Below are 52,985 nucleotides of genomic sequence, written 5' to 3'. Positions count from 1 at the left end.
GCCGGAGAACGTCTCCGTCCGCTCCGCACCCCAAATCGTATCAGACAGTGCCTTTGGTGTTCCCGCGACGATCCGCGATGTCACCTACCTCGGCGCCGGCTGGCGCGTGGCGCTGGAACTTTCCGACGGGCAGTCCCTGCTCGCCAGCATCACGCGTGGAGATGATGCGGCCGGACACCTGGCTCCCGGCAAACCCGTCATCGCGCGATGGATGCCGGCATCCGTCGCTGTTCTTCCGGCTGAAGGATCTCCCTGAAGCGGATATTAAGGAGGGTGAACCCATGACAACAAACAGACCGCATATTGGTATCTCAGCCGGCTTGCTCGCCGCGGCCAGCGTCTTCTTGTTTGCGCAGTCGGCGCCTGCAGCGGATCCGGCGGAGGTCGTTATCGCTTCCTACGGCGGGGCGTTCCAGGACGCGCAGACAAAGGCTTTCTTCGAGCCATACGCCAAAGCCACGGGTGCCAAAGTTACCGGCACCACCGGCACCGGCTATCCCAAGGTCAAGGCGATGGAGCAGAGCGGCAACATCAGCTGGGACGTCGTCTCCGCCGAGAGCCCCGCTTTTGTGAACGAGGTGAAAGACGGGCTTCTCGAACCACTCGACTATTCTGTCATAAAGGCCGACGGCATCCCGGCCGAGTTTCGCAAGCAGTACGGTGTCGGCTATATCAAGTTCGGTACGAATCTCGCGTGGAGCAAGGAGAAGTTCCCGAACGGCGTGACCGCAGCTCAGTTCTTCGACCCTGCGGTAAAAGCCCGCCGCGTGATGCCGTCGGACCCGACCTACTCCCTCGAGTTCGCTCTGATGGGTGACGGCGTAAAGCCCACTGATCTCTACCCCCTGGATGTGGATCGCGCCTTCAAGGTTATCGATCGGGTCAAGGATCAGATCGTTGGCTACAAGGGTGCCTCAGATCAGCAGGCTCTCATCCAGCAGGGCGAGATCGACTTGGCTTACATCGCGAATGGCCGAGTTAACGACGCCATCAAAGCAGGCGCCAACTGGGCTTATAGTTGGGACGCCTCGCTGTCGGATACAGAATTCTGGGCCGTGATGAAGGGCGCTCCGCATGCAGCCGAGGCGATGAAGTTCATCAACTTCGCCATCCAGCCCGAGCAGCAGGCGGAACTGACCCGGCAGATCCCCTACGGCCCGACCAATGTCGATGCGCTGAAGCTCCTCGACCCAGCCGTCGCCAAGAACCTGCCGAGCAATCCGGACAACGCGAAGCTTGGCGCAGTCCTCGATTCAGAATGGTGGCACGACAACTACGAGTCTGTGAAGGCCCGCTGGTCCACCTACATCATGCAGTGACGGCACGTCGACAGGAGCAAATGAAAATGAGGCGGAACGGGTTGATCAATTGGTGGAGCGTGTTCCTGCTCGCTCCAGCGTTCCTTCTGCTCCTCCTCGCTTTCGCTCTCCCGCTCCTGAATATCGTGCCAGAGGCGTTCGGCGGTGATGCCGTCGGGCGTTTCCTGCGGATTTTTGGGAATCCGTACCCGCAGATCATCGCAACGACGGTGCGCATCAGTCTGGAAGCAACTGCGATAACGCTCGTCGTCTCGTTTCCCTTGGCGTGGCTCTTGAGCCGGGCGAGCGGAGTGAAGGGCCTTCTTCTCGGTCTATTGGTGCTGGTTCCCTTCTTGACCAGCGTGCTGGTGCGGACTTTCGCCTGGTTGGCGATCCTCGGACAGCGTGGCCTTGTCAACGCGACGCTTCTCGGCCTCGGGCTGATTTCGGAGCCGCTCCCCCTTCTCTTCAGCGAGCCGGCGGTCGTTCTAGCCCTGGTGCACTCCTCCATTCCCATGATGGTCTTTGCCCTCGTCAGTGTCCTGCGGCGCATCGACGGGCGCATTCTTCTGGCTGCTCATACGCTCGGCGCCAACCCACTGCGCGCCTGGCTGGGCATGGTTGTCCCGCTTGCAATCCGCGGCATCCAGTCCGGTGTCACCATCATTTTTCTATTCACCATGGCGAGCTTCATTGCGCCTGCCTTCCTCGGTAACCAGCGCCAGCAGATGCTTGCACAAGTGATCCAGTCGGAAATCGAGACTGGGGCTGACTGGGCTTTCGCCGCAGCACTCGGCATTACGCTTGCCGCGACGGCGACGATTGTCGTCATGGCGCTCTCCGCGGTGGCGCGATACTTCTCGCGGTGGCAGCGTCCGGGCTCATTGCCGCCCGCCATGCCGCAACAGGGGGCAGTGCAGGCGGATAAGGCGCTTCTTCGCAAGTCGGTAGCCTTGCCAACCTCGCGTTTCCACATTCCGGCGTTTTGGCACTTCAGCGCGCGGTTTGTCGAACCGGCCTATCTCTGCGCAATATCTGTCTTCATTCTTCTTCCACTGGTCGTGCTCTTCCCGGTGTCGTTCAGTTCGGCGGACGTGCTTATCTTTCCGCCTCCCGGTTATTCGATGCGATGGTTCGAGAAGATCCTCGGCAGCCCGGAATGGATTGCGGCGGCGCTGACCAGTCTTCGCATCGGCGCTGTCACTTGTGTTCTAAGCCTCGTCCTGGCCATTCTCACAGTACTCGGTTTCGGTCGCCATTTCCGGTTTCAGGGTGCTGCCGAAGCCCTGGTACTGGCGCCCTTGAGCGTGCCGGCCGTCGTCTTCGCGCTGGGGGCCTATCTCGCCTTCGCGCGCGTCGGGCTCGTTGATACCGAGGCAGGCATCATCATCGCTCATACGGTTCTGGTCTTTCCCGTGGTCTATCTCGTCGCATCGGCGACACACAGTTCCATTGACCCCTGGCTGTCGCTCGCCGCTGCGAGCCTCGGGGCCAATCCGTGGCGCATCTTTCGCACCATCATCTTCCCACTGCTGCTTCCGGGCCTGGCCGTCGGCGCTCTGCTTGCGATGCTTCTCTCATTCGATGAATCGGTGGCTTCGATCTTCCTCAGCGACCTGTCGGTGAAGACACTGCCGAGAAAGTTGTGGGAGGGGATCCGCTTCAACACAAGCCCCGAATCCGCGGCCGTCTCCGCCATGCTGCTCGGCGCGACATGCGTCGTGGTCATCGTCGGCATGGCGGTTGTCCTCGGGCGCCGTAAAACCGCTCTGTTGTCGTTGCAAGCGCGTTCCTGAACCCGTTTCTTGACCGGTCTCAGAACGGCCCTCGTACAAGCGGCGCAGCTACGAGTGCGGAAACGGAGATCAATCATGTGCAGGACCTACCTCCATCGGAAGTACTGTGGACGCTTCGCTTCTCAGTCGGAGCAGCCGTGTATGCCTCGGTCGAAACTCATTCCAATGTTGATCCCCATCCTGGCCTCGTGGCGGCGGCGGCCAGGACGCTGGTGGGCACCACCTCCCGGGTGCCCACCGGCACCCGCGTGGTCCGGGTGCTGGGCGGCTTCCCCGAAGTCTCGACCATCCATACCACCAATGGCCGCTGGGGCCCGATGCCGTGCTCCGGCGCATCCGGCTCATAGCTCGCATAGCGGCAGCGAAACGAGCCAGCTTCTGGCGACACAGCGCACGACCCGAGCACGACTGACCTAGCTGTGGCCCTGGCCGTTGCTACCGACCAGAAACTGACGGAAGCGGTCCGATCGGCTGGCAGTAAAGAGCTCGCCTGGCGGTCCTTCTTCCTCGACCAGGCCCTTGTGCAGGAATACGACCTTGCTGGAGACATCTCTGGCGAAACCCATCTCGTGGGTTACCACGAGCATCGTCCTGCCTTCTTCGGCAAGCGCGCGCATGACGCGCAGGACCTCGCCGACAAGTTCGGGATCGAGCGCCGAGGTCGGCTCGTCGAACAGCATGACTTTGGGCCGCTGGGTAAGCGCCCGTGCGATCGCCGCTCGTTGCTGCTGGCCGCCGGACAAGTGCGCCGGATAGTGGTTGCGCTTGTCGGCAATACCCACCTTGGCCAGCATCGCCTCCGCCTCCTCAATGCATTCCGCGCGAGGACGTTTCTGGACGTGGATGGGTGCTTCGATGAGGTTCTCGAGGATAGTCATGTGAGACCACAGATTGAACCCTTGAAACACCATGCCGACGCGTGCGCGTATCCCCTGGAGCTGCCGCATGTCGGCCGGCCGCGTCTTCCCGCCCTTTTTCTCAAGCAGGATTGTTTCGCCCCCGACCTCTATGCGCCCTTCATCCGGAATTTCCAGCATGTTGATGCAGCGCAACATCGTCGACTTTCCCGATCCGGAAGAACCAAGGATCGAGACCACGTCTCCCTCCCTGGCCTCAAGGGAGATGCCCTTCAAAACCTCCAGATTGCCGAAACGTTTGCGAAGCCCGGTCCCCTCCTATGGATGAACCGTGAATTCGGCCCACATGCCGGCCCCATAGTGACCAGGCACGTTGCAGATAAGAAGGTATTTTCCTGCCTTCAGTTCGACGGTCAATGTGCCTGATTTGCCCGGATCGAGTTCCGACACCTCGCCCTTGTCGCCAGCCTTGTCTTCGTCGACCCGGTTCTCGGCCTCAAGATAAGGAAGCGGCTTGCCGGGTTCTGCAAGGTACATCACGATCATTTCATGAACCGTATCCTTGGAGTCGTTGATCACTTTGAATGTGACCTCTCCGGCCTTCACCGTGCCCGGCGAAGCCTTGATGCCCATGGTCGCCTTGGTGATATCGAGTCCTGGCGTCGCATAGGCGAGCCCCATCGGCATCTCCATACCCGCGCCCTTGTCCCACATTGAGATTTCGACAAGGAAGCAGCCCGGACGGCGCCAGCACCGTCAGCCATGAGCATTGCGGCAGCAAGTCCGAGCGCTGCCCTCGTCGATATGGTTTTCATGGCAATCTCCTTCGGGACGGCAGCGGAAGCGCTACACCCCGGCCGTCATCCTGCTCGCGGAGTTACCCGCCGTCCTTGCGCCAAATCAAACTGACCGGCGTGACTGCTCAGTGCCGGATCGAAATTAGCGTCGCCCAGCTGCGAAGAGCGGGTCCTGAAGGAGGCGCGTCCTTTATTGTGCCTCCCTGCCGCCGGTCGAACTGCCGCCCAAGAGGCACGGAATTTGCGTCTCCACCATCACATCAGGATGAGGAGTCAATGATGCGTCAAGATGGAACAACAGCGCGAAAGGCAGCACCACGGCGCGTGCCAGAATGGCGCTTCAACAAGAGAACGTTTGAGGTTCCGTACCTCATGAAGCTCGGCAACATTGGTCGCCAGGAAGCGCTGGCTTTGATCGCCAGGCATGGTGGGGACAGAGACGAAATTACTGCCGAGCTGTTTTCGCGGAGAGGTCGATCTCAATAGCTTTCACAACTAGGTTGGACCCATGACCCACCGAGCGTTCGCCGAGAAACTCGAGGTTGCTGCTGCACATATTTCGGATGTCTCGCGCGGACCTGAAAGTCATGTTGATGAATGCAGCCCTGCGGCTGAGGAACACCTCGGGCCTTGCCTTGGAAGCCGAGGTTGACGAGGCGGTCGACTTGTTGGCGGCGCAGTTGAAGCTTTCGCGGCCTGAAGTGTTGCAAACAATCGTGCGAGATTGGTTGGTCATTGCGGGCCGGCTGGGTGCCGATGCCTTTGATGAGGAGAGCGAGACTGATGGACTGGCCTAGGCTCGGGACCCGCGACGCTCGCTGACTTTATCGCTCTTCGAACTTCGAACTCGCGCGCTTCGATCAGCCGGCGGGCCGCAATGTGTCAAGCCGGGCTTATCGCCACGATGAGGCACTTGCGAGGCGAAGAAGTCCTCCGCCATGCTATCGCTGCAGGATTTGGAGGAATGAGTAGGCGCGGTAGCGATTTTTTGGTCTCTGAGGTTAGCGGACGTCGTGATTGCGCCGTGAAGCAGTCGTTGAAACGATCAAGGCCGACGCCGGAGGCGGCCCTTCACGTTTCAAAGGCTCTGCTCTAGCTCGGCAATCCTTCTCGGGAGGCAAGCGAATTGCAGATCAGCACGAGCTTGCCCTTGACGCCTCCCTGACCGAGCAGCTCCTGGGCGCGACGAGCCTCGGTCAAGGGCATCCGCTCAGCCACCAACGGCTTGATCTTCGCGTCGCGAAGCAGCTCGAGTAAGGCGCCGAGATCTTCGCGGAACCAAGCGAGCTTCCACCGTTTCAAATATTGTATGCTGTAAGGGAGTATGCGTCGTCGGCCTGGTGAAACGAAAGCGCGGACCGCGTACCACGCAGGTCGCAATATCCCGCGAAGACGATAACGCAACCCCCCTGCCAGTTGGCCCTTCTGCAGAAATGAAGTGAAGCCATAGGCTATGACGCGGCCACCAGGCCTTAGAGCCCGAAACGAACGCCAGACATTGGCTTCGCCGACCCCGTCGAAGACGACATCCACGCCGTCGTTTGTCAGGCGATGGATCTCGTTGACGAAGTCGGCCCGCTCGTAGTCGATCGGCGTGGCCCCGAGATCTGATACGATCTGATGAGCTGAAAGAGATGCGGTTCCATACATCTCCAGACCTGCCAGGCGGCCAAGTTGCAGCAGGGCCGTGCCCACTCCGCCGGCCGCGCCATGAATAAGGACCCGTTGTCCCGCTGAGGCATGCCCAAGGCGATGCATCATCTGATAGGCCGTAACGTAGTTCAGCACGAGGCTAACTGCCTCGGCGGGATCAACACCAGTTGGAACCGGAGTGAGTTCAGCTTCCGGCAGGCAGATGAACTGGGCGTAGCCACCATGAATGGGCAGCGCCGCAACCATTCTACCAACCATCGCTCGGGACGCTCCCTCTCCGGCCTCGTCCACGATGCCTACGATGTCCCATCCTGGCGTGAATGGCAGGGTCGTCTTTTCCGGATGAATCCCCTCCCGCATCAATAGCTCTGCGAAGGAGACGCCGGCGGCGATTGTTCGCACCCGCAGCTCACCTGATGCCGGATGGGGGGCCTCTTCCTCCGCAATCTCCAGAACTTCAGGTCCGCCATGGTGGCGAACAACGACGCGCAGAGACTTCATGGCAGGCTCGGTCCAGATTGGACTCCTCCACTGACGGCAAACTCGAACGAAATGGTAGCGGGCGCGGGTATGAAGCGACTTGCTCCAGATCAAACCCACAGAAATCGGTATCCACCCACGAACAGCTGCTTATTTGCGCAGAAAGACATTGGGACGCAGCCTCGACAGTGGCTGGATCAGCTACCATTGGGCGTGAGTGGAAACAAATGACTGTTTGGGCTCACGACCCCGACCCGGCAGGTCGAACGTCCGATATCTTCGTTGCGAAGCCGGAAAGCCGCCATTCCGGTTCCGGCCAAGACGCAACGTCCGAGCAGTGGCTTGGCGATGTAGCGCAAACCGGACCTAGGGAGCGATGGAATAGTTGTGGTCTTCTTGGCCAGGCGAGCGAACCGCAAAACTGCCCGCAGCAAGGCTGATGCTAAAGCATTGATATTCCTGTCGTCAAAACCTGGGGATTTTTGGGGCTTACTCCACAGCTTAGGAGAATAATGGGCATTCAGAGAGCAATTTGCACGCTCAGGGCGCTGTGGCACTCCCCAGCTTTTGGCCACACACCCTGCAAACGCTGGGCTTCAGAGCGCCTGCCAGCGGAGCAGAGAATTGTTTGGACTTTGAAGGTGGTAGAGGGAAAGGCACTGGGAACCAACCTTCTCCACTTCGACCGTGTTCGTATAATCCCTGTCCTGCCGGCGAGACCCCGCTCTATTGGCGCTGGTGGCCCCCTCCCGGCTTTGTCGGCGGCGGGAGTAGGGGTTGGCTTGTGGGGCTCCGTCAAGCCGCACGTCCGGGGAACTGTCTTTCGAGTCGCCGGGTCCGACTGCCTGCCAGATCGCCAGGCTGGATTGTACCCGACAAATCTTGATAGGTTGCCGGTCTGGAGATCGCACGATGAACGAGGTTGAAAAGCTGGCGGTCGAGGTTGTCGCGACCGGCCTCGGCTGGCCCGAGGGCCCGACGGTGCTCCCTGACGGACGCGTTGTCATCGTCGAAAGCTATCGCAGCCAGCTGACGGCCATAGATCATGATGGAACCGCTCGCCAGTTCGCATATGTTGCGGGAGCGCCCAATGCCTGCGTTCTCGGATCGGATGGCTTGCTCTATGTCTGCCAGAACGGCGGCACGACCGGACCTTGGCGGGCCGCGGAGATGACAAAGCCATCGATCCAGCGAGTTGCCGAAGGCGGAAAGCCGGAAATCCTGCTGACCGAAGTTGCGGGCATTCGGCTGAATGGTCCAAACGATCTAGTATTTGCTGCTGATGGCCGGCTTATCTTCAGCGATCCTGGCACTTACAAACCCAGGAACCCCGACCCCAGCTACATCTTTGCCATCAACCCCGATGGCAGTGCGTACCTTGTTCTCGGCTTCGACGAACCGACCTTCCCGAATGGAGTGGCGGTCGAGGCCGACGGCTCTATCGTCTGGGGCGAGTCCTATACAGGGCGCGTCAAGCGGCAGCGTCCGGATGGTTTCGTCGAAGACCTTGGCCGCTTGCCCGGGACGAACCCGATCCCCGACGGGCTGAAGATCGGTGCCGATGGCCGCCTTTATGTAACGGATATTGCCGCCAACGGGATTCATGTGCTCAGGCCGGACGGCACAGCGGAAGGTTTCTTCATCTGCGGCAAGGCAACGACCAACTGCGTCTTCTCGGGCGAGATGCTTTGGGTGACAAATGCCGGCGTGCTGGCGACCGGCAGCGACCCCTCCTTCGATGGCACCCTCTGCTGCATGCGTGTTCCGGGAGGCGGTGGACCGACGCACCACGGTCGCATCGGCGGTAAGAAGCCGTGAGTAGCTCCTCGACTCTCTCGAACCTAGCCCCTTTGGTCAACGGCGGTGCCCCCGTTGCGGCATCGCATGCTTCGCCGGCAGCGCTGAGGCGCCTGTACAGCGTGGCCGCGGTCCGCGACGCCGCGCGGCGGACTTTGCCGCGCCCGGTGTTCGACTTCGCCGACGGCGGCGCCGAGGATGAGCGAACGCTGCGCCGGAACGAGCAGGCTTTCAACGAGGTTGCCCTTCTGCCGCGACCACTCAATGGAGCGGCAACAAGGGATCTTTCCCTTGACCTCTTCGGAGTGAAGCTTGCCATCCCGCTCGGGATCGCGCCAACCGGCCTGGCCGGTCTGTTCTGGCCCGACGGTGAGTGCGCGGCAGCCCGAGCCGCGGCGGCCGCTGGCACCTTCTACTGCGCCAGCCACGGCTCGGTGTGCACGCTGGAGGACATAGCGGCCACTGGGACCGCTCCGCGGTGGATGCAGGTGTTCGTCTATACCGATCGCGGCTTCACCCGAGAAATGGTGGATCGTGCAAGGGCGTCAGGATACGACGCGCTGGTGCTTACCATCGACAATCAGATGCTCGGCAACCGGGAACGCGACATCCGCAACGGTTTTGCTATCCCGCCGCGCTTCGGCGTGGCCGGGACGCTTGCCGCCGCCACCAAGGCGGTGTGGCTGCTGCGTATGCGCACTCGACTCCCGAAAATGACCTTCGGCAATTACGCGCGCCCCGGCGAGACGGCGACGGTCGGCGCGCTGGCGGGCCGCATGGCCTCACTGCTCGACCCCGGGCTCTCCTGGGCGGACGTTGACTGGCTGCGCACCGTTTGGCCCGGAGCGTTGTTGCTGAAGGGCATCCTGCATCCCGTCGAAGCCACCGAGGCCGTGGCGCGCGGTATCGACGGCGTCATCGTGTCCAATCACGGCGGACGCCAGCTCGACGGCGCCGCCGCGTCGCTGGACGCGCTGCCGGCAGTTGTCGCCGCTGTCGATGGACGCATTCCGGTGCTGATTGACGGCGGCATCCGGCGAGGATCCGACGTCGTCAAGGCGTTAGCGCTCGGCGCCTCCTGCTGTCTGATCGGTCGGCCGCAGTTATGGGGGCTCGCGGTCGCCGGCGAGGACGGTGTGCGACACGTGCTCGAACTCTATCGCAAAGAGATCGACCGGGTCATGGCACTGATGGGGGCGCGGAGCCTGAGCGACCTCGGGCCGGACTGTCTTTCGTTCGTTCAGGCTACGAGGCCGCCACCATGATTGAAGACCCGCCGCTGCTCACCATCAAGCGCCGTTTCGAACGGCCTGCAGCAGAAATCATCAATGCCTTTTCGGGCGTGCCCGTCAGCCACGTCGTCGACGCCATGGGTGGGCGCGGGGCCTTGCACCATGCAATCAAGCCCCTATCGCCAAGTACTGCTACGCTGATCGGCGTCGCCGTGACATGTCACTGCGGCCCCGCCGACAATCTCGCTTTGTTTGGGGCGTTGGATGCCGCCATAAATGGCGATGTCATTGTTGCGGCCACCGACAGCTTTGCCGGCGCGGCAGTCACTGGGGATCTCGTGCTCGGCATGGCGCGGAACAAAGGGATCGCCGGCTTCATCACGGATGGCCTCGTTCGCGATATTGTCGGAATCGAGGCGGTCGGGTTGCCGGTCTACTGTGCTGGGGTCATCGCGAACTCGCCGGCGCGCAATGGTCCAGGCACTGTCGGATTTCCGGTGGTGCTGGGAGGAGTGACTATCTCGCCGGGAGACATACTCGTCGGCGACCGCGATGGCGTCGCCGTAGTGCCCCGCCTGGAAGCTAAGACAGTGCTGGCGCGGCTCGCCGCCGTCAGGGCGGCCGAGCAGGTTCTTGAGGCCCAGGTCCGCCAGGGTCTGGAAGTGCCCGACTTCGCTGAGGTCGTCCTCAGGTCCGACAGGACGCGCTTCGTTGACTGAAATGAGGTCGCTGAATTGCAAAAGAGATCTGACGGGACGACATGATAAGCCGACGAAGTGGTGCCCACCGCGAGCGCGCGAAGCCCCAGAGTCATATCAGTGTCGGTACTGCGGCTTGATGACCAAGCCAAGCAAAGCCGAGGCAAGGTCTCTGGGCGGGGCTACATAGGGGGCTCCTGCAAGACATACGCTTTACGTGATGGGCATACTTCCGCCAAGGGTGGCATCGAGATCGAAACAAGCTGGAAACAGACCTGGCGGCCAGCGGAATTGGTCGGTTACGAGATCGAGCTATGCCTAGGCCATCGGGGCTTCGCGTCACGTCAAAGGCGGCTGATGCGTTGGAAGCCACTACCGTCCTAACAGTTTCTACGAGAGGAATTAGCTATGCGATCCGCAACGGTTCTCTCGTCGTTGCTCGCGCCGGCTCTATGGGCGGTTCATCTTTTGCTCGTCGTCTGGGGACTTAACGCCGCGGCACGGTCCGAGCCGGTGTTTTGTTCCAGCGATTCATCGATCCTGGCGACATCGAATCAGACAACGGGGACCGCAACGGCATGTCCGTTTGTGCTTGCGGGATCATCAAGCAATGGATCGGGGTGATTGGACTTTGGCTTTGCGAACTCAAAGGTATCGAGACCAATATGGGTATCAAGCTCGATGCGGCATTCCGTGCGGCTGGATTGCCCGCGCCCTCAATGCACATGGAGGCGGTGGTTGGGGGAACCAAGGGCGGATTCGAATGGTCAAACCAGACCGCCGAACTTATTGTCACGATGCTGCCGGAAATCCAGAGCCGGGGAGTTGCGACGGCCGCTGAGGTCGATATTGAAACTTTGGGACAGCGCATGCAGCGCGAAATCGAGGCGGGTAGTGTGATCGTGAGTCGCTCGGAAGTGGGCGCCTGGTCGCATGCCTTGAACAAGCCATAACAAGACTGGAGCGACAGGTAGTCCGTAACAATCCTTTCCTGGCTACCATCTCAAACGACTGCTTCGCGCCTCATCTCGGTCGTAGAGGTCAGCCTCGACGCTTCACGAAAGCGGAAATGCTTGCGACCACTTGGAGGTCGTGATCAAGCCAGGATCGGGCATTTCCCCTTGCCGGATTGTAGGCAGTCGATCAGCTCGCATTCTAACCGGCAGCCTTAGGTAGCCCGGCCGAAATGCAGACTGTGGACTGACCTGCATGCTCCATGTCGAGCCGACCGTCTAATGAGCTAACCTCCAAGCTATTCCATTCGAGCAAGTCGCCGTTGACAAGTGTGCGCCTGCTCGTGTTCTATTTCGCAAGCGCACATTTTTCCGCGTAACACATCGCGTCCGGCAAGGCCGGACAAGGGCAGCATGGCCCCGCCGCGTCTCATCGAGCATGGGGTGCGTGTGGGGCCTTTGTTTTTTGAGGTCCGGGTGAAGACGTTCAGGGTCGGTATTCTTTATTCGACCACCGGTCCCTACGGGGCGATCGGGCGCGACTGCCGCGCCGGCGCCGAATTCGCCATCGAGGAACTGGAGAAGGCCGGCAGCCCCGTGCGCATTGAGCCGGTGTTCGGCGATCCGGCCGGGCAGCCGGAGCGCTACCTCGATCTGATCCGTTCGATGCTGCGCGACGAGGGCTGCCGCAATGTGATCGGCACCATCACCTCGCTGTCGCGCAAGGATGTCATCCCGCTGGTCGAGAAATATGACGGGCTGCTCTGGTACATCTGCCCCTATGAAGGTTTCGAGGCCAACGAGAACGTCATCTACACCGGCGCCTGTCCCAACCAGCATCTGATCCCGCTGTTCGACTATATGCTGCCGCGCCACGGCAAGCGCGTCTATCTCGCCGGCGCCAACTATGTCTGGGGCTGGGAGATGAACCGGCTGGCGCGCGAGCTTCTCATGCGCGCCGGCGGCGAGGTGGTGGGCGAGCGCTGCCTGCCGATCGAGGAGACCGATGTCGGCCTGCTCATCGCCGACCTGGAGCGCCATAGGCCGGACTTCATCCTGAACAACATGATCGGCCCTTCGAGCTATGCCTTCCTTGCCGCCGTCAAGCAGCTCGCCGCGCACGATCCCGCCTTCGCGCCGGAGCACTGCCCGGTGCTGAGCTGCGACCTGACCGAATGCGAGCTCGGCGAGATCGAGCCGGGCGTGGCTATCGGCCAGCTCTCGACGGCTTCCTATTTCGAAAGCCTGGCGTCGTTCGAGAACCGCGGCTTCAAGCAACGCGTCGCCGCCCGCTTCGGCGCCGAGCGTCGCGTCTCCAGCTTCTTTGCCGGCGCCTACGCCGCCGTGAAACTTTGCGCCGAGGCGGTGTCGGAGGCCGACCGCGACGACCCTGCCAGCGTGCGCGGCTTCCTGCATGCCCGGCCGCGGCAGACTGTGCTCGGCACGCTGGCCATCGATCCGCGCACCAACCACGCCGCCTTGCCCTTCCATCTGGGCCGCATCAACGAGCGCTCCGGCTTCGACATCATCGCCTCGCATGGCGCCATCGCCGCCGACCCTTATCTCGTCGGCACGCTGCCCATCCAGCACGCCCCGCATCTGAGGGTGGTGCAATGACGCGCACGCCCAATTTCGTTTCCTGGCGCGCCGCGATCCTGCATCGCGCCGACGACAACATCGAGCGCCTGAAGCGGCAGCTTGAACGTCTCGGCGTCACCGTTCTGGTGCAGTGGAAGCCGCTCGATCTTGCCGAGACGCCGGCCGATATCGTCCTGGTCGATGCCGATCAGGGGTGGGACGATCTGTTGCCATGGAATGGCGACGATGCACCGGTTCCGGTGGTGGCACTCCTCGGCTCCGAAGCGCCGGGCCGCATCGCCTGGGCGCTGGCCAAGGGCGCCGGCGCGATCATGGCAAAGCCGGTCGTCGCCTCCTCGGTCTATCCGGCGCTGGTGCTTGCCACACATGCCCATCACGAGCGTACCGCTGTGCGGGCGCGCATTGCCGGCCTGGAGGAGCGCTTGCGGCTCAGGCCGATCGTCCATGACGCTATGCGCTCGATCATGGCCGCGCAGGGTACGGATGAGGACGGCGCCTATCGCATCCTTTGTCGCCTCGCCATGCAGCGCCGACTCACCGTCGAGCATGTCGCCGCGGCCATCGTCGCCGGGCATGAGCCCGTGCCGCGGGCGATGTAGGCGCCGCATGCGGGTTTTGCGCGAACTTGTCAGACGGCCTTCCGCCCTGTTCGGGCTGATCGTGGTCGTCATCGTTTTGCTGGCGGCGATCTTCGCGCCCTGGATCGTGCACTTCTCGCCGGACAACCAGCTCACCGACGGCCTGTCGCTCGAAGGCGCACCGCTGCCACCCAGCGGCGAGCATTTGTTCGGTACCGACACGCTTGGACGCGACCTCTTCTCGCGCGTTCTGTTCGGCGCCCGCACGTCGCTGATCATCGGTCTCGTCGCCAATGGCGTCGCCGTCGCGATCGGCCTTCTCGTCGGGCTGCTCGCCGGCTATCTGCGCGGCACCGTCGGCAATTTGCTGATGCGCTTCACCGACCTGATGATGGCATTCCCGGCGTTGCTGCTCGCCATCGCGCTCGCGGCGTTGCTCAAGCCCAGCCTGTGGATCGTCGCCATGGTCATCGCGCTGGTCAACTGGGTGCAGGTCGCCCGCATCGTCTACACAGAAACGCGCGGCCTGGTGGAGCGCGACTTCATCGTCGCCGAACGTTCGCTCGGCGCCGGCAATGGCCGCATCATCTTCCTGCACATCCTGCCGCATCTGATGCCGACAGCGATCGTCTGGGGCACGCTCGGCATCGCCACCACGGTGCTGCTCGAGGCGACCTTGTCCTTTCTCGGCATCGGCGTGCAGCCGCCACACCCCTCCTGGGGCAACATCATCTTCGAGAGCCAGAGCTATTTCCAGGATGCGCCCTGGCTGGTGTTCATCCCCGGCGCGATCATCCTCGCCACCGCCTTGTCGTTCAATTTGATCGGCGACGCCTTGCGCGACATCCTCGACCCGACGCAGCGCGGGAGGCTGTAACGATGGCCGTCTTCCTCGCCCGCCGTCTTGTCCAGGCCGTGCTGATCCTGCTCGGCGTCGCCGCCATCACCTTCCTTCTGCTCTACTACCTGCCGGCCGACCCCGCCGTGCTGATCGCCGGCCGCTCAGCTACGCCGCAGATGGTGGCCGCGATCCGCCATGAGCTCGGTCTCGACCAGCCTTTGATCATGCAGTTCCTGCACTATGTCGGCTCTTTGCTGCATGGCGACCTCGGCCGCTCCTACACGCAGAAGACCGAAGTGCTGCCGCTGATCCTGGCGCGCTTGCCGGCGACGCTGGTGCTCATGGCCGCCGGCATCGTCGTCGAGGTGGCGCTTGGTTTGACCTTCGGCATCATCGCGGCGGTCTGGCGCGGTGGCTTCGTCGACCGTTCGATCATGATGCTGTCCTTCGTCGGCGTCTCGTCGCCGCAATTCGTCGTGGCGCTGCTGCTTTTATACGTCTTTGCCGCCACGCTCGGCTGGTTCCCGATGTCCGGCTTCGGCACCGCGCGGCATGTGGTGCTGCCGGCCCTCACGCTCGGCGTGCTCGGCGCCGGATGGTACGCGCGCATGGTGCGCTCGGCCATGATCGAGGTGCTGCGCCAGGATTATGTGCGCACCGCCCATGCCAAGGGTCTCAGCGGCCGCCGTGTTGTGCTCAGCCATGCGCTGCCCAACGCGCTGTTGCCGATCATCGCCATGGTCGGCATCGACATCGGCCAGTTCATGAGCGGCGTGGTGGTGGTCGAGGCCGTCTATGGCTGGCCCGGTATCGGCCAGCTCGCCTGGCAGGCCATCCAGCAGGTCGACGTGCCCATCATCATGGGCGTCACCCTGGTTTCGGCGCTGGCCATCGTGCTCGGCAATCTGCTCGCCGACTTCATCGCGCCCTTCGTCGACCCGCGCATCCGCAGCCAATAACCAACAAAACCAACAGAGGAGTGAACTCAATGAACAAATTCGCCAAAAGGATGGGCCTGGCGGCCTTGCTCGCCACCTCCGCCCTGGTGCCGGCCAAGCTTGCCTTCGCCGACACGCCGACCAACGGCGGCGACATCATCGTCACCTATAAGGACGACATCGCCACGCTTGACCCGGCCGTCGGTTACGACTGGCAGAACTGGTCGATGATCAACGCGCTGTTCTCGCGCCTCGTCGACTACAAGCCCGGCACGACGGAGCTCGGGCCGGCGCTTGCCGACAGCTACGACGTCTCCGACGACGGCAAGATCTACACTTTCAAACTGCATCCGGGCGTCAAGTTCACCAACGGCCGCGAGGTGACGGCGGCGGACGTGAAGTGGTCGATCGAGCGCGCCGTCAACCCGAAGACGCAAGGCCCCGGCGCCGGCTTCTTCCACTCGATCGTCGGCGCCGACAAGATGACCGCCGGCACCGCCGACACGATGGAAGGCATTACCGCGGTCGACGACCACACGGTCAAGTTCACCCTGTCGCAGCCCGACGCCACCTTCCTCAACGTCCTGGCGCTGAACTTCGCTTCCGTCGTGCCGAAGGAGGCCGTGGAAGCCGCCAATGGCGATTTCGGCAAACACCCGGTCGGCTCCGGCGCCTTCACGCTGAAGGAATGGACGATCGGCCAGCGCCTCGTCTTCCAGAAGAACCCCGACTATTTCGTCAAGGACCGGCCGCATGTCGACAGCTTCACCGTCGAAGTCGGCCAGGAGCCGCTGGTGGCGCTGCTGCGCCTGCAGAAGGGCGAGGTCGATATCGCCGGCGACGGCATCCCGCCGGCGAAATATCTGGAGATGAAGAAGTCGGCCGAGTTCGAGGGCATGATCGTCGACCGCCAGCAGCTCGAGACCAGCTATGTCACCTTGAACACGCAGGTGAAGCCGTTCGACAACGCCAAGGTGCGGCAGGCCGTCAACATGGCCATCAACAAGGACCGCATCGTGCGCATCATCAACGGCCGCGCCACGCCGGCCAGCCAGGTGCTGCCGCCGCTGATGCCGGGCTATGACCAGAACTACAAGGGCTATGCCTACGACCCCGAAAAGGCGAAGGCGCTGCTTGCCGAAGCCGGGTTGAAGGACGGCTTCTCGACGCAGATCTACACCTCCAACACCGATCCGCAGCCACGCATCACCCAGGCGATCCAGCAGGATTTGGCGGCGATCGGCGTCAAGGCCGAGATCAAGGCGGTGGCGAACCCGAACGTGATCGCCGCCGGCGGCACGCAGGGGCAGGCGCCGATGGTCTGGTCCGGCGGCCTCGGCTGGATCGCCGACTTCCCGGATCCGTCCGACTTCTACGGGCCGATCCTGGGCTGCGGCAGCGCTGTTGCCGGCGGCTGGAACTGGTCGTGGTACTGCAACAAGGACATCGACGCCCGCGGCCAGGCCGCTGACGCCATGCCGGTACCGGCCAAGGCCGAGGAGCGCAACAAGGCCTGGGCGCAGATCTTCACCGACATCCAGACCAATGAAGCACCCTGGATCCCGGTCTTCAACGAACGCCGCGTGGTGGCCAAGTCCAAGCGCATGGGCGGCCCGGACGAGATCTACATCGATCCCACCCGCGTCATCGATTACGAAGCGATCTACGTGAACAAATAGGCTCTTCTCATCTCGCGGCGGCAGGCATCCAGCTCGCCGCCGGGACCGTCCCATGATGCCGCCTGCACGGGAGGGCGGCTTGCCCAAGACAACGAGAAAAAACCATGTGCGTGAAGTGCGACTACACCATCCATCGCGCCAGCCATCATTTCGGCTGGAACCGCGACTTCGAGCCGGCGCAGACGGCAAGGCCCGGCTCGACAATCCATTTCGAATGTCTCGATTCCTCAGGCGGGCAGTTCAACGCCAGCTCCACGGTCGCGGACGTCAGGACGATGGATTTCGGCAAGGTCAATCCGGTGACCGGACCGGTCTATGTCGAGGGCGCCAAGCCCGGCGATGCGCTGAAGATCACGCTGCGCCATTTCGAACCGTCGGGCCTCGGCTGGACCGCCAACATTCCAGGCTTCGGCCTGCTCGCCGACCAGTTCGAGGAGCCGGCGCTGCACATCTGGAAATATGACGCCGCCGCGATGACGCCGGCACTCTTTGGCCCTGGTGGCCGCGTACCGCTAAAACCCTTCGCCGGCACGATCGGCGTGGCGCCTGCCGAACCCGGCCTCCACTCGGTCGTGCCGCCGCGCCGTGTCGGCGGCAATCTCGACATCCGCGACCTTTCGGCTGGCACCACGCTCTATCTGCCGGTCGAGGTCGAGGGCGCGCTGTTTTCGATCGGCGACACCCATGCCGCTCAAGGCGACGGCGAGGTCTGCGGCACCGCCATCGAGAGCCGTATGGATGTCGAGGCGACGATCGAGCTGGTCAAGGACGCGCGGCTGCAAAGCCCGCGCTTCACCACGCCGGGACCGGTGACCCGCCATCTCGACGCGGCCGGCTACGAGGCCACCACCGGCATCGGGCCGGACCTGATGACCGCGGCGCGCGAAAGCGTCATGCGCATGGTCGACCTGCTTGCCGCGGAGCATGGGCTGAAGCCGGTCGACGCCTACATGCTCTGCTCGGTTTGCGGCGACCTGCGCATCAGCGAGATCGTTGACATGCCGAACTGGGTCGTCTCGTTCTACTTCCCAAGAATCGTCTTCAATTGATGGCGGATGCTTCCGGGCCAGAGCAGGACGCCGTCCTGACCGTCGACAGATTGTCAGTGGACGCGCTGACGCCTGAAGGGGCGAGGCGCGTCATCGACGGCATCAGCTTTGCCCTGGCGCCGGGCGAGACATTGTGCATCGCCGGTGAGTCCGGTTCGGGCAAGTCGGTGACGGCGCTTTCGATCATGCGGCTGTTGCCGCGCACCTCGCTGCGCATCGCCGGCGGCGACATCAGGCTCGATCGCCAGAGCCTGCCGCTCCTGTCCGAGCGCGCCATGCGCGATGTGCGTGGCGGCGAGATCGCCATGATCTTCCAGGAGCCGATGACCTCGCTCAATCCGGTACACTCGATCGGCGCGCAGCTGACCGAGGCGATCCGCACCCATCAGGGCGCGGAAGGCGCCAGCATCGAAAGCCGCGCCCGTGCCATGCTCGACGTCGTCCAGATCAACGACCCGGCGCGGCGCATGAAGCAATATCCGCACGAGCTCTCCGGCGGCATGCGCCAGCGCGTCATGATCGCCATGGCGCTGTCCTGCCGGCCGAAAGTGCTGCTGGCCGACGAGCCGACGACGGCGCTCGACGTGACCGTGCAGGCGCAGATCCTGAAACTGATGCGCGAGTTGAAGCGGGAGTTCGGCACCGCCATCATCCTGATTACCCACGACATGGGTGTCGTCGCCGAGATGGCCGACCGGGTGGCCGTGATGCGTGACGGCCGCATCGTCGAGGCAGGCCCGGTGCTCGACATCTTCGAGCGGCCGCAAGCCGAGTACACGCGCGAGCTGCTCGCCGCCGTGCCGCGCCTCGGCGCGTACGCCGCGACCGACGCGCCGCCGAGGGTCACCGCCACCGTCCGACCAGCCGCGCCGGAGGGCGCCGCGCCGGTGCTGTCGGTCAAGAACCTCGTCGTCGATTACGGCGCTTCCGCCAGCCTTTTCCGTCGCCGCGCCGCCGAGGCGCCGGCGGTGCAGGACGTCTCTTTCGACATCATGCCGGGACAGACGCTCGGCCTCGTCGGTGAAAGCGGTTCCGGCAAATCCACCACCGGCAAGGCCGTGCTCGGCCTCGTGCCTTTCACGGGTGCAGTGACCATCGGCGGCACGGCCATCCAGGGCCTTTCCCCCGCCGCGATGCGGCCGGTGCGCCGCGCCGCGCAGATGATCTTTCAGGACCCCTACGCCTCGCTCGATCCGCGCATGACAGTGGGCGCTGCCATCGCAGAACCGCTCGTCATCCATGGCATTGGTGCCAAGGGCGACCGCAACGAGCGTGTGGCCTCGCTTCTGAAGCACGTCGGCCTCGCCGCCGATCATGCCACGCGCTATCCGCATGAATTTTCCGGCGGCCAGCGCCAGCGCATCTGCATCGCCCGCGCGCTGGCACTCGAGCCGAAGCTGATTGTCGCCGACGAAAGCGTTGCGGCCCTCGACGTGTCGGTCCGGGCGCGCGTGCTCGACCTGATGCTGGAGCTGCAGGAGACGCTCGGGCTCTCCTATCTGTTCATCTCGCACGACATGGCCGTGGTCGAGCGCATGAGCCACAACGTCGCCGTCATGCGCGCCGGCCGCATCGTCGAGGCCGGCGCACGCCGCGCGGTGCTGTCATCACCGCGCGAAGCCTACACGCGTGAACTGATCGCCGCCGTGCCTATACCGGTCCCACGCATCGCAAACCCACAGAAGTAGTGTTGCAGAGACCGGCGCACCAAATCATCTCGGCCGGGTTCCGGGGTGAGCGGGTGGGTGGCTAGTGGCCCTACCGACCTTGGCTAGTTTTTCAGGGACTGAACCTGCCAGCCAAGCGGGGCATAAGAGCCTGAACCTGGGATATGCCAGCCTATAGCCTAGCACAACGCGAGAAGTCCCGATTGAGCGACTGTCGATGTGTCGGGCTTGAAGGCGAGGACACGGCTGAATCGCCGATAGCCATGCGCTCAACTCAGCTGCCTAGGGTGTGGGATACCTGCGGCAATCAGGGAATAACAAGTTCAATCAAGAATGGTCCCGTGCGTCGAAATGACATTTTCACCAGATCCGCAAAACGCCCCATCGTCACCGCCTGCGCTGCTTCGACGCCGTATCCCTTCGCCAGATCGATCCAGCGGATCGACGGGTTCTCCAGGCTCATCATGTCCGCCGCGACGCGCCCGGGATTGGCTCCGACATTTGCAAACTCGCCGAGGAGAATTGCGTATTTGCGGTTGGAAAGAATGATCGTCGTGACGTCCAGATCTTCGCGTGCCTGTGTCCACAATCCTTGTGCGGAATAAAGTGCGGACCCGTCCGCTTGCAGGCTCACGACCCGTCGGCCGGGCGCGCCAATTGCCGCTCCCGTGGCAAGAGGAATACCTGCACCGATTGCGCCGCCCGTAAGCTGCAGCCAGTCGTGCTGGGCCGCACCCTTTGTGCCGGAAAAGAAATCGCGACCGAAACTGACGCTCTCATCGACGATGACGCTTTGCTCGGGTAGAAGGGCGCTCAGCACTTGTGCGACCGCCTGCGAGATGACCGTTCCCGTCGGGGGCGATGGCTTTTCCCTGGCGGTTGGAGAGATCGCATGATCAGCAGCGCCCAGTTCGTCCGCAAGCCGTAAAAGCGCGTCGTTCAGATCGTGTTCCGGTCGGGCAAGGACATGTATGACGGCATCCCTTGGCTCGGCCGAAGCAGGTTTGTCTGGGTAGGCGAAGAACGCCACCGGACGCGTTGCGCCCACCAGGATGACGTTTGAAACGTCCGATAGCACCTTCACGGCCTGGTCTATGGAGTAGGGCAGTCGCGTGACCGGATATCGCCCTTCGCCGCGTTCGATGCGGGCATTCGAAACCGGCGCATAAAGTCTCGCACCGGTTGCGGCGGCGATCCTGCTTGCGAGTTCAAGCTGCGGCGCCCGAAGCGCCATGCCGCCAAGAATGATCGCCGTCTGCCGGCCGGACCGCAGCAGGCGCGTCGCTGTCACCACGGCGTCGGGGCTCACCTGCGGAGCGCTGGATACGGGACGGGACGACCCCACAATGCCGCCGGTACTCCAGCAGACATCCGACGGCAATATGAGGGTAGCTATGCCGCCCGGACTCTGCAGCGAGGCTTCGACGGCGGCCGCGGCATCTTCTCCTACCGTGCGCGAACTCGCTGATGTCCTGACCCATCGCGAAACCGGACGCGACCAGCCTTCGGTATCGGCCGTCAGCGGTGCGTCGAGCGGGCGGTGATAGGTCGCCTGATCGCCCACCAGGTTGACGATTGGCGTGTTCGCGCGGCGTGCGTTGTGAAGGTTAGCGAGACCGTTTGCCAGGCCCGGGCCGCAATGCAGCAAGGTTGCTGCTGGCTTGCCGGTCATTCGTGCATAGCCGTCCGCAGCACCCGTCACAACGCCTTCGAACAGGCCAAGCACACAGCGCATGCCGACAATCCGGTCCAGCGCCGCGACGAAGTGCATTTCGCTGGTTCCCGGATTGGCGAAGCATGTGTTCACCCCGCACGCCAGCAAGGTTCTGACCAGGCTCTCGGCACCGTTCATGACTTTTTCCGTTCCATCTCTCAAGATGCGGCTTCAGAGGCTGGTTGGGCTCCGTGGTAGCGCGCTACGCCGATCCCGGAGGGAGACGTGACGGCTTTGAGGGCGGAAGCGAGATCCTTGAGTTTCTGGGGTGTGTAGGCATCGTAGTAGGCTTGGTTCTTGCGGCCGATTGCGTGCTCGGCGCTGAAGCTGCCGCCGAAGTCATTGACGACGATATCGACCACCCAGTCGCGGACGCGTCTTTCGAATGTGCTGTCGGCGGCACTGGTGCCGTCCTTCGACGCAACCAGATTGAAATGCACACCGCCATCGCCGATATGGCCGAAATCGCAGATGGAAACGTCTGGGAATTTCTGCGGGATGTCGATCGCCATTCGTTCGCAGAACGCCATCAGTTGGCCACGGCGGAACGAAAGATCAAAAGCGACAAGCTTGCCCAGATGCTTGACCCCTTCGGAAATCGCATGCCGCAGTGACCAGATCTCATGCGGTGGCCCGATGATCGCATCTTCCAGCGGACAATCCTCGCTTTCCCAGATCTCAGCGAGCACGCTTTCCAGTGTCTCGGAGAGAGGCTGCTCGCCCTTACGTGGGTCCCAACTGCGCGTGATCTCGGCCAGAATGACATAATGGGGTATCACGCCGCCCTGGAACGGGTTCCTAAGGGACGGGATATGGGCCAAAGTCGCCGCGATCGCATTCCCCGACATGCCTTCGAAGGCGGTCAGGCAAGCGCCAAGCCTTGCTTCCATGGCATTGAGCAGCGGCATGACCTTGGCCGGATCCTTTGGCACCAAAAGTGCTGCCGCCGTCTGGCGGGGAACCCTCTCCAGATTGAGAACGCATTCCGTGATCAGGCCGAAGGCACCTGACGTGCCGATGAACAATTGCTTCCAGTCGACACCGGTGTTGTTCTTGCGCAGGTCGCAATTCAGGTCGAGGACAGTTCCGTGTTCGTCCGCCAGGACGACTGTCATGCCAAGGGTATTCTTTCGGACATCGCCGAATCTCAGGAAGCGTGCGCCTCCGGTATTGGTCGCTAGCATGCCGCCCAGCCGCGGATCGGCACCGAGATCGATGGGGAAAAACAGTCCGTGTGGTTCCAATCGCGCATTGAGTTCTGAAAGCCGCATTCCTGCATCGGCACGAACGGATCGGTTGTCGAGGTCGAGTTCGAATTGTCTGGTCATCCGGTCGACGCTCAGAACCGCCTGCCGGCCGCTGGCATCGGGTGTCGATGCCGCGACCACCCCGGTGTTTCCCGCCTGCGGTACGATATGGACCCTCTCTCGCACACAATAGGAGATTGCGGCAGCAGCCTCTTGCGTCGTCGCCGGGCGAACAACGAAGGCTGACTTTCCCTGATCGAAGCGGGCGCCGCCTTCATAAGCGGCCATGTCGGTGGCGGTCAGCACGCCATTGTCGCCAAGGATGGCGCGTAGGTCTGCAACATGGCGGTCGATCTGGATGGCTGACATTCTCGTTCCATTGCTTCGCTAGGGTTGGAGCGCATCGGTGCGCCGGCGAAAGTCGATGCGCCTCAACGGGGGGAGCCGAACTGCCCGACAGGTGTTCCAGGCACGGCCACCCTGAAGCTTATCAGCGAGCCGCTGCTGGTCGTGCCGGAGGCAATCGGGGAGAGGGATGTCACAAAGAGGGTTCGCAGATCGCTGCCCCCAAAGCAGGGCATGGTGGGTGCATCGAGCGGGACAGCCACCGGTTCGAGCATTAAGCCGTCCGGCGCTATTCTGTTGAGCCGCCCCGAAGAAACACCAGCGCTCCAGTACGTGCCGTCCTGATCAACGGCCGCGCCGTCCGGCAGGCCCTTGCTCTCGTCGAGAAGGGCGATGATGCGGCCATTCGAGATGTTTCCGGTCGCTGCATCAAAATCGAACGCCTGGATGAAAGGCCCACGCGAGTCAGCGTGATACATGGTCCGTCCATCCGGGCTCCAGGCCAGTCCGTTCGAGACGTAAACCCCATCGAGGACTTTCCTGCTGCGTCCATCGAGCGTGATGCGATGAAGGGCACCTGAAGGCGCCCTTGGCACTGCATCATGCATGCTGCCGACCCAGAAACAGCCATCGGGTCCGACCTTTCCGTCGTTGAGACGATTCATGGTCATTTCCGGCTCTGGATGGACCAGAAAATCCAGACGCTGCGTTGCCGGATCAAAGAGATGGATGCCGCTGCGCAAGGCGACGACGAGTTGGCCTGCCTCTGCCATGCCGATGCTCCCGACCTCGCAAGGCATCTTGTGGTGCGCGACGGTCCCGGAGGTGGGGTCAAGGCTGTAGATGGCCGGGCGCAGGATGTCGACGAACCAGAGGATGGAACGAACGGGATCCCATACCGGACTCTCGCCAATCTCGAGCCCGAAATCGATGCAGGTCTCGAACATATTGGTTGTTGTCGGCACGTCTATCTCCACCTTGCACTCCAGGACGTCGGCATCCGGTGTCATCTCGGAATTTGATATAGCAAAATTGCTGGGCTTGTCGACTGTCGATCTCCGCTGGGGCGGTCATATTTCTTGGAAAGGGGAGTTTTTCGGTGGGATTCTGGATAAAGCTACCCGCGGCGAGCGGTCTTGTACGTAGCCAGAAATCAGCGATTAATCTCCGGAATCGCTTAACAGGAAGGGGTTTCATCGCGAAACGCTCTGGGTCGCCGGGTGTGTGTCTTGTCGGCCAAAAAAGAGATTGACAGCCGTTCCTGATTGGCATTTATGATATATCAAATCAAGCCATCTGAATTGAATCAGGCGGACAACAAGGGGAATGAGCAATGATCAAAACAGCTGATATGCCCAGAACCGGGCGTGCAATCCGGACCATGCTTCTGTCGACCACGATGGCTGTGATGGTGGCCTCCTCGCTTGGCGGCGTGTCGGCGCAGGAGAAGCCGTTGATCATTGCGCGCAACCTGGCGGTCAACTCGCTCGATCCGGCGCGGACCTCCTGCGACACCTGCAATATCTTCCTCTATGCCGTCTATGAGACGCTCGTGCGCCTCGGCGACGACAACAAGACCATCAATCCGGCCTTGGCGCAGAAGTGGGAAGTCAATGGCGACAACACCGAGTTCACTTTCCACCTCAATCCGAAGGCTGTTTTTGCCGATGGATCGCCGGTCGAAGCCAAGGATGTGAAATGGTCATGGGAGCGGCTGACCAATTTGCAGGGCGGCATGGCCTGGCTGTTCGAAACGGTGAAATCAATCGAGACGCCGGATGCCCATACGGTCGTCGTCAAACTCTCCCAGCCCGACTCCGAATTTCTGGGAAAGGTGATTGCGCCATATGCTGGCATCGTGAACAGCCATGTTGCCATCGAGCATGGCGCCAAGGCTGGCAAGGATGACGCCGCCACCGACTCCGCCGAGCCCTGGTTCCTCGCCAATTCCGCCGGGAGTGGCCCCTATGCCCTGGAATCCTACAGCCCCAATGATGAACTGCGGTTCAAGCGCAACGCGGCCTATTGGGACAAGCCGGCTGCCATCGATGAGATTGTCATCAAGCAGACGAAGGACTCGGTTGCCCAGGCGCAGGTGCTGCAGAGTGGCGATGTCGACATCGCCATGCAGATCGCGCCCGACACCGCCAAGACGATCAACGCGCCTGGCGTTACCGTGGAGACTGTTCCGTCGTACAATTTCATCTACATGGCGATCAGCCCGGGAGCGAAATCCAACAAGGTGCCGATGGACGCAAAAGTCCGCCAGGCAATCGCCTACGCGCTCGACTACCAGGGCATTATCGACTTCACCATCGGCGGTGCCGGCAAGATGGTGCCGGTGGCGATCCCAAACGGGTTCCCCGGAACCGACGGTCTGCCGGTGCCCGTCCATGACGTGGAGAAGGCAAAAGCCCTTCTCAAGGAAGCGGGACTGGCGGACGGGTTTGACATCGAGTCCGTGTTTCCGAACGAGAATTACTATGGCGTCGACATGTCGACCTTGATGCAGCTCGTCCAGCAGGACCTGGCCAAGGTCAACATCCGGCTCCAACTGAAGCCGGTTACCTTCCCCGTCTGGTTGGACACCGTCAAAGGCGACGGGACATCGCTGACGGCATCCTTCTATGCGCCCGACTATTACGGCACCGACCAGTATGTGAAAACATTCGGAATGATCCCAGGCACGCGCTGGCTGAAGCGTTCGGGAGCGGATCGGGTGCAGGGCGTCACCAACATGAAGGAGAAGGAGCTGTTGGACAAAGCCGTCGCATCGCCCACCGAGGCGCGGGATAAGCTTTACAACGAGATCGCCCTGGAGATGATCAAGGATCGCGTCATCGTCCCGTTGGTCGGGCCGGACACGGTACTTGCCTACAGCAGCAAGGTGCAAGGCATGAAGTACAGCGTTACGTCAGTGCTGCCGTTGCAGGACCTCAGCATCAAGAAATAGCGCCGAGCCGCGGAGTGGCCTGATCGAGAGTTCGAATCCATGCAAGCCTACCGATACGTCTTTCGTCGCTTGATTGGGCTGCCGCCACTACTGCTTGGTGTTCTGACCGTTGCCTTCATCCTGTCGCACGGCACACAGGCCGATCCATTGTCGTCGATCCTGCCGGAGCGCCAGCTCAGCAATCCGGAGGCGGTGGCGGCCGCCAAGGCAAGGTGGGGGCTCGATAAGAGCCCGGTCGAGCAATACGTCCTCTATGTCAAGAACGTCGTCACCGGCGATCTCGGCATCTCCTTTCGCACCAAGCGGCCGGTTTCGCAGGATCTCCTGGCGCGTCTGCCGGCCACGCTTGAACTCGTCATCGCTGCCCTGCTTGTCGGGTCGGTGTCAGGCATTCTACTGGGCGTGCTGGCGGCCAGAATGCGCGACACGATCGTCGATCACCTGGTCAGGTTGTTCGCGCTGCTCGGCTCCTCGCTTCCCGTTTTCTGGTCGGGTCTGGCGGTGCTGTCGATCTTCTCCGTGCAGCTTGGCATCCTGCCGGGACCAGGCAGGCTCGATTCACGTTCCACGCCTCTCGATCCAATTACGGGATTCTATACCGTCGACGCGGTGCTGCACGGCAACATGTCCAGCTTCTTCGAGGCCTTGTCGCATCTGATCCTTCCGGCCGCTGTCCTCGGCTGGTCGATCACCGGCATTATCTCGCGGCTGGTGAGGGCGAGCATGCTCGATGTGCTCGGCCAGGACTACATCATGATGGCCAAGGCGAAGGGCGCGAGCAGCAGGCGCGTCCTCTTCCATCATGCGCTGCGCAATGCACTCATCCCGGCGATCACCGTGATCGGCTATTCCTTCGCTTTCCTGATCACCGGCGCTGTTCTGACCGAGACCATTTTCTCATGGCCCGGCATAGGCTCATACGCCGTGGATTCGGCGCGAGCCCTGGATTATCCGGCGATCATGGGCGTAACGATGCTTGGTGGCGCCGCGTTCCTGCTGACCAATCTCTTGACCGACCTTACCTACGTGCTGGTCGATCCAAGAATCAAACTCCAATAGGCGGCGAGATGGTCAATATCGTTTTCGCCCCGTTCCGGCAGCGCCGCCGCCGCCGCGACCTTTGGTCCGTGGTGCCGGGCTATATCGGCCTTGTCATCATCCTGTTCTGGATCATGGCTGCGCTGACGTCGCGATACTGGATACCTTACGCACCGCTCGACATGGTCGGCCGGCGCCTGCAGCCGCCAAGCTTTGCTCACCTGTTAGGTACCGACGCGCTCGGCCGCGATGTGTTTTCGCGCACCATGGCTGGCGCTGTCTATTCGATCCCCATCGCTTTGCTCGTTGTCTCGGTCGGCGCTGTTTTTGGCAGTCTGCTCGGTGCCATCGCCGGCTTCTTTGGCGGCTGGACCAACACGCTTATCATGCGTCTGGTCGACGTGACATTGTCGTTTCCGCCCATGCTTCTGGCCATGGCCGTAGCTGCCTCTCTCGGACCCGGCCTATGGACCGCAACGCTGGCGATGATTGCCGTCTGGTGGCCGCTCTACACGCGGCTGATGCAGGCGCAGGTCATAAGCGTCAAGCAGATGGAGCATGTCGATGCCGCCATCTCATCTGGTGTCAAGCCGCGCCGGCTGCTCATCCGCTACATTCTGCCGCTTTGCTGGACGCCCATTCTGATCAACGCGACGATGGATTTCGGCCAGGTCGTTTTGCTGGCGGCCTCGCTGAGCTTCATCGGACTTGGAGCCGCACCGCCGGCACCCGAATGGGGGGCGATGGTCTCGGACGGCGCGGTCAACTTCTACTACTGGTGGATCGCGGCAGCCCCTGGGATCGCCATTCTGAGTGTCGTGCTGGCGCTGAATTTCATCGGCGACCGGGTGCGCGACATATTGGATCCGAGGAAGCATTCATGAAGGATGAGCCCCTCCTCGATGTCCGGGATCTCAAGATCGCTTTCGACACGCCGTTCGGATATGTCGACGCCGTGCGTGGTGTGTCGTTCTCCATTCGCAAGGGCGAGATCATCAGCCTGGTTGGCGAGTCCGGATCCGGCAAAAGCATCACCATGCGTGCTGTCATGGGACTCTTGCCGCGGTCCGCTCGCATCAGCGGCTCGGTGAAATTGCTCGGCAGCGAATTGATAGGCTGCCCGGCGAAGAAACTCGAGCAACTGCGCGGCTCCAGAATGTCGATGATCTTCCAGGATCCGCTGACCGCCTTGAACCCGGTGCTGACGGTCGGAGACCAGGTCGTGGAGGCGATACGCATCCACAATCCCACGCTCTCGGCGAAACAGGCGCATGACCAGGCGCTTGGGCTGCTTTTCGAAGTCGCGATACCGTTTCCGGAAAGGCGCATGCAGCAATATCCGCACGAATTTTCCGGCGGAATGCGTCAACGTGTGGTGATTGCCATCGCGATCGCGAACAAGCCGGACCTGATCATCGCCGATGAACCGACGACGGCGCTCGACGTCACGGTCCAGGCTCAGATCCTGGAACTCCTGAAGCAGCTCTGCCGCCAGCAGGGCACCGGGCTGGTTCTGATCACGCATGATCTTGGCGTTGTCGCCGGTATGGCCGAAGCTGTCTCGGTGATGTATGCCGGATCGATCGTCGAGCGTGCCGCCGTCGATGATCTGTTCGATCAGCCCGGCCATCCGTATACCCGCGGCCTGTTGGGCTCGCTTCCCGAGATGAAAGGCGAGATCGGCCGTCTCATCGACATCGGCGGTGCTCCGCCGACGGCTCAGACCATGCCGTCGGGTTGCGCGTTCAATCCGCGTTGCCATTTCGCTGTCGATCGGTGCCGGAGCGAATCGCCATTGTTGATGAAGGCCGGTGCCTCGGATGTGGCATGCCATTTGGCATCGATGCTGCCGCAGTACCACAGCCGAAGGAAAACGGCATGACATCGGCCGTCCGCGATGGTTCGGCACCCAATCAAACCGGCGACGAAATGCCTTCGCAGGGAGAGATACCAGTACTGCTTTCGGTCAAAAACCTGGTCAAGGAATTCGGCACCGGCGGAGCTTTCTCGGGATCGAAGAGCGCGCCGGTCATCCGCGCGGTCGCCGGAGTAAGTTTCGATCTGGCGACAGGAGAGACGTTGGGGCTTGTCGGCGAATCCGGTTGTGGCAAGTCGACGCTAGCGCGCTGCATCCTGCGGCTGTCTCCGCCGACCTCGGGAGAGGTCTTCCTTAATGGCGTGAATCTCGCAAAGCTCAGTGAGGAAGAGATGCGGCGGCAGCGCCGGCATCTGCAGGTGGTGTTTCAGGATCCGTTTGCATCTCTTCATCCGCGCATGCGGATCGGCGAGATCATTTCAGAGCCTCTGGGCCTCCTTGAGATGACGAAGAAGCAACGACTGGATCGCCTTCACGAACTTGTCGACCTGGTCAAACTGAGTATGGAGCATCTTCAGCGCTTCCCGCACGAACTTTCAGGCGGTCAAAGGCAACGCGTGGGCATTGCCCGCGCGCTTGCGGTCAATCCCAAGGTGGTGATCCTGGATGAGCCGGTCTCTGCGCTCGACGTCAGCATTCAGGCCGGCATTTTGAACCTGCTCGCGGATTTGCAGGAACGGCTTGGTCTCTCCTACCTTTTCGTCGCGCACAACCTTTCTACGGTTCGTCACATCTCGAACCGGGTCGCGGTCATGTATCTTGGAAAGATCGTCGAACTCGCGCCAAGGGAACAGATTTTTGATAGCCCCAGACATCCCTACACCCTCGCCTTGCTTTCGGCTGTGCCAACAGCCGATCCAAGGAGCGAGCGTCAGCGAAAGCGGATCGTCTTGAAGGGGGACTTGCCGAGTCCTGCCGCGCCGCCAAGCGGCTGTAGGTTCCGGACCCGATGCTGGAAGGCACAGGAACTATGCGCAACCGAAGAGCCTGTGCTGCGCACGATAGGCAAGTCTACTTTCGCCTGCCATTTTCCTGAGCCAGACACGGGACAAGGTTTGTCCTGAGCGTCAGCGCAGCGATGGAACGCCTGCGCACTTATGCTATGGGAGAAAGAGCTTCTGCAGTTTGACCCCGTCTGATGAGCAGTCATGAACTCCCCAGCGATGGAAGAAATCGATCTGGAGCCTGAGGGGCCCGATGCAAACCGCGACAGTTTGTCGGAGCGCATCTACGCGCGGTTGCGCATCGATTTGATGACCGGACAATACGAGCCCGGGAGCCGGCTCAATATTCGCCGGCTTGCTGCCAACTACGATATGTCTCCAACCCCGGTGCGTGAGGCAATCGTCCAACTCGTTCGCGAGGGCGCGTTGGAATTGCGGCTTGGCCATCAGCCTCGCGTGCCGGTCCTGACCATTCCGCAGTACATCAACATCCGCGAGACCAGGGCGCCGCTCGAACGTCTGGCCGCCGAGCTGGGCGCCGTCCACATCAGCGAGGAAAACATAGAAACCCTGAAGGCGCTACACGACAGGTTCGTTCAATCCGAAAACCAGGAACGCTGGAAGGAAGCCCTGGCGGCCAACCAGGAGTTTCATTTCACCATCTACCGGGCTTCGGGCAATGATGTGCTGGTGCGCTGCATTGAAAATCTGTGGCTGCTGGCCGGCCCGTTTGTGAACAATCAATATCCTCTCGTGCGCAGCGCTGCCCACAGCGTGCATCCGCATCTGCTGATTATCGACGCTCTCGCACGCCGGGCACCCGGCGAAACCGGCGAACTGGTCGTCCGGGATTTGCGCGAAGGGTCTTATGTGATCCTCGAGAAGATCAAGAATGAGGCCAATGCAGGGCATGTGAAAAAGTCTCGGCGCAAGAAAGCCGAGGCTTGATCGGTCCGCTGTCGGCGGCCGCGTTGGCGCGGTGGGTCTCGGCCCTATTTTGAGGGTGTCGCTTTCGTCGCGCGCCGCGCCTTGAGCTTCTCTGCACCTATTACCGCATTCCGGTCCATCATCTTCCAAAGATTGCGCGGACTGGCGCCAAGCTTCTTGACGACCTTGCCGCGCTCGAGCGGCGCGAAGGCCTCGATCGTATTCTTCCGAATGGCTTCCAGGACGATGCCGGCGACAAACTCCGCGGTAACCGGCGTTCCGGCAAAGGACAGGGCCATTGCGTCGTCTTCGGCTTCCTTGTCGAGCATCGGTGTTTCGGTCGAGGTCGGATGGACGATCGTGAATTTCACCGGGCTGCCGCGCTCTTCGAGCGCGAGGGCAAGATGATAGGCACGAAGCGCGTGTTTTGCCGCCGCATAGCTCGCGATGCCAGGAAAGGGCAGGAATGCCGTCATGCTGCAGACGGTGACAAGGTGGCCGTGTCCCTGCGCCTTGAACTTCGGCAAGGCGGCCATCATGCCCCTTACGGGGCCGAAGAAGTTCGTCCGCATCGTGTCCTCGTGCTTCTCCATCGTCAGGTCACGGGCGTAGCCCGTGTGGACGATCGCCGCGTTGTTCACCAGAACGTCGAGGTGTCCGAATTTTTCCCAGACATGATCAAGGACTTGGTCCCACTGCTCTGACGAGCAGATGTCCAGTTTGACCGTTGAGGCGGCGGGACCGATCGACTTCGCAACCGTCGTGGCGCCGGGCAGGTTGATGTCGGCCAGCACCACGGTGTTGCCGGCTTCGGCGGCCAGCCTGGCGAGAGCCGCGCCGATGCCGCTTGCCGCGCCGGTGATGAGAAAGACCTTTGGTTTGGACGGTTTCATTTTGCCTCTGTCTGTTGCGGTCAGGCGCTGCGGCCTGGACGGTAAACTTGCTAGAAGTAGGTGCGGACCGAACTGATCACCTGGTAGTTCTCGTCAACGACGTGCAGTACGCGCCATTTGTCGAAGGTCAGGCACGGGTGCGAGATGCCGAAGCCGACCATGTCGCCAACCGTGAGCGGCGAGGCCGCCGGGATGGTCATGTGACAGTGTTGGTCGTTCAGCCGCGTGACGATATGGTCCGGCGATAGCTTCTGCGGCTTTTCCATACCGCTTCCAGGCCGAAACCACGTCAGCGCCACCGGTTGGTCGTCGTAGGAAACGTCGCGCTTGCCGAGCCCGGCAATCAGCTTTTCGTCCTCCGGCCGGGATTGCACGTAGGCCCAGACTTCGAGGGCCGGCGTAAGCCCACCGCGAGAGTTGGCAAGCTCGGGATTGCGTTCCCTGAGTGCATCGACGGCTTTGGCGTAAAGGACGGAATCGTGCGTTATGTAGCAGCCGGATCGCACCAGAACCATGCTCGGCCGCGACAATGCCGCGGCTCCCAGTCCTTCGACCACCACATTGTAGAAGGCGGAGCCTCCGGCACTCAGGATGATCGGATCTGCCGCAAACAGATTTTCGGCGTCGCAAAGGCGCGCAAGTGAAACCATCTGCCCGACAAAGTTTTCGACAAGCGTCAATGTCGCCCCATTGTCGGCGCCTTTAAGGAGGCCTTCGAAGCCTTCGATGCCGCGAAGCGCGAGCAGGCCCTCGGTGCTCCCGATGTAACGAGCGAGATCCAGGGCTTCGTCACGGCTGCGGCAGCCGGTACGACCGCCGGGATAACCGAGTTCGACCAGCACTTGCAGGGGGCGGCTCGATCCTGCCTCGCGGGCGGCGTCTGCAATCGCGCGGATGTTCTCCTGCGAGTCTGCCAGAAACAGGAATTCAAAACTCGAATCGGCCGCCAGTTCGCCAATCACATAGTCGATGGCCTGCCGTCCGATGAGCTGGTTGGCCAGGAAGATCCGCTTGACGCCGAAGCTGCGGGCGACCTGGATCTGATGCAGCGTTGAAACGGTAATCGCCCAGGCTCCATCGGCAAGCTGGAGGTCGAACAGGGCAGGGCACATCGTGGTCTTGCCGTGCGGCGAGAGCACCGCGCCGGCATCGGCCAGGAAGGATTTCATCCATGCGCTGTTGTCGCGCACGGCCTTGTCCCTGAGGACCGCAACAGGGAGCGGTAGATCTTCCCGAAGGAGATTCCAGTGTTTCGCCGCGACATCGTCGATCGGTATAGGCCCGCTCACTGGGGGGACGCCTTTGTCCAGGGAGGACAAGGGGAGATCCATGGAGTTTAGAAGCGAGAGCATCGGTCGACAACCTATTTTGATATATGATTGTTACATTCTCCAGCCTGCTTGAGCAAGTAGGAGTTCTCGTCGAAATTGCGCCGGAGGCGACAAAATCGCACTCCGCAGAGAACGTGAAGGTCTTCATTAAACTCGGACACAGTCAGGAAGCGAGAGGATTGCCTAATTTTGATATTTCAAAAATGCCTATCCTCGGTTAATGATGGCTGGCGCCGCGCTCACTGAACCTCGATGGAGATTTTCTTGAAGAACGCCCTCAAAGCCCGGCTCGCGGCCGGCAGGGCCTGCCTGAACGGCTGGCTCGCAATCCCTTCCGGTTTTTCCGCGGAAGTCATGGCACGAGCCGGCTGGCACAGTGTGACGGTAGATCTGCAGCATGGCGTGCAGGATTATCTCAGCATGGTTCAATGTTTTCAGGCCATGGGCGCATATCCCGTGACGCCCATGGTTCGCGTGCCCTGGAACGAGCCTGGTATCATCGGCAAGGTTCTTGATGCCGGAGCGTGGGGTGTCATCTGCCCGATGGTCAACACCGCGGAGGAAGCCAGGGTCTTGGTCGCAGCCTGTCTTTATCCGCCAAAAGGAGATCGCTCGAACGGTCCTGTCCGCGCTGGCGGCTATGGCGAACCAGGCAATCACTATCAAGGGTTCGCCAATGATGAGCTGCTGGTTCTGCCCATGATCGAGACGCGGCAAGCGGTCGATAATCTCGAAGAAATTCTGGATGTACCTGGGATCAGCGGCGTCTATGTCGGCCCGAGCGACATGGGCCTGTCCTTCGGAATGTCCCCGACACTGGATAGGGAAGAGCCGGAGATCCTGGATATCTATGCGAGGATCATAGAAGAGACCCGCAGGCGTGGTCTGATCGCGGGTCTTCACAATGCCGCCCCTGCCTATGCCGGGCGTATGATAGGGCTCGGATTCCGTATCATTACCATAACCAGCGATGCCACCCTCCTTGGCAAGATCGCTCAGGAAACGGTCCGGCAAATTCAGACGGCTGCCGGCGAAGCAGCCCGATGATGTTCGAGGCGCCATCGGAGAGGTTGAGAAAGCTCGGTTTGACGCTGCCGCCGAGAAGAAAGCTGGTCGCCAACTTCCTGCCGTACAAGCGACATGGAGACCTGCTTTTCCTCTCCGGACAAGGCCCTGTGAGCCATGAAGGCGTGAGACATACGGGCAAGGTCGGGCTCGACGTTAGCGTGGGCGAAGCGTACCAGCATGCGCAGCTGGCCGCGCTCAATCTGCTATCCGTCGCGGATGCAGCGGCGGGCTCAATCGACCGTGTCGCAGAGATCGTCAGGGTGCTCGGATTCGTGAACGCGGCTGCAGATTTTACCGGCCATCCTGCCGTCGTGAATGGATGTTCGGACCTGCTTGTTTCAATCTTTGGAGCGCGCGGTATGCACTCACGTTCTGCAAAAGGTGCAGGTTCGCTCCCCAACAACATCACAGTGGAAATCGAAATGGTAGTTGCGCTTTCGCAATAGCGTCTGATCGACGCGAAAGGACGCATATTGGTCGCTAGTTCGACTGTTTGGCTACGGAGCCATACGAAACGATGCGGGAAGATTTCTGACTTGGTCCACGAAAAAACTCAATAAAATCAACATTATTGATACGTCCTCCGGGCCAACCAGTTTCTTTTGATAAAGAACATTTGCTTCGCGGAGGAGGGGCGCACGATAGATGCGACAACATCCAAGGTGGGTGTTTCTCTATGGGGGCGGATTCGGCGGTCACCAGAGTAAGACAAACGCTATCAGTGTGCTACCTATTGTGATACAAAAACAGGGCGCGGCGCTGGGCTCAGTACGCCACCCTCCATCGACCTAATCAATCATTTCTGCGACCGCACCGCCCTATGCAACCAGCTATGCCCACGGGCGCAACGGGGTCGCACTCAATCCCGTCGCCACGCAGCTTTCCAGGCGGCTTCGCTCGCGGCGCCGAGCCGTCAACTGACCTGAATACGGCGGGTCACCTGTCCGTTGCTCTCCCAATAGGTGTGTTTTTTGGCAATCCACGGATCGCTCATCGCCGGCTGAATGTTGCCGCTCTTATCGATCGCGCGCGAGGTGACTGTGTGCTCCCCGGCGGACGGCTTGGGCCAGTCCAGAGACCACATCTTCCAGGCGAACTCCGCCTCTTCGGTGCCGTCAATGGTCGCCGGCATCCACGGCCCATCGTCGATCTTCACCTCGACCCGGTCGATCGGCGCACCCCAGGCGGCTCCGACGATCCGGTAGTCGCTGCCGAGATGGGTCACCCGGGCCGGCGCCGATTTGAGGCGTGCCCGTCCGACGGAGGTTTCCGCCCACACGGTCTCGCCATTATGGTCTTCCTCGCGGACCGTGACGTAGTCGCGTCCCATGAACCGGCTCTCGAAGCGCTGGTCGCGCACCTCGATGCGCTTGAGCCATTTCGCGTTCGCGATCCCGTACCAGCCCGGCGCTATCAGCCGCAGCGGGAAGCCGTTGTCGGCCGGCAAGGAAGTTCCGTTCATTTCGTAGCAAAGGATGTTCTTTGGATCCATGGCGTCGGCCAGCGACATGCTGCGCGCGAAATTCTGCTTGAACGTGACCTCGTCGGCTCGTTTGATCTCGCCTTCGTCTGTGCCCCAGAAGACGACCTCGATGCCGCTGTCGAGGACCCCGGCCTCCTTCAGGATCGGGGCGAGCGGCGTACCCGCCCAGCGGGCATTGCCGATTCCGCCGTTGAAAAACGGCAGGCCGGTATTGCCTGAACATTCGATTGTGAAGGTGACTTCCTCGCGCGGCCGGGCCTTGATGTCGGCAAGCGTCAGTGCCATCGGCTTTTTGACCAGGCCGGCGATTTCGAGCTTCCACGTGCTTTCCTCAATCACCGGCCTGTTGAAATGCGCGATTGAAAAGAACTTGTCATTGGGTGTCACCCATGAATCGAGGTCCTCCCAGACAATCTGATTCTTGATGACCTCTGGCACCGGGTTCGGTGGCAGTTGATCGAGCCATTTGACGACTTCCTCGCCGGGCCGTGTCGGAAAAGCGTAAGCCCGCGAGGCGTGAAGGGCGGCGATTGCGGCAAGAGCCACGCTCCCTTGAATAAGTTCTCTGCGTTGAAGATGAGGCATGCTGTTTTCCTCCCAGTTGATCCGGAACGGGCTGCAGCGTGCGTATTGGGCCGTAGCCTGATCACGGACAGGCGCACAATGAACGACTGCCCCACCCGGATCTCCGGACAGTCAGGCAATCAGCGAGGCATCTCAAGCATGTGAAGCATTGGACGAAACTCTGCTCGGGTTTCGTCCTAGGAGAGTGCGCCTTCGAAGAGGAAGTGTCCACAACCTGGACGGGACGTGATAACTTTGTGGCGTTCTAGGCCGATTCCATCCCTGCCATTTGCTGCTCGGGGGAGGTATTAGTCCGCGTCTGGCGCTCATTGCTCATGCCCGTTAGCGAGGATTATCAGCTAAGCGGCAGGAGCCAAGAGCTACGCTTCGGGTTTGCTTGGACGCCGACATAACCGGCGCAGCCCACGAGGCCACGGGCCACCTTGGGCGGCATCGGCGCCATGGTGGCACCGGACCACCAATATCTGATTGGCCGGTCTTGAGCGGCCATATCTTTAGATATGGTTGGAACACACAACCGTTGGAACTGCGGGTTTGCTGGTTGGGAACCCTTGGAAAGCGTTGGAGCACTCCAGTTGGAAGGACCGTTGGAAGCGGTTGGAACATTGAATCGGTGCGGCTGAGTTTCGCGCCTCCCACCCCATGCAAGCACAGCTATGAGCTCCGCGTGTATGGTGCGCTGCGCGACCTCCGGACCCTTGTCAGTGATGCCGCGAAGGTCGCGCTCAAACCTATTGCGCCCGTTCAGTTGCGAGCGTCGCATGACGCAATCATCGGACGCACGGATCGCTCTGGTTTGCGCGGATGCTGGCACAAATTGGATTTCGGAGGCCGCTTTGCGTAGCCGTCGACTTTGTGCCCGTCCCCGAAATTTCGAAAATAATGCGTTGCCGAAATATGCGGACTTGCCTGCGCGACTTAGGACAGCCTCGTGAAAGCCTGTCGCGCCGGAGGCTTCAAACCTCTATAATGCACGTCTTGGCGGCGCGCCGTGGGAGGGCCGCGATGCAGGAACGTCGGGAAGCGAGGCGACTGGCCGCCATCATGGCCACCGACATCGTCGGCTACTCGCGCCTGATCGAGGCGGACGAAAAAGCGACGCTCGCCGCGATCCGATCGCTCCGCTCCAACGTCATTGATCCCGCAATCGCCGAGCATAACGGCCGCATCGTCAAGCTGATGGGCGACGGCGCGATCGTCGAATTCGGCTCGGTGGTCGATGCTGTCGCTTGTGCCGTGACCATCCAGCGCGACGCGCGCGCACAACAACGCGACATGCTTCCGGAACGCCGGATCGCCTACCGCATAGGTGTCAATCTGGGTGACGTCGTCGTCGAGGGCGACGATCTGATGGGCGACGGGGTCAATATCGCGGCGCGGCTGGAACAGATTTGCCCGTCCGGCGGCCTGCTGGTTTCAGCCGCCGCCTACGATCAGCTGCAAGGCAAGATCGACATCGCGTTCGACGATGCTGGCGAGCAGCAGGTGAAGAACATCACCCGGCCAGTGCACGTCTACCGCGCGCGGATCGATGGCATGGTGCACGCCTTGCCGCGCAGATCGACCCGACCTCGCTGGCTCATACCGTCTGTCGCGGTCGCGGTCCTGGTTGTGCTCTTGGCGGGTGGTGGCGCGTGGTGGTCGTGGCCGGCGACGACCGCCGATGCCAAACCGTCGATGATGGTGCTGCCCTTCGACAATCTGAGCGACGACAAGGAACAGGGATACCTCGCCGATGGCATGAGCGAGGACCTGACCACTGAGCTGGCGCGCGTGCCCGGCCTTCTCGTCATGTCGCGCACGGCCGCGGTCACCTACAAGGACAAGAAGATCCGGCCGGATCAGATCGCGAAGGAGATGCACGTCCGCTACATCCTGGAGGGCAGCGTTCGTCGTGCGGGCGACGACGTGCGCATCAATGCGCAGCTGATCGATGCGACCACCGGGACGCATTTGTGGGCCGAGCGCTTCGACGGTGCCTGGAGCGATGTGCTCACCCTGCAGAACAGGGTTGTCGACAACGTTGCGATGGCACTGGAGCTTCGCCTCGTTCGGGCCGCGGGCGATACGACCCCTGGCAGCACGGGCAATCCAGCGGCCTATGAAGCGTATCTTCAGGGACTGGAGCTCGAGGGTCGCGGCTCGCCTCAGGACTTCGTCGGCGCGCTGGCGCATTTCAAGCGGGCGATCGCACTCGATCCGGGTTACGGCAAGGCCCTGGCCGAGCTTGCTTGGATCTATGATCAATCGGCCGGCAACGAAGAGAGGGAGCGGGCGCTTGGCACGGGTCATATCGAGACCTTGCATCTTGCCTGGGGCGCGCTTCAGGAAGCGCTGAAGCATCCTTCGTCGAACGCCTATCAACTGATCGCTCGAAAGCACACGTTCAGTTGGCAGGCGGACGCGTCGATTGATGCTCTGGAGCACGCCATCGCGCTCGATCCGAGCGACGTCTGGAACTACCGCGAAATGGCGTTGGCACAGATCTTCGCCGGCCATCCGGACGAGGGGCTCGCCTATGTGGCGGCGTCGCTTCGCGTCGATCCGCGCGACGGGGGATGGCCGAACTGGCTGCGCGGCCTGGCCGCGTTCTCGCTTGGAAAATACCCGGAAGCGGTAGCCTCTCTGGAGAAGAACGTCGCGCTGGGCACAAACCCCGAATACGGCGACTTGCTGCCGCTGATGTCTGCCTATGGGCATCTCGGCGCGACCGACAAGGCCGCTTCGCTCCTGCCAAGGATCCTAGCTTACTCAAAAGCCTATGGCGACGGGGGTGGAATGACTGTTCTGCTGGCCGCCCAAAACATGACCTACATGAAGCTCGAGGACGTCATGCGCTTTCAGGAGGGGCTGCTCAAGGCCGGTATTCCGGAGCTGCCGTTCGACTTCGATCCGAGATCGCCGGACAGGCTGAACGGCGACGAGATGCACCGGCTGATGTTCGGCCATACGATCGCCGGGCGTGTGCTGGACGGCGCGACGAACGCCGGCACTATGCAGGCGAAGGATTTCAAGAGCGGGGTCCCGTGGAGCGTCACAGCGTCGGCAGATGGATCGACCTATGCCTACACATGGGGTGATGTTGCCGACAGCGGCGGGCATGCGCATTTCGAGGGCAACCGGGATTGTTTCTATTTCAGGGACACAAGGGCCTGTGCCGCGATCTTTCGGAATCCGAACGGCACGCGCGCGGAACAAAACGAATATTACTGGCTGCACCATTGGAATCTCATTGCATTCTCCGTGGCGAACTAGGGCGTGAACTCACAAACGCGCAGCCATAGGTATTTGCGCCTTCGGGCTTGGCGAACAATTAATCGCCGAACGCATATTTCTGCGGGATGATTGTCGCTCGATTCTTCTTTATTGCATATGCGGCCTTGAGATCAGCTCCAGACCTTGGTCTGACTAGGCAGAACGTCCGCTGTCGTCCTTCGGACGCCCAGAGCCCGCCATTCCGCTTTCGGCGAACTGCCATCATGTGCGAAGTCGCATCAGATTGGCTGCTTCTGGCGCTTTAGCCGGTCGCTGAAGTCGCAGAACATAATCTATGGAACGGCAATCGTGGTTCAAGCTCAAGCTCTGTCTTCGCGCACGGCATGCTTGCGTCACCAAATCGCCAGCTGCTGTAACCCTAGATCAGCCCGTGCATCGTCAGTTCAGCCTTCAGATAGGCATAATAGATCGGCGCAGCGACAAGACCCGGCATACCGAACCATGCCTCCATGAAAACCATCGCCAGAAGAAGCTCCCAGGCACGCGCATTGATCCGCGAACCGATAATCTTGGCGTTTGCGAAGTATTCGAGCTTGTGAATGACGACGAGAAAGGCAAGCGAGCCTAGCGCTGCAAGGAAGGAGATGCTGAGGCTGACAACCACGATCACCGTATTGGAGATCAGATTGCCGATGACCGGCAGAAGGCCGGCGACGAATGTCAGCGCTATCATCGTCCTGATGAATGGCAGATCGATGCCGAAGGACGGCAGAACAGCGACGAGATAGATCGAAGTTAGAAACGTATTCAACGCCGAAATCCGGATTTGCGAGAACACGATGTTGCGAAAGGCCTTGCTCAGTAAGTTGACACGATCCGCCAGCGCGTCCGCCAATGGGCCGCGCTCGCCCGATGGCGCCGCCGAGCTTACCGCGATCAAGCCGCCGATCACCATGCCGACGATAATGTGGACCACCAGGACGCCGAAATCCCGACCGACGAGTTGAAGCTGGCCGGCATGCTCGCGGAGCCATCGGGCAGCGAAGACTTCCAGTTCCTCGATGTTCGACGGAAAATAGTCCATCGCCCAAGTTGGGAGATGGACGCGCGCGGTATCGATAATCTCGGCCATCTTCTTGAGGAGTGTCACGACGTTCTCCGAACCGCCAGTCAATTGCGACACGCCGCTAAAGATCGCAGCGGCTATCAGGAGCACGAAAATCAATGCCACCAAGGTCAGCGCAAGGCTTTTCGTCAGGCTGCTGGAGACCCCGATTCGATGGAGCATCGGTGCGGCGAAATGAACGAGGTTGAACACGAGAAGGCCCGAAAGCAGTGCCGGAAGCAGGCCGAGCTCGAGAACGGCGACGAGCGCGACAAGCGCGAGCAGGCACGACGCGAGATAGAACCCTGGGAAGGTCAGCACTTTTCACCTGCAGAGGCAACCAAGTCCTCTTCGGTTTCAGTTAATTGGATACCCGGTGATGCGCAAGCGAACAAGCGCCCAATACGTTTGTGACGCTAGTCAGGTCGATAGCCACCGCCCTGGCTAACCTCCGGCATATGGTCTTGCCATAAGGCTTTCCCTATAGTCATGCGCTGTGGAACAGGTACAACATCTCGAACGGAAGCTGGTTGCTATCCTCGCGGCCGACGTGGTGGGGTACAGCCGGCTGATGGGGCTGGACGAGATGGGCACACTCTCGCGGCTCAAGGCGCTCCGGCGCGAATTCATCGAACCCTCGATCGAGGGCTACCATGGCCGCATCGTCAAGCTCATGGGCGACGGCGCTTTGGTCGCGTTCGAGAGCGTCGTCGATGCCTTAGCATGCGCCGTTGAAATCCAACGGGTCACCGCGCAGCAGAACCTCGGTGTCCCCGAAGATACCCAGATCGTGTTCCGCATCGGGATCAACCTTGGTGACGTGATCCCCGACAAGGACGACTTCTACGGCGACGGCGTCAACATCGCAGCCCGCCTGGAAGGACTGAGCGATCCGGGCGGCATCGTCATCTCGGGAACGGCCTACGACCAGGCCCACAACAAGCTCGGCCTGACTTTCAAGTCGCTCGGCGAACAGCGCCTCAAGAACATTCCAGAGCGGGTCCGTGCGTATCGCGTGCTGCTGGAACAGACCGGAGGAACCAGGAAGTCGCGCTCTCGGCGATGGCTTGTGAGTATCGCCGCTGCGGCGCTCTTTCTGGCGCTGATGGCTGGCATGTTTTTTTGGCCGCAGGCGGTTGCCCTCCTGTCTGACCACGGTTCCAACCTGACCGGTTCGGTGGCGGGCAAGCCTTCCATTGCCGTGTTGCCGTTTACCGATCTCGGCGAGAAGGCGGGCCAGGACTATTTTGCTGAGGGGCTCGCAGACGATCTCATCACCGACCTCTCGAAGATTTCGGGGCTGCTCGTCATCGCCCGCAACTCCTCGTTCTCGTTCAAGGATCAATCCCTCGATCTCGACAAGATCGCGGAGCAGTTGAACGTCCGTTACGTGGTAGAGGGGAGCGTCCGCCGGGAGGGAGATTCGGTCCGCATCAATGTCCAGCTCATCGACGCCAAAACAGGAAGTAACATTTGGGCCGAGCGCTACGACCGGGACTATTCCAAGTTATTTGCCCTTCAGGACGAAGTGATCGAGCGAATCGTTGAGGCGCTTTCGGTACGTTTGACAGCAGGCGAAAAAACTCAAATCGCCCGCCTCCCGACCCAAAATCTGGAAGCATACGATTTCTATATCCGAGCCGAGCAGAAAGTGTATGCAATCGACTACAAATCTCTCGGGGAGGCTCTCTCCCTCTATCAAAACGCAATCAAGCTCGATCCTACGTTTGCAGATGCTTACTCGGGCTATGCCCGCGCCACGGTGGACGTGCTCGGCTTCGACTACCAGGTGCTCATGCTCAGCGCCGTCGCTCGCCAGCGCTCCTACGAAGCGGCAGGGCGGGCGCTGGAGCTCAATCCGCTGTCCTCGCGCGCCTATGCTGTGCTCGGCATTCTACAGATGCTGGATAGCGAATGGGACCAGGCGATCGCGTCGGTCCAAAAAGCCGTCGCGCTGGACCCGAACGGCGCGGAGGCGGAGCTCAATCAGGCGATCGTGCTGACCTACGCAGGACAGAACCTGGAGGCGCTGGCAGCGATGGAACGCGTGTTGCGGCTCGATCCCAAGCCGCGCGCCCAGGTCTTCGACTATTACGGCTTCGTGCTCTACATGAACCATCAGTACGAGAAGGCCTTGCAGGCGCTGAGCGAGGTCCAGCCGGAAGAGCGCACCGACCTTGGTCTCGAAACGCTGGCCATGGCAAATGCGCGGCTTGGCCGCATGGCCGAGGCGCACGATGCGGCCGCAGCAATCCTGAAAAAGATGCCCGAACAGAACCTCGCTGGTTATCGTGTCGTTTACGCCCACCATCGGCGGCAAGTGGACCTCGATCACCGGCTGGGCGCCCTTCGCGCCGCGGGGATTCCCGAGCGGAGCTTCGATTTTCGCGGGCGGGAAGAGGACCGCCTGGGCGCCGCCGCGATCCGAGCCCTAACGGGCGATCGGACATGGGTAGGACATCAACACAATGGCGCAGCGTTCGTCATGGAGCTGAGTGCAAATGGGGATGTCGCACTGAGCTCGCAAAGCAGCATCATCACCGGCACGTCCAGCGTGGACGGCGACCTCTTCTGCACGCAATCCACCGCGACCTTGCTCGGCCGCAAGTTCTGCGCCCCGGTCTATCGCAATCCACAAGGACGCGGCGATACCCAGGACGAGTACGCTTGGCCGGACTCCGTCACAGTCTGGTATTTCTCAGTGTCTCCGTGACGGACGCCATTCTACTTGCGGGCTCACGACATCGCGCCGGAGCTAGTTGGCGGCCGCTCTAGCCTCGAATTCCTTCGCCTCCACTGCGGGCCATTCGGCTTCCGCTTTCGCAATGACAGGCGCCGGGTTGGCATCGAAGTCTTCCTCCAGGCCCCCCTTTCCGGAGAACAGGAAGAGCTTGCCATCGACGATGCGGAAGGCTTCCGGGTCAAGGTTCGCAGATGCCTCCTTCGCTGACATTCCCCCTGTGCAGAAGCCGCCGAACTGGGGGGCGTAGCGCACCGGCTCGGAAATGAAGGCATCGCGGTGTTGGACGCTGGCGAAATACCACGTCGCCCCGAGCCACTTCTTCGAGATCTTCGGCGAACCCATGGTCGCACGACCGTCGGTGAAATACGCCACCGGATCGTAGCCCTGTATGGCGGCGTTGCCGAAATATCCGGTGTTCACCCCGTCGCCCGCGAAGGATGCCCCAACGCCGAAGAGCAAGAGGGACGCGGTGGCTACTCCCGTGCAAAGCAAACCGTCAAACGTTCTGGAACAGTTATCTGTCATGTTTCTCCTCCAGTAACCTTTCTCGATGTCAGTTGCCGAGGGCGATGCACACCTTGTACGACGACCCCATCGTTTCCTTGGGTTGGCATTTTGCGCCGTGCTTCTTGAGCAAAGCCATCACGTCGGTGCTCTGATAGAATGTCGCGCGGCTGAGAGGCGTGTACCCGTATTCCTGGATTGCCTCGACCTGTGCGCCGCGCGAGATCAACAGCTCCGCGATGGCCGATTGGTTCTCTTCTGCTGCCACATGTAGCGGCGTGATCTTGTGCGTGCTCAACGCGTCGACCTCGGCCCCGTGCTCGAGCAGCAATTTTGCAATGTCCAAGCTTCCTGAGTAGGCTGCCGCATGAAGCGCGGTGAAGCCGCGATCGTTACGGGCTTCGATGTCGGCCTTAGCCCCGATCAACGCAACCGCGACCTCGGTCTTGCCGGCAAGCGCCGCATCGATCAGCGGGGTCTCGCGACTCTCGTTGCGATCATTCACATCGACGCCTTGTGCCAGGAGCGCGGCGACCTTGCCAGCATCGCCCTCCCGCGCAGCGTCGTTGAGCGGCCCGGCCTTCACCGGACCGACGGCAAACCAAGAAATGAAAGCAACGACCAGAGCCCGACTGACAAGCCGAAGCCAACCGGTTTCGAAAAGCCTGACCCGGATCGGGAAGGCCCTCGGCAGCAACAATCGCCTGTAGACCGTCATCGTCTAACTCTCCGGGCGCCGCTCGCCCGCGGATGGACGTGTATCAGGCCAGTCTAATATATTCGGCGCGGCGGAGCCATAGGGTTCTAGGTTTTACGCGCGTCGAAGTCGCGCGAGGTGTCCTGTGTCACGCCCAGCAGCAGCACCCGCACCACGCCAGTAGCCGCTCGCTGTCGCTTCGCGATCGAGCCGCGGCTCTTGTCCGCAAAAGGGGGGATGACATCGGGCCTCGGCTCGTGTTGGCGGTCTTTACTATGGCTATCGAAAGAATCGCAGCCGATAGCGTGACGACCTCGCATGATATATAAAGATTGTCTAATGTGCGTGCTGTTCGCCGGGGGGCAAATTCGGGCATGTCCAGTTCTACAAGCCGAAAGGTGCTGTCGAGGAGCGTGGTCGAAATGGGCCTCTTCTCCGCAGTGATGAACACCCTCGTGTTAATTCTGCCTCTCTATATGCTGCAGGTATATGATCGAGTTTTGCCCGCCGCCAACCTGGATACTCTCACCTACCTAACCTTGCTTGCGCTTACGTCGCTTTTGCTTTTCGGAGTGCTCGAAGTTGTTCGTGGCGTGTATGCAAGCCGACTCGCCGCGCGACTGGATGTGTCTTTGGGCACGTCGTCTTTTCTCGCCGCAATGAGTGGCCCCCGTGCTGGACTCGGCGATGTCCAGGCCTTGCGGGACTTAGCCACCCTGCGAGGTTTCATCGCCTCACGAACGATTTTCTTTCTCTTCGACCTCCCTTTCGGGCCAATCTTCGTGGGCCTGCTTTATTTCATCCACCCGTTGCTCTTCCTTGTAACGGTCGTTGGAGCGGTTCTCATGGTTTCCATCGCCGTGCTGAACCAGGTCGCGAGTTCGCAGCCTGGCAAGGAGGCGGCGGAGAGTCTCGGCGCGGCAATGAATTCGGCGCAGGCCTTTGCGCGAAACTTCGAAACGGTCCGCGCACTCGGCATGGTGTCCAATGCGATAGAGTTCTGGGGCAGCCGTTTTGCCGGCTCCCTGCACGCCTCCGATGGGCTCGCTCGCACCAACGCATTTTACGGCGGTGTGTCCCGCACCACACGATCGGTACTGCAAATCGCGATATTGGGCGTCGGTGCTTATCTGGTCCTCCACAACGAGATAACCGCCGGTATGATTTTTGCGTCGTCGATGATTTCGGCGCGCGCATTGCAGCCGCTTGATCAGATCATTGGAAGTTGGCGGCAGGTCATCGACGCCAATCTTGCRTGGAAGCGRCTTTCAGCTGTCCAATCGAGGCCACGACCAAAAGAAAATGTTGCCTTGCCAACGCCTGAAGGGGCGTTGAGCGCAKATCAAATAGTCTACTATCTTCCGGGTTCTGCCGACAGCTCGCTGCCGCTGATAAAGCGCTTGACCTTTGAAGTCGCCGCTGGCGAGACAGTCGCGATCGTCGGCCCAAGCCAGGCTGGAAAATCGACGCTGGCGCGCCTCATAGTCGGCGCCATTGAGCCGCGTTCCGGGGTAATCCGCATCGATGGCGGCGATATTCGAAACTGGGATCCGGAGGAACTCGGCCGTCATATTGGCTACCTTCCGCAGGATGTGGAACTCTTCCCTGGAACCATCGGCCAGAACATTGCGCGTTTTGARCCGGATGCGCTTGATGAGAAATTAATYCAAGCAGCCCAACGRGCCCAAGTGCATGAGCTCATCCTGGGTCAAAGGGATGGATATTCGACGGTGATCGGCCCGACCGGCGTTCGACTCTCGGGSGGCGAGCGTCAGCGCATTGGACTTGCGCGYGCGTTTTACGGCGATCCCAAGGTACTGGTTCTAGACGAGCCCAATGCAAATCTTGATACCGACGGCGAAGCCGCACTTGAGCGGGCGATCCTCCAGGCGCGTGCACGAAAAACGACCGTCCTCGTCATAACCCATCGGCCTTCGCTCGCAGCCAAATGCGATCGCATCCTCATGCTGCGCAATGGCCAGGTCGAGATCTACGGATTGACCAAGGACGTGCTCGAGCGACTTGCCGAGCGACGGGGCCAAGCAGCGACGGCCGCGGCCGCTCAGTCGCATGATAACGAAGGAGTGGTGCCTTTCCCGTCACCTGCTCGCGTGGAGGTAAAGGTCGCGAATGACGGTTCCTAGCCAACCCATTCAGAGGGACGCCAAGACGTATCGCTGGCAACGCAACGTCGACACCCGCACAGATCGGATCACGCTGATGGGGTATGGAAGCGTGGCGGTTTTCTTGCTCGGCTTCGGATTCTGGGCGGCTATGGCACCAATTGCTGGAGCGACGATCGCGCCAGGTGTGGTCGCAGCAGCAGGGCAGAATGTGATGATCCAGCACCTCGAAGGAGGTGTTGTCGGGAGCATCAAGGTCCGGGAGGGCGACAGAGTCTCAAGAGGCCAGGCCCTGATCGTGCTCGATCCGACGGTGGCGCAGTCCCAGCTCAACCGTGTTCTCAAGCAGTGGGTTGCACAAAAAGCCGAGATTTCTCGGCTCGAAGCAGAACGGGACGGCCTCGATAAAATTGTATTGTCCAGTGACCTCGGAGCGTATTCAGGCGCCTCCGAATATAGCGGTGTCTTCGGAGAGCAAAACAAGGAATTTCAGGCGCGGCTAGCGCGTTATGGGGCGGAACAGGGGATTCTGAAGCAAAGGGTGGCAGCTCTTCAGGACGCCGTTGTCGGGTTAAAGGCTCAGAAGGAGGCAGCGGAAAATCAGCTTGCGATCGTCAACGAGGAGACGGAAAGAAAAAAAGACCTGCTGAAAAAAGGACTCACCAATCGTTCCGAATACACCGATCTTCTGCGCAGCACTGCCGAACTGGTCGGCCAGGCAGGATCTCTGGAAGCGCAGATTGCCAGTTCGGCGACCCAGACCGTCGAGGCGCGTCAGCAGATTGAACGGCTTACAACCAGCCGGGTCGAGGATGCCGTCACGGAACTGAACAAAGCCCGGGCACAGGTCGCGGACCTCGAGGAACAAATCAACGCTGCTCGATCGGTCCTCGACCGAACAACTATCCGTGCCCCGGTGGACGGCATCATTGTCCGCTCGCTCTACAATTCCGAAGGCAGCGTCATCCGAGCGGGGGAGGTGGTGATGGAGCTTCTGCCGACCACGAACGAGCTCATCATCGAGGCCAGGATAAAGCCYGAAGACATCGACTCAATCCGGGTGGGGCAGGACGCAAACATGATGTTCACGGCGCTCAACGCGCGTACGACGCCAAAAGTGCCCGGAAAGGTGTTCTACATTTCGGCGGACCGGCTGATCACACCCAGCACGGGACTGCCTTACTTCACCGTCCGGCTGAAAATGGCCGACAAGCTCCCACCGCAGGTCAAGCCCGAGCAGATCTATCCAGGCATGCCGGTMGAAACATTCATCTCAACTGGTGAACGAACGTTTCTGGCCTATCTGACCAAGCCCTTGGTGGATTCGTTTCAGCGRGCCTTCCGGGAGAGATAACCGCCCCGCCTCCTGGATATCGGAGTTCAGATGTGAAGCGGGCGCCGGATTGATCCGGCGCCCGCTTCACWTTGGGCCWGCGGCCTTCAACGTCAGACGAAGTGGAAGTCGTCCGCCGGATTGTACCCAACCACTGTCCGCCCAGCGCCATCGTCTGCTACGGTGAAGCTSYCCGCATCGTAAGTGCCGATGATGTGGAGCGTGGCATCATGGGTGCCGTCCGAAACAGTCAAAGTTCCTCCACTTCCATCCTGGTTTGCCTGATAGACAGCGGATGTTCCGGTGCTGAACCAGATATCTCCGAGGTCTACCTTATCGTCATTGGTGATGCCGGCGATGCTTCCGCTGAAATCAAATGAATCATCCAGCCGCAGCGTGCCGGCTGCATCCACACCGAAAATGACGTCTGCGGACGAGGCGGCGTGAAACTCCAGCTGTGACATGTTTCCGATGATGGCATCGCCGTCGCCGGTAACCTGACCACCTATCGCGACATTGCCGCCATTGGCCCAGATCAATCCGGAATTGGCGACGGCACCGTTGATCGTCAGGCCACCCGACCCCGTGGCCTCCAGCGTTCCCGAGTTGACGACGGTGCTGCTGCCGGTGTCGATAACCAGTGCATGGGTGCCGGTGGCGATGATCGTGCCCTGATTGTTCAGACCCAGCAGGCCGCCGCCGAGTTGGCCAGCGCCGGAGATGGTGTTGTCGACATTGGTCAAGGTGACATCGGCAGCCGTGCCCGAGATCACGTTCGCATCGCTGTCGGACAGGACGATCTGTCCGCCACCTTGCAGCGTGATACCGTGCTGGATCAGCTGCAGCAACGTGTCGTTGCCGGCCGATTCGAGCGAGATAAGGCCGGTATTGTTGATTGTGCCGCTCAGTGGCAGCAGCGCGCCGTCGCCGATCGACATGGTCCCGGCATTGTTCATCACCGGCGTCTGGTCGAAGACGAAATTGCTTCCGGTGAGCGCGCTCGAATGCACCCCGTCGAGCGTGACAGACTGGCCGTCCGCAAGCGTGATCACCGCATTGCCGTTGGGGTCGTCCGCCATATGCGCCTGAACGTCGGCGAAGCTCGCAAAACCGGCATAACCGATGAGATCGACATGGTCGGCCGCCGTGTTGAAGCTGTGCACCGTGTCGTTGCCAATCGGCTGCGAGAAGACGAACAGGTCGTTGCCATGCGAGCCGGTCAGCACGTCGTCGCCGGACCAGGCAAAAATCGGCGAACCCGACGCATAGGCTTCGACATTGTCGGCGACGAACTTGGTTCCGATCGTGCCGTCTGCATTCGTCCAAGTCATCGAGACGTCTAGCAGAGCCGCCCCGCTGAATTCGGCCGGCGTGGTGACCGTCAGCGATTGCACATCGTTGCTCTGAACTGTCCATGTGCCGTCGCCGTTGTCGGTACCCCCGCTGATGCTCCAGCCCACAGGGACGCCGGAGACGACGACCACGATAGCATTCGCGACATCCCCCGAAGGGTTCGTTAGAGCCAGATTGATAGGCTCTCCGGCAACGCCGGCGGGCTTGACATGGGTGTTGGTGATCAATGTGGCAAGATTGGCCACTGTGACGCCGGAGAGATCGACAAGGATGTCGTTCGCCGAATTCGGGGTGGCACCAACTTGTTCGTAAACATAGGTGTGGGCCGTTCCGTTTATCGTAGCGGTGAACGCCACCGTCGCGCCCGCAGCGCCGATATCGTTGTTTTGCAAATACTGAACTGCAGCGGCGACTCGCGACGTGTCGGTGGCACTCAGATTTAGCGCTGCACTGAAGCTGTTGGCATCATCAAAGGTGATGATGCCGTTCGAAATCGTGTGCGACTTTATGGTTTGACCACCAATGGTCAGCGTCGTGTTGTTTCCATCAACGTTGGTGCCTGTCGCTGCTGCCGGTGTACCTTGCAAATCGAGGAAGTCCGCGGCCGAGCTAAAATCGGTAACCACGTCATACCCTGTGATCGTACCGGCATTGCCGCTACCTCCAACAATGGCCACCGATTGTCCGGAATTGACGATAAAGGTGTCCGCACCTCCGCCACCCGTTACGGTGTCGGCACCGCCGCCGCCCGTAATGGTGTCGTCTCCGTTGCCTCCACCGCCGTTGATCGTGTCATTGCCGGATCCGCCGGTCAGGGTGTCATCACCGCCGTTTCCGGAACTGCCGGTGATATTGAAGGCCCCGGTCGTGACTGCGCTTGCGTCGACGACAAGGTCTCCGTTTCCTGTAATACCGGATCCGTCAATCGTCAGCGTACCGTTGTTCTGAAAGGTGGACGCGAAGATGAACGTGTCGGTATGATTTCCGTTGTTGGAATCGATCAACACGAGCGATTCGAAGTTCGTGAGCAGCGTAGTACTTCCCGTGCCATCCCCAAATGTATGAGTCCCGAGGCTGCCGTCGGATATGGTCAACGTATCGTTGCCTGAACCGCCAGTTATCTTGTCGCCATTGTTCAGAGTGGCATCTGTACCATTTACGTTGTTTGTACCGGACGTGTAGAAAACGGTATCTGTGCCCGTCGTCAGCGTGAACGGGTTTGGGCTGTTTACGGAATTCACGGAAATTGCAATCGTGTCCGTGTCGGTTAGCGCTCCAGCGTCGCTGGTTGCGACCTGGATGGACGCCGAGCCGCTGAAGCCCGATGTCGGTGCGAAACTCAGCCCGTTCAGTGCAGCATTGATGGCGGCATCCGTGCCGCTGAACGTCATCGTGCCGTCAGAGGTGCCGTCGCCGACTGTGAACGACAGGCCAGAAGTGCCATTGAGCGTGATGGCCCCGTTGGTTGCGGCCAGCGTCACTGTGTGGCTGGTATTGTCCACATCAGAAACACTGATGGCGTTGCCGTTCGCCGTGCTGAACACCTTTGCCGTATTCGTGTTGGTCGTCTGTGCAGCTGGCACACCATTCACCGGCGCGTCGTTGGCGCCGTCGATGGTGACGACGAGCTGTGCTGTGTCGGTGAGGTTGCCCGGATCCTTGACTGTGTAGGTGAAGGTGTCGGTCAGCGTGCCGCCGGCATTGAGCGCCTGGACGGTGGCATTGCCGTTGTTGACGGCATAGCTGTAGCTGCCGTCGGGATTGAGCGTCAGCGTGCCGTACTGGCCTGCCAGGCCGGTGCCGACCGTGCCGTTTGTGCCCGAGCCGGCCTCGGTGCCGGTGCGGATCGCCGAAACCAGCAGCGAGACGGTGGCGTTGTCGACGTCGCTGTCGGCTCCCGGCCCAGTGGTGATAACGTTGCCGGTCGCATTGGTGCCTGCGGTGCCGTTGGCGGTGCCGCCCGCCTCAGTGGCCGAGCCGATGTCGTTGGCCGCTACGGGTGCGTCGTTGACCGGCGTGACGCTGATCGTGACGCTGTGCGAGACACTGCCGTCGGTGCCGTCGCTCGCAACGACGGTGACGGTCCGAGCCGTGGTCGTCGGCGCGTCGCTGGTGTTGTTGTAGACGATCCCGTCGAGGATCGTCTGGTAGGTGGCCTGGGAAGCCGAGCCGGTGATCGACAGAATGCCGGTGCTTGCGGTGTAGAGCACCGTCAGTCCGGCTGCGGCCGCCGTGGCGCTGGCGTTGAGCGACAGGGATTCGATTGCATTCCCATCGGGTCGCGCCGTGAGCGTCGCCGTCAACGACGTCAGGTTCGCCGAGTCGACGTCCGTCACCGTCGCCAAAGGCGCGATCACCAGCGGCGTCTGCTCGGTGAACGAAGCCGTCGCGTCATTGCCGGCGCCCACGCCGTTCAGATCAATGACCGGCGCGTCGTTGGTGCCGGTGATGGCGAAGTTCACTGCGGTGCTGGCGGTGCCGGTGCTGCCGTCCTTGACATAGACAGTGAAGTTGTCGCTGACGCTGGCGCCCTGTGCCAATCCATTGGTGTCGGTGTCAGCGTTGTCGAGAGCGTAGCTCACCACGCCCGTGCCGGTGGTCAGTGTGGCGGTGCCGTAGGTGCCGGTCTTGGTGTAGGTCACCCCGCCATTGCCGGTCGCCCAGCCATTGGTGGTCAGTGCCGTGCCGTCGTAGACAGCCGCGTCGCCTGCGTCCACATCGCCCTTGGTCAGCGCGATGCTGGCCGAAGCCGTACCCGCTGTACCAGCGCCGGCTTCCACCAGCTGTACGCTCTGCGGGCCAGCGGTGACGGTTGGGCCGTCGTTGGTACCGGTCACCGTGATCTGCAGCGTCGTAGTGTTCGACACCGCATTGAATGGATCCTTGTCGGTGTAGGTGAACGTGTCTACCGCTGTGACCCCAGCAGCGAGGCTGTTGGCGGTGTCCGCCACGTAGCTGTACGAGCCGTCGGTATTCAGCGTCAGGTGACCGTAGGTGCCGGCGAGCGAGGCGCCGACTCCCACGCCCTGCGTTACGGCGCCGGCGCCCGCGACCACACCGGACACCACCAGCGTGTTGTTGGCATTGTCGACGTCTGTGTCGGCCACCGATCCACTCGTGGTGCCTCTGATCACACCATTCGCGGCAGACACAGTGAGGGTCGCATCTTCCAGCACTGCTCCGGTGTCGGCGTTGGCGACCGGGCTGTCGTTGGTGCCGGTGATGGTGATGGTGACGGTCTGCGTCGCCGTCGCGCCCTTGTCGTCGGTGACCGTGGCGGTGAACGACTGCGTGTCGCTCTCGCCCTCGGCCAGATGATCGGCCGCACCCTGATCGAGCGCAAAGCTCCAGGCGCCCGTCGTCGGGTTGATCGCAAATGCGCCATAGGTGCCCGTCGCGTCGCCGCTCCAGGTCGCCGTCGCGCCGTGGTCGACATCCGAGGAGGTCAGCGTGCCGGACGCCGACGGCGTCCCGGCGACAACCGTGCCGTTGTCCAGATTGCCGGCCTCGACAACCGTGCCGGCATCCTGGCCGACCGCCGTCGTGATCACCGGGCTGTCGTTGGTGCCGGTGATGGTGATGGTGACGGTTTGCG

Annotated in this window: 41 protein-coding genes; 28 read left to right on the top strand and 13 right to left on the bottom strand. The window is 61.3% G+C overall.

Translation table 11 applies throughout. From position 1 onward, the window contains the following. The 4 genes from AC1D08_RS32300 to AC1D08_RS32285 form a co-directional block, all read left to right on the top strand. Positions 1–256: TOBE domain-containing protein (locus tag AC1D08_RS32300; protein WP_477425042.1), on the top strand; the 256-nt coding region annotated here is incomplete at its 5' end. A gap of 25 nt (positions 257–281) precedes the next feature. Continuing rightward, positions 282–1,319, top strand: coding sequence for an ABC transporter substrate-binding protein (locus AC1D08_RS32295; protein WP_457153836.1), 1,038 nt, complete (start codon positions 282–284; stop codon positions 1,317–1,319). After that, positions 1,259–3,094, top strand: coding sequence for an ABC transporter permease subunit (locus AC1D08_RS32290; RefSeq protein ID WP_477345990.1), 1,836 nt, complete (start codon positions 1,259–1,261; stop codon positions 3,092–3,094). Before AC1D08_RS32295 ends, AC1D08_RS32290 begins: the two co-directional genes overlap by 61 nt. 77 nt (positions 3,095–3,171) lie before the next feature. Continuing rightward, positions 3,172–3,441 (top strand): hypothetical protein, encoded by a 270-nt coding sequence (locus AC1D08_RS32285; protein ID WP_477228915.1) that lies wholly within the window; start codon positions 3,172–3,174, stop codon positions 3,439–3,441. A 66-nt stretch (positions 3,442–3,507) separates the two neighbouring features. On the opposite strand, the gene AC1D08_RS32280 is transcribed toward AC1D08_RS32285, so the two are convergent. After that, entirely contained in the window at positions 3,508–4,236 is a 729-nt protein-coding gene (locus AC1D08_RS32280; RefSeq protein ID WP_477228945.1) for an ABC transporter ATP-binding protein, read from the bottom strand. Positions 4,237–4,269: 33 nt separating this feature from the next. After that, positions 4,270–4,665, bottom strand: a complete 396-nt coding sequence (locus AC1D08_RS32275; protein WP_457154945.1) for a sulfocyanin-like copper-binding protein — start codon at positions 4,663–4,665, stop codon at positions 4,270–4,272. A 625-nt stretch (positions 4,666–5,290) separates the two neighbouring features. Between AC1D08_RS32275 and AC1D08_RS32270 the strand changes: the two genes are divergently transcribed. Further along, complete coding sequence (locus AC1D08_RS32270) at positions 5,291–5,545, top strand: hypothetical protein (RefSeq protein ID WP_457155919.1); 255 nt, start codon at positions 5,291–5,293, stop codon at positions 5,543–5,545. A 295-nt stretch (positions 5,546–5,840) separates the two neighbouring features. On the opposite strand, the gene AC1D08_RS32265 is transcribed toward AC1D08_RS32270, so the two are convergent. Next, the gene (locus AC1D08_RS32265; protein ID WP_477228918.1) at positions 5,841–6,902 is read right to left on the bottom strand and encodes a medium chain dehydrogenase/reductase family protein; all 1,062 of its coding nucleotides are present in this window, start codon (positions 6,900–6,902) and stop codon (positions 5,841–5,843) included. Positions 6,903–7,793: 891 nt separating this feature from the next. On the opposite strand from AC1D08_RS32265, the gene AC1D08_RS32260 reads away from it, so the two are divergent. From AC1D08_RS32260 to AC1D08_RS32210, 11 genes are all read left to right on the top strand, one after another. After that, positions 7,794–8,699 (top strand): SMP-30/gluconolactonase/LRE family protein, encoded by a 906-nt coding sequence (locus tag AC1D08_RS32260; RefSeq protein WP_477228919.1) that lies wholly within the window; start codon positions 7,794–7,796, stop codon positions 8,697–8,699. A gap of 101 nt (positions 8,700–8,800) precedes the next feature. Next, complete coding sequence (locus AC1D08_RS32255) at positions 8,801–9,943, top strand: alpha-hydroxy acid oxidase (RefSeq protein ID WP_477425039.1); 1,143 nt, start codon at positions 8,801–8,803, stop codon at positions 9,941–9,943. Continuing rightward, on the top strand, positions 9,940–10,629 hold the full coding sequence (locus AC1D08_RS32250) for an RraA family protein (protein WP_457155337.1): 690 nt from the start codon (positions 9,940–9,942) through the stop codon (positions 10,627–10,629). Before AC1D08_RS32255 ends, AC1D08_RS32250 begins: the two co-directional genes overlap by 4 nt. Positions 10,630–11,126: 497 nt before the next feature. Continuing rightward, the gene (locus AC1D08_RS32245; protein WP_477425037.1) at positions 11,127–11,561 is read left to right on the top strand and encodes a hypothetical protein; all 435 of its coding nucleotides are present in this window, start codon (positions 11,127–11,129) and stop codon (positions 11,559–11,561) included. 477 nt (positions 11,562–12,038) lie between these two features. Beyond that, positions 12,039–13,178 (top strand): transporter substrate-binding protein, encoded by a 1,140-nt coding sequence (locus AC1D08_RS32240; RefSeq protein ID WP_457152775.1) that lies wholly within the window; start codon positions 12,039–12,041, stop codon positions 13,176–13,178. Further along, positions 13,175–13,759, top strand: coding sequence for an ANTAR domain-containing response regulator (locus AC1D08_RS32235; protein ID WP_477228923.1), 585 nt, complete (start codon positions 13,175–13,177; stop codon positions 13,757–13,759). Before AC1D08_RS32240 ends, AC1D08_RS32235 begins: the two co-directional genes overlap by 4 nt. Positions 13,760–13,766: 7 nt before the next feature. Beyond that, the gene (locus tag AC1D08_RS32230; protein WP_477425035.1) at positions 13,767–14,615 is read left to right on the top strand and encodes an ABC transporter permease; all 849 of its coding nucleotides are present in this window, start codon (positions 13,767–13,769) and stop codon (positions 14,613–14,615) included. Positions 14,616–14,617: 2 nt separating this feature from the next. Further along, complete coding sequence (locus AC1D08_RS32225; protein WP_095088311.1) at positions 14,618–15,538, top strand: ABC transporter permease; 921 nt, start codon at positions 14,618–14,620, stop codon at positions 15,536–15,538. Positions 15,539–15,567: 29 nt separating this feature from the next. Next, the gene (locus tag AC1D08_RS32220) at positions 15,568–17,196 is read left to right on the top strand and encodes an ABC transporter substrate-binding protein (RefSeq protein ID WP_457152772.1); all 1,629 of its coding nucleotides are present in this window, start codon (positions 15,568–15,570) and stop codon (positions 17,194–17,196) included. A gap of 104 nt (positions 17,197–17,300) precedes the next feature. Then, complete coding sequence (locus AC1D08_RS32215; RefSeq protein ID WP_457152771.1) at positions 17,301–18,245, top strand: acetamidase/formamidase family protein; 945 nt, start codon at positions 17,301–17,303, stop codon at positions 18,243–18,245. Further along, a complete protein-coding gene (locus AC1D08_RS32210) occupies positions 18,245–19,933 on the top strand; it encodes an ABC transporter ATP-binding protein (protein ID WP_457152770.1) in 1,689 nt (562 codons plus the stop codon). The genes AC1D08_RS32215 and AC1D08_RS32210 overlap by 1 nt, the downstream gene beginning before the upstream one ends. A 286-nt stretch (positions 19,934–20,219) precedes the next feature. Here the strand turns inward: AC1D08_RS32210 and AC1D08_RS32205 are convergent, their stop codons facing one another. The 3 genes from AC1D08_RS32205 to AC1D08_RS32195 form a co-directional block, all read right to left on the bottom strand. After that, positions 20,220–21,764 carry an acetolactate synthase large subunit gene (locus AC1D08_RS32205; RefSeq protein WP_477228927.1) on the bottom strand — a complete coding sequence of 515 codons (1,545 nt, stop codon included), beginning with the start codon at positions 21,762–21,764 and terminating at the stop codon, positions 20,220–20,222. 20 nt (positions 21,765–21,784) lie between these two features. Continuing rightward, positions 21,785–23,242, bottom strand: coding sequence for an FAD-binding oxidoreductase (locus tag AC1D08_RS32200; RefSeq protein WP_477228928.1), 1,458 nt, complete (start codon positions 23,240–23,242; stop codon positions 21,785–21,787). A 62-nt stretch (positions 23,243–23,304) separates the two neighbouring features. Then, positions 23,305–24,165, bottom strand: coding sequence for an SMP-30/gluconolactonase/LRE family protein (locus AC1D08_RS32195; protein ID WP_477228946.1), 861 nt, complete (start codon positions 24,163–24,165; stop codon positions 23,305–23,307). Between the two features lie 386 nt (positions 24,166–24,551). Here AC1D08_RS32195 and AC1D08_RS32190 point away from each other — a divergent pair, with 386 nt between their 5' ends. The 6 genes from AC1D08_RS32190 (at position 24,552) to AC1D08_RS32165 (ending at position 30,977) form a co-directional block, all read left to right on the top strand. Next, on the top strand, positions 24,552–26,171 hold the full coding sequence (locus tag AC1D08_RS32190; protein WP_457154725.1) for an ABC transporter substrate-binding protein: 1,620 nt from the start codon (positions 24,552–24,554) through the stop codon (positions 26,169–26,171). Positions 26,172–26,210: 39 nt separating this feature from the next. Then, on the top strand, positions 26,211–27,230 hold the full coding sequence (locus tag AC1D08_RS32185; RefSeq protein WP_477228930.1) for an ABC transporter permease: 1,020 nt from the start codon (positions 26,211–26,213) through the stop codon (positions 27,228–27,230). 8 nt (positions 27,231–27,238) lie between these two features. After that, positions 27,239–28,093 (top strand): ABC transporter permease, encoded by an 855-nt coding sequence (locus AC1D08_RS32180; RefSeq protein ID WP_477425032.1) that lies wholly within the window; start codon positions 27,239–27,241, stop codon positions 28,091–28,093. Next, positions 28,090–29,091 (top strand): ABC transporter ATP-binding protein, encoded by a 1,002-nt coding sequence (locus tag AC1D08_RS32175; RefSeq protein WP_457154499.1) that lies wholly within the window; start codon positions 28,090–28,092, stop codon positions 29,089–29,091. Before AC1D08_RS32180 ends, AC1D08_RS32175 begins: the two co-directional genes overlap by 4 nt. Before the next feature lie 47 nt (positions 29,092–29,138). Next, the gene (locus tag AC1D08_RS32170) at positions 29,139–30,149 is read left to right on the top strand and encodes an ABC transporter ATP-binding protein (protein WP_457154502.1); all 1,011 of its coding nucleotides are present in this window, start codon (positions 29,139–29,141) and stop codon (positions 30,147–30,149) included. An 84-nt stretch (positions 30,150–30,233) separates the two neighbouring features. Further along, positions 30,234–30,977, top strand: coding sequence for a GntR family transcriptional regulator (locus tag AC1D08_RS32165; protein ID WP_457154500.1), 744 nt, complete (start codon positions 30,234–30,236; stop codon positions 30,975–30,977). 44 nt (positions 30,978–31,021) lie between these two features. On the opposite strand, the gene AC1D08_RS32160 is transcribed toward AC1D08_RS32165, so the two are convergent. Continuing rightward, complete coding sequence (locus tag AC1D08_RS32160; RefSeq protein ID WP_477228932.1) at positions 31,022–31,849, bottom strand: SDR family NAD(P)-dependent oxidoreductase; 828 nt, start codon at positions 31,847–31,849, stop codon at positions 31,022–31,024. Between the two features lie 50 nt (positions 31,850–31,899). Beyond that, positions 31,900–33,039, bottom strand: coding sequence for an amino acid deaminase (locus AC1D08_RS32155; protein ID WP_477425030.1), 1,140 nt, complete (start codon positions 33,037–33,039; stop codon positions 31,900–31,902). 405 nt (positions 33,040–33,444) lie between these two features. Here AC1D08_RS32155 and AC1D08_RS32150 point away from each other — a divergent pair, with 405 nt between their 5' ends. Together AC1D08_RS32150 and AC1D08_RS32145 are read left to right on the top strand one after the other, a co-directional pair. Next, positions 33,445–34,227, top strand: coding sequence for an HpcH/HpaI aldolase family protein (locus AC1D08_RS32150; protein WP_477425028.1), 783 nt, complete (start codon positions 33,445–33,447; stop codon positions 34,225–34,227). After that, positions 34,224–34,694, top strand: a complete 471-nt coding sequence (locus AC1D08_RS32145; protein WP_477425026.1) for a RidA family protein — start codon at positions 34,224–34,226, stop codon at positions 34,692–34,694. The genes AC1D08_RS32150 and AC1D08_RS32145 overlap by 4 nt, the downstream gene beginning before the upstream one ends. Before the next feature lie 467 nt (positions 34,695–35,161). Here the strand turns inward: AC1D08_RS32145 and AC1D08_RS32140 are convergent, their stop codons facing one another. After that, complete coding sequence (locus AC1D08_RS32140) at positions 35,162–36,316, bottom strand: sulfite oxidase (protein WP_477425024.1); 1,155 nt, start codon at positions 36,314–36,316, stop codon at positions 35,162–35,164. Between the two features lie 804 nt (positions 36,317–37,120). On the opposite strand from AC1D08_RS32140, the gene AC1D08_RS32135 reads away from it, so the two are divergent. After that, complete coding sequence (locus tag AC1D08_RS32135) at positions 37,121–39,571, top strand: adenylate/guanylate cyclase domain-containing protein (RefSeq protein WP_477425022.1); 2,451 nt, start codon at positions 37,121–37,123, stop codon at positions 39,569–39,571. A gap of 379 nt (positions 39,572–39,950) precedes the next feature. Here AC1D08_RS32135 and AC1D08_RS32130 read toward each other — a convergent pair whose 3' ends face one another. Then, positions 39,951–40,958, bottom strand: a complete 1,008-nt coding sequence (locus AC1D08_RS32130; protein ID WP_477425020.1) for an AI-2E family transporter — start codon at positions 40,956–40,958, stop codon at positions 39,951–39,953. Positions 40,959–41,133: 175 nt separating this feature from the next. Here AC1D08_RS32130 and AC1D08_RS32125 point away from each other — a divergent pair, with 175 nt between their 5' ends. Beyond that, positions 41,134–43,350, top strand: coding sequence for an adenylate/guanylate cyclase domain-containing protein (locus AC1D08_RS32125; RefSeq protein ID WP_477425018.1), 2,217 nt, complete (start codon positions 41,134–41,136; stop codon positions 43,348–43,350). Between the two features lie 42 nt (positions 43,351–43,392). On the opposite strand, the gene AC1D08_RS32120 is transcribed toward AC1D08_RS32125, so the two are convergent. Next, positions 43,393–43,905, bottom strand: a complete 513-nt coding sequence (locus AC1D08_RS32120; protein WP_457154845.1) for a YHS domain-containing (seleno)protein — start codon at positions 43,903–43,905, stop codon at positions 43,393–43,395. A gap of 28 nt (positions 43,906–43,933) precedes the next feature. Continuing rightward, positions 43,934–44,602 carry an ankyrin repeat domain-containing protein gene (locus AC1D08_RS32115; protein WP_477228941.1) on the bottom strand — a complete coding sequence of 223 codons (669 nt, stop codon included), beginning with the start codon at positions 44,600–44,602 and terminating at the stop codon, positions 43,934–43,936. A 353-nt stretch (positions 44,603–44,955) separates the two neighbouring features. On the opposite strand from AC1D08_RS32115, the gene AC1D08_RS32110 reads away from it, so the two are divergent. Then, positions 44,956–46,725 (top strand): type I secretion system permease/ATPase, encoded by a 1,770-nt coding sequence (locus AC1D08_RS32110; protein WP_477425016.1) that lies wholly within the window; start codon positions 44,956–44,958, stop codon positions 46,723–46,725. Beyond that, positions 46,712–48,058 (top strand): HlyD family type I secretion periplasmic adaptor subunit, encoded by a 1,347-nt coding sequence (locus tag AC1D08_RS32105; RefSeq protein WP_477425015.1) that lies wholly within the window; start codon positions 46,712–46,714, stop codon positions 48,056–48,058. Before AC1D08_RS32110 ends, AC1D08_RS32105 begins: the two co-directional genes overlap by 14 nt. 92 nt (positions 48,059–48,150) lie before the next feature. On the opposite strand, the gene AC1D08_RS32100 is transcribed toward AC1D08_RS32105, so the two are convergent. Further along, positions 48,151–52,971 carry a beta strand repeat-containing protein gene (locus AC1D08_RS32100; protein ID WP_477425044.1) on the bottom strand — a complete coding sequence of 1,607 codons (4,821 nt, stop codon included), beginning with the start codon at positions 52,969–52,971 and terminating at the stop codon, positions 48,151–48,153. Positions 52,972–52,985 lie beyond the last annotated feature (14 nt).

This window comes from Mesorhizobium sp. P2_E6, assembly GCF_056403835.1.
Note: the sequence above shows the minus strand (reverse complement) of the source record. Positions and strands in the feature narration are given on the sequence as shown.

What these genes read in the sequence shown, in the direction of transcription:
- AC1D08_RS32295 (WP_457153836.1), top strand. Translation starts at nt 282, where the DNA reads ATGACAACAAACAGACCGCATATTGGTATCTCAGCCGGCTTGCTCGCC.
- AC1D08_RS32290 (WP_477345990.1), top strand. Translation starts at nt 1,259, where the DNA reads ATGGTGGCACGACAACTACGAGTCTGTGAAGGCCCGCTGGTCCACCTA.
- AC1D08_RS32275 (WP_457154945.1), bottom strand. Translation starts at nt 4,665, where the DNA reads ATGTGGGACAAGGGCGCGGGTATGGAGATGCCGATGGGGCTCGCCTAT.
- AC1D08_RS32265 (WP_477228918.1), bottom strand. Translation starts at nt 6,902, where the DNA reads ATGAAGTCTCTGCGCGTCGTTGTTCGCCACCATGGCGGACCTGAAGTT.
- AC1D08_RS32260 (WP_477228919.1), top strand. Translation starts at nt 7,794, where the DNA reads ATGAACGAGGTTGAAAAGCTGGCGGTCGAGGTTGTCGCGACCGGCCTC.
- AC1D08_RS32250 (WP_457155337.1), top strand. Translation starts at nt 9,940, where the DNA reads ATGATTGAAGACCCGCCGCTGCTCACCATCAAGCGCCGTTTCGAACGG.
- AC1D08_RS32235 (WP_477228923.1), top strand. Translation starts at nt 13,175, where the DNA reads ATGACGCGCACGCCCAATTTCGTTTCCTGGCGCGCCGCGATCCTGCAT.
- AC1D08_RS32230 (WP_477425035.1), top strand. Translation starts at nt 13,767, where the DNA reads ATGCGGGTTTTGCGCGAACTTGTCAGACGGCCTTCCGCCCTGTTCGGG.
- AC1D08_RS32225 (WP_095088311.1), top strand. Translation starts at nt 14,618, where the DNA reads ATGGCCGTCTTCCTCGCCCGCCGTCTTGTCCAGGCCGTGCTGATCCTG.
- AC1D08_RS32220 (WP_457152772.1), top strand. Translation starts at nt 15,568, where the DNA reads ATGAACAAATTCGCCAAAAGGATGGGCCTGGCGGCCTTGCTCGCCACC.
- AC1D08_RS32215 (WP_457152771.1), top strand. Translation starts at nt 17,301, where the DNA reads ATGTGCGTGAAGTGCGACTACACCATCCATCGCGCCAGCCATCATTTC.
- AC1D08_RS32210 (WP_457152770.1), top strand. Translation starts at nt 18,245, where the DNA reads ATGGCGGATGCTTCCGGGCCAGAGCAGGACGCCGTCCTGACCGTCGAC.
- AC1D08_RS32205 (WP_477228927.1), bottom strand. Translation starts at nt 21,764, where the DNA reads ATGAACGGTGCCGAGAGCCTGGTCAGAACCTTGCTGGCGTGCGGGGTG.
- AC1D08_RS32200 (WP_477228928.1), bottom strand. Translation starts at nt 23,242, where the DNA reads ATGTCAGCCATCCAGATCGACCGCCATGTTGCAGACCTACGCGCCATC.
- AC1D08_RS32195 (WP_477228946.1), bottom strand. Translation starts at nt 24,165, where the DNA reads ATGTTCGAGACCTGCATCGATTTCGGGCTCGAGATTGGCGAGAGTCCG.
- AC1D08_RS32190 (WP_457154725.1), top strand. Translation starts at nt 24,552, where the DNA reads ATGATCAAAACAGCTGATATGCCCAGAACCGGGCGTGCAATCCGGACC.
- AC1D08_RS32185 (WP_477228930.1), top strand. Translation starts at nt 26,211, where the DNA reads ATGCAAGCCTACCGATACGTCTTTCGTCGCTTGATTGGGCTGCCGCCA.
- AC1D08_RS32180 (WP_477425032.1), top strand. Translation starts at nt 27,239, where the DNA reads ATGGTCAATATCGTTTTCGCCCCGTTCCGGCAGCGCCGCCGCCGCCGC.
- AC1D08_RS32175 (WP_457154499.1), top strand. Translation starts at nt 28,090, where the DNA reads ATGAAGGATGAGCCCCTCCTCGATGTCCGGGATCTCAAGATCGCTTTC.
- AC1D08_RS32170 (WP_457154502.1), top strand. Translation starts at nt 29,139, where the DNA reads ATGCCTTCGCAGGGAGAGATACCAGTACTGCTTTCGGTCAAAAACCTG.
- AC1D08_RS32165 (WP_457154500.1), top strand. Translation starts at nt 30,234, where the DNA reads ATGAACTCCCCAGCGATGGAAGAAATCGATCTGGAGCCTGAGGGGCCC.
- AC1D08_RS32160 (WP_477228932.1), bottom strand. Translation starts at nt 31,849, where the DNA reads ATGAAACCGTCCAAACCAAAGGTCTTTCTCATCACCGGCGCGGCAAGC.
- AC1D08_RS32145 (WP_477425026.1), top strand. Translation starts at nt 34,224, where the DNA reads ATGATGTTCGAGGCGCCATCGGAGAGGTTGAGAAAGCTCGGTTTGACG.
- AC1D08_RS32140 (WP_477425024.1), bottom strand. Translation starts at nt 36,316, where the DNA reads ATGCCTCATCTTCAACGCAGAGAACTTATTCAAGGGAGCGTGGCTCTT.
- AC1D08_RS32135 (WP_477425022.1), top strand. Translation starts at nt 37,121, where the DNA reads ATGCTGGCACAAATTGGATTTCGGAGGCCGCTTTGCGTAGCCGTCGAC.
- AC1D08_RS32120 (WP_457154845.1), bottom strand. Translation starts at nt 43,905, where the DNA reads ATGACAGATAACTGTTCCAGAACGTTTGACGGTTTGCTTTGCACGGGA.
- AC1D08_RS32115 (WP_477228941.1), bottom strand. Translation starts at nt 44,602, where the DNA reads ATGACGGTCTACAGGCGATTGTTGCTGCCGAGGGCCTTCCCGATCCGG.